This window comes from Variovorax sp. 679, from assembly GCF_003952185.1.
Lineage (GTDB): Bacteria > Pseudomonadota > Gammaproteobacteria > Burkholderiales > Burkholderiaceae_C > Variovorax.
The window spans coordinates 108,725-165,900 of record NZ_RXFS01000014.1 but is presented as its reverse complement, the minus strand read 5'-3'; the positions used below and the strand labels follow the sequence as shown (position 1 = coordinate 165,900).

Annotated in this window: 48 protein-coding genes (2 of these 48 running past the window's edge); 20 read left to right on the top strand and 28 right to left on the bottom strand. The window is 68.8% G+C overall.

Annotated elements, in window-relative coordinates; genetic code table 11:
• Nucleotides 1-362 carry the 5' end (the start) of a TraB/GumN family protein gene (locus EJO71_RS29935; protein WP_240651554.1) on the bottom strand. It extends 829 nt beyond the left edge of the window, so 362 of the gene's 1,191 nt are visible here — the first part of the coding sequence; it begins with the start codon at nt 360-362; the stop codon falls past the left edge of the window.
• Nucleotides 363-498: 136 nt separating this feature from the next.
• On the opposite strand from EJO71_RS29935, the gene EJO71_RS29930 reads away from it, so the two are divergent.
• Nucleotides 499-912, top strand: coding sequence for a VOC family protein (locus EJO71_RS29930; RefSeq protein WP_125952148.1), 414 nt, complete (start codon nt 499-501; stop codon nt 910-912).
• A gap of 1 nt (nt 913) precedes the next feature.
• Nucleotides 914-2,098 carry a hypothetical protein gene (locus EJO71_RS29925; RefSeq protein ID WP_125952149.1) on the top strand — a complete coding sequence of 395 codons (1,185 nt, stop codon included), beginning with the start codon at nt 914-916 and terminating at the stop codon, nt 2,096-2,098.
• A gap of 119 nt (nt 2,099-2,217) precedes the next feature.
• Here EJO71_RS29925 and EJO71_RS29920 read toward each other — a convergent pair whose 3' ends face one another.
• Genes EJO71_RS29920 through EJO71_RS29910 form a run of 3 tightly spaced genes read right to left on the bottom strand, consistent with a single transcriptional unit; the run spans nt 2,218 to nt 5,188 of the window.
• Nucleotides 2,218-3,192, bottom strand: coding sequence for a tripartite tricarboxylate transporter substrate binding protein (locus tag EJO71_RS29920; protein WP_125952150.1), 975 nt, complete (start codon nt 3,190-3,192; stop codon nt 2,218-2,220).
• 32 nt (nt 3,193-3,224) lie between these two features.
• Complete coding sequence (locus EJO71_RS29915) at nt 3,225-3,443, bottom strand: hypothetical protein (protein ID WP_125952151.1); 219 nt, start codon at nt 3,441-3,443, stop codon at nt 3,225-3,227.
• The gene (locus tag EJO71_RS29910) at nt 3,440-5,188 is read right to left on the bottom strand and encodes an FAD-dependent monooxygenase (RefSeq protein ID WP_125952152.1); all 1,749 of its coding nucleotides are present in this window, start codon (nt 5,186-5,188) and stop codon (nt 3,440-3,442) included. The genes EJO71_RS29915 and EJO71_RS29910 overlap by 4 nt, the downstream gene beginning before the upstream one ends.
• 107 nt (nt 5,189-5,295) lie before the next feature.
• Between EJO71_RS29910 and EJO71_RS35000 the strand changes: the two genes are divergently transcribed.
• A complete protein-coding gene (locus EJO71_RS35000) occupies nt 5,296-6,078 on the top strand; it encodes a LuxR C-terminal-related transcriptional regulator (protein WP_125952153.1) in 783 nt (260 codons plus the stop codon).
• Between the two features lie 6 nt (nt 6,079-6,084).
• Here the strand turns inward: EJO71_RS35000 and EJO71_RS29900 are convergent, their stop codons facing one another.
• Entirely contained in the window at nt 6,085-7,179 is a 1,095-nt protein-coding gene (locus EJO71_RS29900; RefSeq protein ID WP_125952154.1) for a fumarylacetoacetate hydrolase family protein, read from the bottom strand.
• Nucleotides 7,180-7,318: 139 nt separating this feature from the next.
• Between EJO71_RS29900 and EJO71_RS29895 the strand changes: the two genes are divergently transcribed.
• Entirely contained in the window at nt 7,319-8,494 is a 1,176-nt protein-coding gene (locus EJO71_RS29895; protein ID WP_125952155.1) for a DUF3108 domain-containing protein, read from the top strand.
• Nucleotides 8,495-8,609: 115 nt separating this feature from the next.
• Nucleotides 8,610-8,921 (top strand): DUF3567 domain-containing protein, encoded by a 312-nt coding sequence (locus EJO71_RS29890; RefSeq protein ID WP_125952156.1) that lies wholly within the window; start codon nt 8,610-8,612, stop codon nt 8,919-8,921.
• A 57-nt stretch (nt 8,922-8,978) separates the two neighbouring features.
• Here EJO71_RS29890 and EJO71_RS29885 read toward each other — a convergent pair whose 3' ends face one another.
• Nucleotides 8,979-10,040 carry an AbrB family transcriptional regulator gene (locus tag EJO71_RS29885; RefSeq protein ID WP_125952157.1) on the bottom strand — a complete coding sequence of 354 codons (1,062 nt, stop codon included), beginning with the start codon at nt 10,038-10,040 and terminating at the stop codon, nt 8,979-8,981.
• Nucleotides 10,041-10,117: 77 nt separating this feature from the next.
• Here EJO71_RS29885 and EJO71_RS29880 point away from each other — a divergent pair, with 77 nt between their 5' ends.
• Nucleotides 10,118-10,999: a ChaN family lipoprotein gene (locus EJO71_RS29880; protein ID WP_125952158.1), complete on the top strand. Its 882-nt coding sequence runs from the start codon at nt 10,118-10,120 to the stop codon at nt 10,997-10,999.
• 70 nt (nt 11,000-11,069) lie between these two features.
• Here the strand turns inward: EJO71_RS29880 and EJO71_RS29875 are convergent, their stop codons facing one another.
• The 5 genes from EJO71_RS29875 to EJO71_RS29855 form a co-directional block, all read right to left on the bottom strand.
• On the bottom strand, nt 11,070-16,400 hold the full coding sequence (locus EJO71_RS29875; RefSeq protein ID WP_125952159.1) for an S-layer family protein: 5,331 nt from the start codon (nt 16,398-16,400) through the stop codon (nt 11,070-11,072).
• A 72-nt stretch (nt 16,401-16,472) separates the two neighbouring features.
• The gene (locus EJO71_RS29870) at nt 16,473-17,873 is read right to left on the bottom strand and encodes a CsgG/HfaB family protein (protein WP_125952160.1); all 1,401 of its coding nucleotides are present in this window, start codon (nt 17,871-17,873) and stop codon (nt 16,473-16,475) included.
• A 13-nt stretch (nt 17,874-17,886) separates the two neighbouring features.
• Nucleotides 17,887-18,399 carry a hypothetical protein gene (locus EJO71_RS29865; protein ID WP_125952161.1) on the bottom strand — a complete coding sequence of 171 codons (513 nt, stop codon included), beginning with the start codon at nt 18,397-18,399 and terminating at the stop codon, nt 17,887-17,889.
• A 437-nt stretch (nt 18,400-18,836) separates the two neighbouring features.
• Nucleotides 18,837-19,409, bottom strand: a complete 573-nt coding sequence (locus EJO71_RS29860; RefSeq protein WP_125952162.1) for a methylated-DNA--[protein]-cysteine S-methyltransferase — start codon at nt 19,407-19,409, stop codon at nt 18,837-18,839.
• Nucleotides 19,410-19,535: 126 nt separating this feature from the next.
• Nucleotides 19,536-20,870 carry an aminotransferase class III-fold pyridoxal phosphate-dependent enzyme gene (locus EJO71_RS29855; protein ID WP_125952163.1) on the bottom strand — a complete coding sequence of 445 codons (1,335 nt, stop codon included), beginning with the start codon at nt 20,868-20,870 and terminating at the stop codon, nt 19,536-19,538.
• 72 nt (nt 20,871-20,942) lie between these two features.
• On the opposite strand from EJO71_RS29855, the gene purU reads away from it, so the two are divergent.
• Nucleotides 20,943-21,809, top strand: coding sequence for a formyltetrahydrofolate deformylase (gene purU / locus EJO71_RS29850; protein ID WP_125952164.1), 867 nt, complete (start codon nt 20,943-20,945; stop codon nt 21,807-21,809).
• A gap of 42 nt (nt 21,810-21,851) precedes the next feature.
• Here the strand turns inward: purU and EJO71_RS29845 are convergent, their stop codons facing one another.
• The 4 genes from EJO71_RS29845 to EJO71_RS29830 all read right to left on the bottom strand — a co-directional run bounded on the left by EJO71_RS29845 (nt 21,852) and on the right by EJO71_RS29830 (nt 28,667).
• Complete coding sequence (locus EJO71_RS29845) at nt 21,852-22,226, bottom strand: YXWGXW repeat-containing protein (protein ID WP_125952165.1); 375 nt, start codon at nt 22,224-22,226, stop codon at nt 21,852-21,854.
• A gap of 135 nt (nt 22,227-22,361) precedes the next feature.
• Nucleotides 22,362-23,681 (bottom strand): GDSL-type esterase/lipase family protein, encoded by a 1,320-nt coding sequence (locus tag EJO71_RS29840; RefSeq protein WP_125952166.1) that lies wholly within the window; start codon nt 23,679-23,681, stop codon nt 22,362-22,364.
• 65 nt (nt 23,682-23,746) lie between these two features.
• Nucleotides 23,747-27,040 carry a carboxyl transferase domain-containing protein gene (locus EJO71_RS29835; RefSeq protein WP_125952292.1) on the bottom strand — a complete coding sequence of 1,098 codons (3,294 nt, stop codon included), beginning with the start codon at nt 27,038-27,040 and terminating at the stop codon, nt 23,747-23,749.
• A 13-nt stretch (nt 27,041-27,053) separates the two neighbouring features.
• A complete protein-coding gene (locus EJO71_RS29830) occupies nt 27,054-28,667 on the bottom strand; it encodes an AMP-binding protein (RefSeq protein ID WP_125952167.1) in 1,614 nt (537 codons plus the stop codon).
• 85 nt (nt 28,668-28,752) lie between these two features.
• Here EJO71_RS29830 and EJO71_RS29825 point away from each other — a divergent pair, with 85 nt between their 5' ends.
• From EJO71_RS29825 to EJO71_RS29815, 3 genes are all read left to right on the top strand, one after another.
• Nucleotides 28,753-29,445: a TetR/AcrR family transcriptional regulator gene (locus EJO71_RS29825; RefSeq protein ID WP_125952168.1), complete on the top strand. Its 693-nt coding sequence runs from the start codon at nt 28,753-28,755 to the stop codon at nt 29,443-29,445.
• Between the two features lie 28 nt (nt 29,446-29,473).
• Entirely contained in the window at nt 29,474-30,730 is a 1,257-nt protein-coding gene (locus EJO71_RS29820; RefSeq protein ID WP_125952169.1) for a branched-chain amino acid ABC transporter substrate-binding protein, read from the top strand.
• A gap of 140 nt (nt 30,731-30,870) precedes the next feature.
• Nucleotides 30,871-34,089, top strand: a complete 3,219-nt coding sequence (locus EJO71_RS29815; protein WP_125952170.1) for a cytochrome P450 — start codon at nt 30,871-30,873, stop codon at nt 34,087-34,089.
• Between the two features lie 28 nt (nt 34,090-34,117).
• On the opposite strand, the gene EJO71_RS29810 is transcribed toward EJO71_RS29815, so the two are convergent.
• A complete protein-coding gene (locus tag EJO71_RS29810) occupies nt 34,118-34,762 on the bottom strand; it encodes a hypothetical protein (protein WP_125952171.1) in 645 nt (214 codons plus the stop codon).
• A gap of 192 nt (nt 34,763-34,954) precedes the next feature.
• Between EJO71_RS29810 and tssI the strand changes: the two genes are divergently transcribed.
• The 5 genes from tssI to EJO71_RS29785 are packed head-to-tail and all read left to right on the top strand — an operon-like array spanning nt 34,955 to nt 40,322.
• Entirely contained in the window at nt 34,955-37,243 is a 2,289-nt protein-coding gene (tssI, locus tag EJO71_RS29805) for a type VI secretion system tip protein TssI/VgrG (protein ID WP_125952172.1), read from the top strand.
• On the top strand, nt 37,236-38,402 hold the full coding sequence (locus EJO71_RS29800; protein ID WP_164546926.1) for a DUF2169 domain-containing protein: 1,167 nt from the start codon (nt 37,236-37,238) through the stop codon (nt 38,400-38,402). Before tssI ends, EJO71_RS29800 begins: the two co-directional genes overlap by 8 nt.
• On the top strand, nt 38,399-38,746 hold the full coding sequence (locus EJO71_RS29795) for a PAAR-like domain-containing protein (protein WP_125952174.1): 348 nt from the start codon (nt 38,399-38,401) through the stop codon (nt 38,744-38,746). Before EJO71_RS29800 ends, EJO71_RS29795 begins: the two co-directional genes overlap by 4 nt.
• Nucleotides 38,746-39,900 carry a hypothetical protein gene (locus tag EJO71_RS29790; RefSeq protein ID WP_125952175.1) on the top strand — a complete coding sequence of 385 codons (1,155 nt, stop codon included), beginning with the start codon at nt 38,746-38,748 and terminating at the stop codon, nt 39,898-39,900. The genes EJO71_RS29795 and EJO71_RS29790 overlap by 1 nt, the downstream gene beginning before the upstream one ends.
• Nucleotides 39,897-40,322 carry a hypothetical protein gene (locus EJO71_RS29785; protein WP_125952176.1) on the top strand — a complete coding sequence of 142 codons (426 nt, stop codon included), beginning with the start codon at nt 39,897-39,899 and terminating at the stop codon, nt 40,320-40,322. Before EJO71_RS29790 ends, EJO71_RS29785 begins: the two co-directional genes overlap by 4 nt.
• Nucleotides 40,323-40,379: 57 nt before the next feature.
• Here the strand turns inward: EJO71_RS29785 and EJO71_RS29780 are convergent, their stop codons facing one another.
• From EJO71_RS29780 to EJO71_RS29760, 5 genes are all read right to left on the bottom strand, one after another.
• Nucleotides 40,380-41,159 (bottom strand): alpha/beta fold hydrolase, encoded by a 780-nt coding sequence (locus EJO71_RS29780; protein ID WP_125952177.1) that lies wholly within the window; start codon nt 41,157-41,159, stop codon nt 40,380-40,382.
• Between the two features lie 86 nt (nt 41,160-41,245).
• Nucleotides 41,246-41,881, bottom strand: coding sequence for a TetR/AcrR family transcriptional regulator (locus EJO71_RS29775; RefSeq protein WP_093206448.1), 636 nt, complete (start codon nt 41,879-41,881; stop codon nt 41,246-41,248).
• Nucleotides 41,882-41,919: 38 nt separating this feature from the next.
• Nucleotides 41,920-42,360, bottom strand: a complete 441-nt coding sequence (locus EJO71_RS29770) for a phasin family protein (protein ID WP_125952178.1) — start codon at nt 42,358-42,360, stop codon at nt 41,920-41,922.
• A 55-nt stretch (nt 42,361-42,415) separates the two neighbouring features.
• On the bottom strand, nt 42,416-42,973 hold the full coding sequence (locus EJO71_RS29765; protein ID WP_125952179.1) for a hypothetical protein: 558 nt from the start codon (nt 42,971-42,973) through the stop codon (nt 42,416-42,418).
• A 149-nt stretch (nt 42,974-43,122) separates the two neighbouring features.
• Nucleotides 43,123-44,826: a wax ester/triacylglycerol synthase family O-acyltransferase gene (locus tag EJO71_RS29760; RefSeq protein ID WP_125952180.1), complete on the bottom strand. Its 1,704-nt coding sequence runs from the start codon at nt 44,824-44,826 to the stop codon at nt 43,123-43,125.
• A gap of 209 nt (nt 44,827-45,035) precedes the next feature.
• Here EJO71_RS29760 and EJO71_RS29755 point away from each other — a divergent pair, with 209 nt between their 5' ends.
• Nucleotides 45,036-47,093, top strand: a complete 2,058-nt coding sequence (locus tag EJO71_RS29755) for a prolyl oligopeptidase family serine peptidase (RefSeq protein WP_125952181.1) — start codon at nt 45,036-45,038, stop codon at nt 47,091-47,093.
• A gap of 3 nt (nt 47,094-47,096) precedes the next feature.
• On the opposite strand, the gene EJO71_RS29750 is transcribed toward EJO71_RS29755, so the two are convergent.
• A complete protein-coding gene (locus EJO71_RS29750) occupies nt 47,097-47,498 on the bottom strand; it encodes a hypothetical protein (RefSeq protein ID WP_125952182.1) in 402 nt (133 codons plus the stop codon).
• Between the two features lie 168 nt (nt 47,499-47,666).
• Between EJO71_RS29750 and EJO71_RS29745 the strand changes: the two genes are divergently transcribed.
• Genes EJO71_RS29745 through rocF form a run of 4 tightly spaced genes read left to right on the top strand, consistent with a single transcriptional unit; the run spans nt 47,667 to nt 51,640 of the window.
• On the top strand, nt 47,667-48,341 hold the full coding sequence (locus EJO71_RS29745) for a response regulator transcription factor (RefSeq protein WP_125952183.1): 675 nt from the start codon (nt 47,667-47,669) through the stop codon (nt 48,339-48,341).
• Nucleotides 48,338-49,726 (top strand): HAMP domain-containing sensor histidine kinase, encoded by a 1,389-nt coding sequence (locus tag EJO71_RS29740; RefSeq protein ID WP_125952184.1) that lies wholly within the window; start codon nt 48,338-48,340, stop codon nt 49,724-49,726. Before EJO71_RS29745 ends, EJO71_RS29740 begins: the two co-directional genes overlap by 4 nt.
• Before the next feature lie 38 nt (nt 49,727-49,764).
• Nucleotides 49,765-50,703 carry a sterol desaturase family protein gene (locus EJO71_RS29735; protein ID WP_125952185.1) on the top strand — a complete coding sequence of 313 codons (939 nt, stop codon included), beginning with the start codon at nt 49,765-49,767 and terminating at the stop codon, nt 50,701-50,703.
• A 10-nt stretch (nt 50,704-50,713) separates the two neighbouring features.
• On the top strand, nt 50,714-51,640 hold the full coding sequence (gene rocF / locus EJO71_RS29730) for an arginase (RefSeq protein ID WP_125952186.1): 927 nt from the start codon (nt 50,714-50,716) through the stop codon (nt 51,638-51,640).
• Here rocF and EJO71_RS29725 read toward each other — a convergent pair.
• The 6 genes from EJO71_RS29725 to EJO71_RS29700 all read right to left on the bottom strand — a co-directional run.
• Nucleotides 51,637-52,200: a DUF805 domain-containing protein gene (locus EJO71_RS29725; protein WP_125952187.1), complete on the bottom strand. Its 564-nt coding sequence runs from the start codon at nt 52,198-52,200 to the stop codon at nt 51,637-51,639. The genes rocF and EJO71_RS29725 overlap by 4 nt on opposite strands.
• A gap of 44 nt (nt 52,201-52,244) precedes the next feature.
• Nucleotides 52,245-53,609, bottom strand: a complete 1,365-nt coding sequence (locus EJO71_RS29720; protein ID WP_125952188.1) for a DUF58 domain-containing protein — start codon at nt 53,607-53,609, stop codon at nt 52,245-52,247.
• Between the two features lie 8 nt (nt 53,610-53,617).
• On the bottom strand, nt 53,618-54,613 hold the full coding sequence (locus EJO71_RS29715) for a MoxR family ATPase (protein ID WP_125952189.1): 996 nt from the start codon (nt 54,611-54,613) through the stop codon (nt 53,618-53,620).
• 14 nt (nt 54,614-54,627) lie between these two features.
• A complete protein-coding gene (locus EJO71_RS29710) occupies nt 54,628-55,893 on the bottom strand; it encodes a DUF4350 domain-containing protein (RefSeq protein WP_125952190.1) in 1,266 nt (421 codons plus the stop codon).
• Nucleotides 55,890-56,522, bottom strand: coding sequence for a DUF4129 domain-containing protein (locus EJO71_RS29705; protein ID WP_240651555.1), 633 nt, complete (start codon nt 56,520-56,522; stop codon nt 55,890-55,892). Before EJO71_RS29705 ends, EJO71_RS29710 begins: the two co-directional genes overlap by 4 nt.
• Before the next feature lie 235 nt (nt 56,523-56,757).
• Nucleotides 56,758-57,176: the 3' portion of a hypothetical protein gene (locus tag EJO71_RS29700; RefSeq protein WP_125952192.1), read on the bottom strand. It continues 313 nt past the right edge of the window; 419 of the gene's 732 nt are visible here — the last part of the coding sequence; its start codon lies off the right edge, out of view; the stop codon is at nt 56,758-56,760.

Genomic DNA, 57,176 nt, shown 5'->3' with positions numbered 1-57,176 from the left:
CGGGCGCGCTCGCCGCTGAGCACGCGCGCCAGCAGTTCCGGATCGGCCGGGCGGGCCATGGCGCGGGCGGTGGCTTCGTCGCGCATGTCGAGTTCGAGCGCGACCGTGTCGCTCTGCGTCAGCGCCTTCTGGATGGTCGGGCCGGGCCGCACCCAGTCGCCCCGGCCGATGTGGATGGTGCCGTAGAGCCACGAGGTCCGGCCGTCGCGCTCGATGCGCCAGAGCACCCCGCGGTCGATGCCGTTGCGCAGGCCGACACCGGGCTTCTCGAGGCTGGCGATGGCCGAAGGCGGGCAGGTAGCCGCGTGCGCCGCGGCGAAGGTGAACATGCAGCACGCGCCGGCCAGGAGCCGCAGCGGCACGCGCCGGAGTTCCGGCGCGGAAGGGAAAAGGGCGTCGCGCACACGCGCGACCAGGGTCCGGAGTATCCGCAAGGCTTGCTCCACGATGAAAGAAAGTCCGGCATTCTCACAGCACCGCTGCCCATAATCCGAAACCATGCAGAGCATCTTCCACCTTGCCTTCAACGTCCGCGACCTCGACGGCGCCCGCCGCTTCTACGGCGGCGTGCTCGGTTGCGCCGAAGGCCGCAGCACCGACACCTGGGTCGATTTCGATTTCTTCGGCCACCAGATTTCCCTTCACTTGGGCGAGCCCTTCGCCACCGCCCGCACCGGCCGAGTCGGCGACGTGATGGTGCCGATGCCGCACTTCGGCCTCGCGCTCGCCCTGCCCGACTGGCAGGCCATGGCGAAGCGGCTCGAGGCCGCCGGCACCGAGTTCGTGCTGAAGCCGCAGGTACGCTTCGAGGGCCAGCCGGGCGAGCAATGGACGATGTTCTTCTTCGACCCGTTCGGCAACCCGATCGAGGTCAAGGGCTTCCGTTCCCTGGACACGCTATACGACAAGTGACATGACCCCGCGCCGCATCGTCCCTCGCGGCGCCGCCGCCGCACTCTTCGCGCTGCTGTGCGCCACGCAGGCGCACGCGCAGCTCGACTGCGAGCTCAACGGCCGCAGCGTGAACCCGGACAACGGCAGCAGCACCGCCGGCAAGACCGGCCTGCTGCGCTGCAAGGACCGCACGACCGGCGAGCTGCAGCGCGAGGAGCAGATACAGAACGGCGTGTCGATGGGCATGGTGCGCATCTACGAGAAGGGCAAGCTCGCCAAGGAGCAGAGCGTCAACGCCAAGGGCAACCTGCAGGGCCGCGCGCGCGAGTTCTCGCCCACCGGCCGCGTGCTGCGGGACGCCACCTACGACGACGGCCAGGAGCGCGGCCTGGTGCGCAGCTTCTACCCCGATGGCAAGCTGCGCCGCGCGATCTTCTATCCCAACTCCGACACCGGCGGCGGCAGCGAGCGCGCATCGGTCGAGTTCACAGAGCACGGCCAACTCTCCGCCCTGCGCTGCGCCGACGCACCCACGCTGGCGCCGGTGGTGGACGATGCCAAGCTCTGCGGCTTCTCGGGCACCGGCCCCTCGCAGGTCGAGCTGTTCGACGCGCGCGGCAACCTGCGCTCGCGGCTTTCCTACGTGTCGGGCAAGCGGGTGCGCTCGCAGAGCTTCTACGACAACGGCAAGACCTCGGCGCTCGACGAAATCGTGGGCAACCAGCGCACCGAGCAGAGCTACTCGTCGGAAGGCGTCAAGCGCCGCGAGACGGCGTTCCTGCTGGTGGAGCGCGCCAGCATCCGCGTGCGCGAGCAGGCCTTCTCCGAAAAGGGCACGCTGGTACGCGACCAGCGCTGGAACAGCGCGGGCGAGCCGATCGTCGACGACAGCTACTACCTCAACGGCCAGCCGCGCAGCAAGTCGGCCTACAGCGGCAGCGGCGACGCGCGCACGGTGGAGATCACCGAGTTCTACGACAGCGGCCAGCGCGCCGCGCTGGGCCGCTACGAGATCCAGGGCCGCAACCGGCAGATCCCCGTGGGCACCCACCAGCGCTTCAGCGAGAAGGGCACGCTGCTGGCCGAATCGAGCTTCGACGCCAAGGGCCGCGTGACCCGCGAGCGCGCCTGGGACGAGAACGGCGAGCTGCAGCGCGACGACGAAGTCTTCGAGGACGGCTCGCGCAAGGCGTACACAAGATAACGCCCCCAGGCTCCGCGCACTTCGTGTCGCTGCGCCACCCCCCTACCCGGGGGGCGACACCTGCGGCCCGGCGAAGCCGGTTCCGCGGTGTCCCGCGAAAAGAGCTGCTCCTGGCGAGCTCAGTCCAGCTTGATACCAGCCTGCTTGATGATCGGGCCCCAGCGCTTCGATTCGGCGCGCGACAGCGCCGCGAACTGCGCCGGCGAGCCCGGCATCGCTTCCATGCCGAAGTCCTCGAAGCGCTTCTGCACCGCCGGCGTGCCGAAGGCCTTGTTCAGGTCGCCGTTGAGCTTGTTCACCACAGCCGCCGGCAGGCCGGCCGGGCCGAGGATGCCCTGGAACGCGAACACCTCCGTGTTGGGCACGCCCACCTCGGCCAGCGTCGGCACGTTGGGCAGCAGCTTGCTGCGCGCGCCCGAGCCGATGGCCAGCACCCGCACCTTGTTGCTCTGCATGATCGACAGGCCCGAGGCGAGGTCGAGGAACATGCAGGGCACCTGCCCGCCCATCACGTCGGCCATGGCAGGCGCCGCGCCGCGATACGGGATGTGGGTGATGAAGGTGCCGGTACGCACCTTGAACATCTCCATCGCCAGATGGTGCGGCGAACCGTTGCCGGGCGAGGCGTAGTTGACCTTGCCGGGGTTGGCCTTCACATACGCCAGGAAGTCCTTGAAGTTCTTGGCCGGGAAGTCGGGGTGCACGACGAGTGCGAGCGGGAACTTGCCGATGGCGCCGATGTAGGTGAAGTCCTTCTCGGGGTTGAAGGGCAGCTTGCTGAACAGGTACTCGTTGAAGGCCAGCACCGCGTTGTCGGCCGACAGGATCGTGTAGCCGTCGGGCTTGCTCTTGGCGACGATGTCGGCGCCGATGTTGGTCGATGCGCCGGGGCGGTTGTCGACCACGATCTGCTGGCCCAGCGTCTGGCGCATCGATTCGGCCAGCACGCGCGCGATCACGTCGGTGCCGCCGCCCGCCGGGTAGGGCACGACCCATTTGACGAGCTGGGCGGGGTACTCCTGCGCGCGGGCGAAGGGCGATGCGGCCACGGCGGCGCCGGAAGCGAGCGTGGCGAGAAGGGTGCGGCGATCCATGGATCAGTCTCCAGTCGGTTGTATTTCAGAAATCAGGATGCGGACAGCGATGGTACGGGCAGCGCGTGCAGGGCGTCGGCCAGCGCGGCGCGGCAGCGCGCCTCGTCGCCGACCTGCTCGAACAGCAGCAGCGCGAGCCGCGCGAGGAACAGCGATTCGCGCTCGGCGCCCGCCTCGCTGATGGCGCGCGCGCACTCGGCATAGAGGCGGTCGCGGGCGTCGGGTTGGAGCGGTGTCGTCGTGGTCGTCATGCGGAAATCTCCCGGGCCGCGCGGGCCAATGCGGGTTGCAGGGCGCCGGGCGGCAGGCGATGCCAGCGCGCGGCCACGTGGCCGTCGGGGCGCAGCAGGTAGACCGCGCCGTCCCGCGCACCGAGCGCCTCGAAGACTTCGGGCGAGGCGTGCGCATCGGCGCCGTCTGTGCCAGGGCTCGCGATGCTGCGCACGACGAAGGGCAGCACGCCCTTTCGCGCCCGCTCGATGTCCGCCGCCGGCAGCGCGACGAGGTCGGGCCGCAGCACCAGCAGCGTGAAGGTGGGCGCGATCCAGTCGGTGAGATGCCCGCGTTCGAGCTGCTGCTCCGGCATCGCCTCGCCCGGCGACGGGCCGGCGGGCAGCGCGTCGCCCTTGCTCGACAGCGGCGAGGCGGCATAGCGCACCGCCTGCGTCTGGCGCGGATTGATGAGCTGCGCGATGCCGCGATGCGCTTCCGACAGCGACAGCGCCGCCTCGCGCAGCAGGTCGAAGCCGCGCGAGGGCGGCGACATGAATTCGGTGCTGCGCATCGCGTTCTCGGCGTTCACGTGGAAGGCCTCGATGCGCTCCTGCGAGTACGAGTCGAGCAGCGCGGCGTCCGACAGGCCCCTGGCCACGAAGGCCAGCTTCCACGCGAGGTTGTCCGCGTCGTCGAAGCCCGAATTGAGCCCGCGCACGCCGAAGATCGGCATCGCATGCGCCGCGTTGCCCGCGAACACGACGCGGCCGTGGCGGTAGCTTTCGAGCGTCATCGCACCGGCGCGGTAGACCGAAGTCCACACCGTCTTCCACGGCAGGTGGCCCTCGCCGATGGCGTCGAGGTGGCGCTGCACGAACTCGGCCACCGCCGCCGGCTGCAGCGCCTCCTCGGTGCTCTGGCCGGGGCGCAGCTGGTAGTCGATGCGCCAGATGTCGTCGGGCTGGCGGTGCATCAGCACGGTCGAGCCGGGGTTCCACGGCGGATCGAACCATGCGCGGCGCTCGGTCGGATGGCCGCTCCTGAGTTCGATGTCGATGATCACGTAGCGGCCCTCGTAGCCCGTGCCCTCGAGCGCGAGCCCCATCGCCTTGCGAACGAAGCTCTGGCCGCCGTCGCAGGCCGCGAGCCACTGGCCGCGCAGCCGGTAGGCGCCTTCGGTATTGCGCACGTCGAGCGTCACGCCTTCTTCGTCCTGCGCGATGCCGGTGAGCTCGGTGCCCCAGCGGATGTCGACGAGCCCCGGCGTGCGCTCATTGCGGCGCAGGATCTCCTCGAGCAGGTAGTGCTCGGCGTAGTACTGCTCGAGGTTGATCATCGGCGGCAGCTTCTGCCGCTCGTCGTTCGGCATCTCGAAGTGGAACACCTCGGCCGTCTTGTAGAAGCTGCGGCCGCCGGTCCAGGGCAGGCCCTTGTCCATGAAGGCGCGCAGCACGCCGAGCCGTTCCATGATTTCGAGGCTGCGCCGCGAGATGCAGGCCGCGCGGCTGCCCACGCACACCGTGTCGTCGGCTTCGAGGATCACGCTGCGCACGCCGTGGTTCGCGAGCCCCAGCGCGAGCGCCATGCCGACCGGCCCGCCGCCCGCGATCACCACCGGATGGCTGCCGGCTTCGATGCCGCCGGGTTCGAGCTTCGGTGTCCGGGACTGGTAGCGCGTGTAGTGGAAGGCGCCCACCGACGGCGGCAGTTCGGTGGCGCTTGCCGGTGGAGGCACGGGGCCGCTGGCGGCATTGCCGAGAGCGGCAGCGGGGGAGTTCGTCATCCGACGGGATTGTCCCGATGCGCAAGAGGCGGCAATGTCATAACTTCGTACGAGGTACTTACCCGAATCCCTCCCTCTTATTCCCCCTACTCCCCCACCCCCCACGCATGAGACGCTGGCGCATCCACCCTGCCGAAGACACGGCGCTGGCCGCGGCCGTGGTCGGCGACGTGCTCTCCGGCGTGGGTACGCCGCACCTGGCCAGCAGCTATCTCGGGGCCATGCAGCGCGTGATGCCGGTGACCTTCTGCACCGTGTTCGTGGTGGACGCGGCGGGGCGCATCGAGGCGGTGTCGGCCGCGAGCAGCTACGGCAGCACGGCCGAGCGCACGACCGAGCGCTACGTGGCGCAGCGCTTCGACCTGCTCGACCCGAACATGGCCTGGCTCGCGGCGCGCAAGCTGCCGAAGCGCGCCCAGCTGTGGCTGGGCCACCAGCGCGCCGACGAAGTGGCCGACCCGGAATACCGCGCCGCCTGCTACGGCGACGTGGGCATCCGCGAGCGCGCCTCGGTGCTGTTGCTGCAGCCCACCGGGCAGCGCGTGGCGGTGAGCTTCTATCGCAGCCTCGCGCAGCCGGAGTTCGATGCGGCGGACTTCGCGCGCATCGAGGCGCACGCCACGCTGCTGGCCGACGCCACCGCCGCGCACGGTCGTAGCGCCGTGGCCGTGCGAGAGGCGGTGGAGCCGGCCCTCGCCTCGCGGCTGCTGAGATTGAGCCTGCGCGAGCGCGAGGTCATCGGCCACCTGATGGCGGGCAAGACCGCCAAGGAAGCCGCGCGCGAGATCGGCGTGGAGCTGACGACGGTGCGCACCCACCAGTACCGCGCGTTCCGCCGACTGGGAATACGGTCGCAGAAAGAGCTGCTGCGCGGCGCCGGGCCGCACTGAGCGGCTTCAGTCTTCCGAGGCGCTTTCTTCCTGCGGTGCCTCGTCGGCCGCCTGCTGCGGCTTCACCAGCGACACCGGCGCCTCCTTCGGCCGGCCGGCCGTCGACACGATTTCCTGGTCGATCGCGCCGAACAGCGAGCGCCCGTCCAACCCCTTCATCTCGATGCGGATGGTGTCGCCGAACTTCATGAAGTCGGTGTAGGGCTGGCCGGTCTGGATGGTCTCGATGCAGCGCTTCTCGGCGATGCACGAGTAGCCCTTGGGCCAGTCCATGTGGCCGTTCTTCTCTACGCCCTTGTTGCTCACGGTGCCGCTGCCCACGATGCTGCCAGCGCGCACGTTGCGCGTCTTGGCGACGTGGGCGATGAGCTGGCCGAAGTGGAAGGTCATTTCCGGGCCGGCATCGCACATGCCGACCTTGCGGCCGTTCCAGCTGCTTTGCAGCGCGAGGTGCACCCGGCCGTCCTGCCAGGCTTCGCCGAGCTCGTCGAGCGTCACGGCCACGGGGCTGAAGGCGGTGGCGGGCTTGCTCTGGAAGAAGCCGAAGCCCTTGGCCAGCTCGGCCGGGATCAGGTTGCGCAGGCTCACGTCGTTGGCCAGCATCACGAGGCGGATGCCGTCGAGCGCCTGGTCGGGCGTGGCGCCCATGCGCACGTCACCGGTGATGACCGCGATCTCGGCCTCGAAGTCGATGCCCATGGCCTCGCTGGGCACCACCACGTCGTCGGTCGGGCCGATGAAGTCGTCGCTGCCGCCCTGGTACATCAGCGGGTCGGTGTAGAAGCTCTCGGGCACCTCGGCGTTGCGCGCCTTGCGCACCAGCTCGACATGGTTCAGGTAGGCCGAGCCGTCGGCCCACTGGTAGGCGCGCGGCAGCGGGGCCATGCACATCGACGGGTCGAAGGGAAAGGAGTGGCGCGCACGGCCGGCGTTGAGGTTGGCGTACAGGTCCTGCAGCTGCGGGCTCATGAAGCCCCAGTCGTCCAGCGCCTGCTGCAGCCGGTTCGCGATGCCGGTGGCGTAGTGGGCGAGCGTGAGGTCGCGCGAGACGACGACGAGCTGGCCGTCGCGCGAGCCGTCTTTCAGGGTGGCGAGTTTCATGATGCGGTGCGTGCGTGAGAGCAGGGATGCGGCACCGGCGCGGGGCCGGGAGCCGCTCCCACTTAAACTGGTTGGACGGGCGGCAGTGTACCGAGGTGGTCTTCGTGAACCTCCGTGCCGGCGCCCACTCCACACAACGATGCCGACGCTCGTCGCCCCCTCTTCCTCGCTGCCTGCAGGCCTGCCCGGGCGCCCTTCGTGGCGCGCGCTGATCGGGCTGACGTTGCTCGTGGCGCTGGTCCACGTGGTGCTGCTCGGGGTGGCGCCGATGGCCATCGGGCCGGAGCCTTCGCCGCTGGCGAACAAGTTCAGCACCCGGACGATCGTGATCGCGCCGCCGGCCTCGGAAGCCCCCGCTCCCGCAGCCGCGCCGGCCGAGACCAAGCCCGCGCCGCCACCCAAGCCGCGACGTCCGCGCGAGCCCACGGCGCCCCGGCCGAAGCCGGCACCGGCAGCCGTTGCGCCGGAACCCGACACACCCGCCATTCCCGCCCCGGAAACGCCCGACCTGACGACTCAAGCCGCTACCGATTCAGGAGCAACGCCGCCGGAAGCGCCGGCCAGCGCCCCGGCGGGTGCGACATCTCCCGCCGGCGGCACCGGAACCGGCACCGCGGCGGCGGGCGGCGAGGGCTCGGGCACCATCGCGGGCACCCAGGCGATGAAGATCCCGGGCTCGGTCACGCTCGATTTCGAGGCCACCGGCCAGTCCGGGGCTTCTCCGCAGCGCGGCGTGTTCGGCGAGCTGGTCTGGCTGCAGGACGGCAGCCGCTACGACGGCCGGCTGACGCTCAAGGCGGTGTTCTTCACCCTGCTGAACTGGCACAGCACCGGTCGCATCGGCCCTTCCGGCCTCGAGCCGGAGCGGTACTCGGAAAGCCGCAAGTCCGAGGTGGCCTCGCATTTCGCGCGCGACCGGGGAGAGGTCGTGTTCAGCAGCAACGTGCCTCCGGTGCCCCTGCTGCCCGGCGCACAGGATCGCATGAGCGTGATGATGCAGCTCGGCGGCCTGCTGGCTGCCAGCCCCGGGCGCTATCCGGCCGGCACCCGGATCTCGGTCCAGACGGTAGGGCCGCGCGACGCCGAGGTCTGGGTCTTCGTGGTCGGCGACGAGGAGAAACTGAGCCTTCCGGCCGGCGAATACGTCGCCCGAAAGCTCACCCGCGACCCGCGCAAGCAGTTCGACAGGAAGCTGGAACTCTGGCTCGCGCCGGCCTACGGCTACCTGCCCGTGCGGATCAAGCAGACGGAGGCGAACGGGGACTTCGCTGACGCCCAATTGCGCAAACCCCTTCCTGCGGACCCGGCAAATTGAGGAGAAAGTCACACCATCGAAGCAAAAGGGCCCGGAGATATGCCGATTAGCCAGTTGGTTTTACAAATAGACAACCTATCTTGAAACTGGCGCGTTGATTGCTATCTAACCCTTCATGAACGCCATCGACATCTTCACAGGGCCCGCCATGAACATGCTTTATGACTCGGAGTCTTTCGTCGTCGTGCACGTGCAGCCCAACGAGGGCGACACGCCCGAGCAGCCGAACATGCCGGTTCTGGAACGCCACGGCTTCGAGATCGTGGACAAACGCTCGGGCAAGGAGGTCTACCTCGACGGTTCCTGGGCCGAACTGTTCCAGCAGCAGATCGCGGCGTGGCAGCTCAACACCCCCACCCAGGAAGAAGTGGAAGACACGCTCGAGGGCTACGCCGAACTGGCGCACACCCCGGTTCTGGTGCATTAAGCCCGATCCGGCCGGCTTCCCGAGAAACAGCAAAAAGCGCCCCGAGGGGCGCTTTTTTCATGCCCGACGGTAGATCCACCGGAACATCGGCCCCACGAGCACCAGCACCGCCACCAGCCGGCAGACCTGGAAGGCGGTGACCACCGGCACGCCCAGCTGAAGCACCTTGGCCGTGATCGACATCTCGGCGATGCCGCCCGGCGAGGTGCCCAGGATCATCGTGGCCGGATGCAGCCCGGTGGCCCAGGCCAGCAGCCAGGCCACCGCGCCGCACAGCAGCAGCATGCCGAAGGTGCCCAGCACCACCGAGCCCAGCCAGCGTGGCGCCGTGTGCAGGAACTCGCGGCTGAAGCGCACACCCAGGCTCACCGCGATGACGAGCTGCGCCGTGTTCGACATCCATCCGGGCACGGCCGACAGCGACTGGCCCGCCACGGTGAAGCCCATCGCCACCAGCAGCGGCCCCATGAACCACGGGTTGGTGCGCTTCAGCGCGCGCATCGCGAGGCCGCCGATGCCGGTCGCCACCGCGAGCAGCGCCAGCCCGCCCAGGTTCACCTCGCGCACGCCTGGCGGATTGATCTCCAGCCCGTGCAACCCGCTCCACTGCATCGCGAAAGGGATCGTCACCGTCACCACCACGAGCCGCAGGCTGTGCGCCGCTGCCACGAGGTCGGTGCGCGCGCCGGCCGACTCGGCCATCAGCGTCATCTCCGAGGCGCCGCCGATGGCGCCCGAAAAGTAAGTCGTGGCTCTCATCGAATTCGCCGGCACTTGGGGCATGCGCGCCGCGTGCATCGCGTGCAGCCAGCGGCCGAAGCCCACGCCCAGCAGCAGCGCCCAGGCGATGGCCAGCACGATCGCCCACCACACACTGGCCACCAGCGCCACCACGTGCGGCGTGAAGTACAGCCCGAGCGCGGTGCCGATGGTCCATTGCCCCGCGTTGCGCAGCGGCGTGTAGCTCGCGGTGGGCGCACCGGCGATGGAGGCCACCGACACCGCGAGCAGCGGTCCGATCATCCAGGGCAGGGGCGTTCGGAGCGCGAGGCAGACGCCCGCTGCGGCAAGCGCCAGCAGCAGCGTGGCCAGCACGCGGACGAAGAAGCGGGAGGACACAGGGAGCGAAGGGGATGACAGGGAAAAGCGGAAACGGACGGCACCGCGTGCGCACGCCGAGGGCATAGTATGGCGCGATGCCTTCTCCACACTGGCCCGTTCGGGCTTCCCGGCTCCTGCTGCTTCCCCTGCTCGCCGCCACCGCATTCACGGGCTGCTCGGCGCTTTCCCAGTCCTCCTCTTCTTCCGGCCCCGACGCGCCCGATGCCCCTGTCGCGCGCCGCATCGCGGCACTCCAGCCGGTGGACGCCCTGCTGCTCGGCGAGCAGCACGACGCGCCCGAGCATCACGTCATCGAGCGCGAGGCCGTCGAGGCGCTGGCCGCGCGCGGCCATCTCGCCGCGCTGGCGCTCGAGATGGCCGAGGAAGGCCGCAACACCGCGCAGCTCGCGCCCGCCGCCACCGAGGCGCAGGTGCAGGCGGCCCTCGACTGGAGCGACAAGGCCTGGCCCTGGGCCAGCTACGGCCCCGCAGTGATGGCCGCCGTGCGCGCCGGGGTGCCAGTGGTCGGCGCCAACCTGCCGCGCGCCCGCATGAAGGACGCCATGGCCGACGTCTCGCTCGACGTGCAGCTCAACGGCGAGGCCTATGCCGCGCAGCAGGATGCCGTGCGCGAGGGCCACTGCAGGATGCTCCCCGAGTCGCAGATCGTGCCGATGACGCGCATCCAGGTCGGCCGCGACCGCGCGATGGCGCAGGCCATCGTCAAGGCGAGGAAGCCGGGCCAGACGGTGCTGCTGATCGCCGGAGCGGGCCACGTCGTGCGCACGCTCGGCGTTCCGCAGCACCTGCCCGACGACGTGAAGGTCGCCACCGTGCGGCTGATGGCGGCGCCTGCCTCCGCGGCCGGCCCGGAGCCCGGCGACTACGACCGCACATGGCGCACGCCGCCCCTGCCCGAGAAGGACTACTGCGCCGAATTCAAGCGGCAGCAGACGAGGCCGCAGCCGAAGACCTGAACGGAACGCGATCCACGAGAAAAAAGCCGCCGGCCCGAAGGCCCGCGGCTTTTTTTCAAGGCGATGCAGTTCAGCGCGAGGTGATCGTCGACACCACCGAGTTGCCCGTCGCCGAAGCCGTGATCTGGTTGCCCGTGGTGCGCAGCGTGCTGTTGCCCACCGCGCCCGAGACACCGCCCCCGAAATTCACGCTCGTCACCATGGCCGTCACCGCGCCGGTGTTGACTTGGTAGTTGGCGATGGCTGCGCTCGGTGCGCCAGTGTTCAGCGCCGTCTGCGTCACGCGGTTGGTCGCGCTGTTGCCGAAGGCCTGCGCCGCCAGCGCATTGCCGGTGACGCCGACCGTGCCATTCGACACGCCCGCGCCGGTGCCGTTGAGCGCCACCTGGTAGCTCGTGCCCGTGCTGGTGGCCGTCACCGCGCCCGCGTTGCTCTGGCTGTTCAGGATCGCCGCGCTGGCGCCGACGTTGAGCGCCAGCGGCGCCGCGACCAGGCTCGACGAGCCCGCGGTGGCCGCGCCGCCGTAGCCGCTGCCGGCCGTCGACTCGATCACGTTGGTCGCCGCATTGCCGCGCGCCAGGGCGGCGGTGGTGTTGCCGTCGAGCGAGATGCTGCTGCCGTTGAGCGGCACCGCACCCGCCAGCGTGACGTTCGCCACCGTTCCGGCCGTGGCCGTCACGCCGGCCGTGCTGCCCTGCACGTTCGCGATGCCGGTGCTGGCCCCCTGCGTCGCGCTGCCCGCCACCGTGAAGGTGTTGGTCGCGCGGTTGGCCGAAGCCTCGGCGAAGGTGCTGTTGCCCGAGATCGTGAGCGCGCCGTTGATCAGCCCCGGTGTGGGCGCGGCGTTGTCGTCGTTGTGGATCGAGGTGCTGGCCGTGCCGGCGACCGTCGAGGAAGCCGTCTGCCGGTTCGACAGCACGTGGTCGCCGGTGGCGATCACGTTGTCGGCGCTGCCCGTCTCGCTCAGCGTGGCAGAACCCGTCGCGCCCGGCGGCAGAGCGTTGACCGCGCTCACGCTCAGCGAGTTGGTCGCGTCGTTCATCACGCCCAGTGCCGTGTTGCTGTTGCCCGAGATGCGGATCGTGGAGCCGGAAGACGCCACCGGTGCGAACAGCTCCAGCGTGGACGACGCCGCCACCGGCGCGGTGCTCGACTGCGTCGACTGCAGCGCCGAGCGCGCACCCACGTTCGAGCCCGCGAGCGCCACGCTGTTGAGCGCCGTGTTCGACACGGCCTTCGCGCTCTGGCTGTTGTTCGTCACGCCCAGCGTCGAGGTGCCGACGGCGGACAGCGGCGCGGTGTCGATGCCGATGACGCCCGTGGCGGTGGCCGACACGGCGCCGGCGCCCAGCTGCACGTTGGCCAGCGCATGGTCGGCCGACACGGCCACCGACGACGCGGGGCCGGTCGTCGTCGCGGGCAGCAGCGCGACACCGCCGGCGATGGCGCCGCTCTTCACGTCGATGCTGTTGGTCGCGGCGCTGCCGGTTGCGGCAGCGGCGGTGCTGTTGCCGTCCAGCGTGGCGCTGCTGCCCGAGAGGGCGCTGACGCCGGTCAGCGTGAGCTTCGTCGCGTTGTTGGCATTGGCGGTCACGGCCGCGCTGCTGTCCTGCGCATTCAGCACCGCGGTCTTGGCCGACTGCGATGCGCCGCCCGCCAGCGAGGCCACGTTGGTCGCTCGGTTGGCCGAGGCTTCCGAGTACGTCGTGTTGCCCGAGGCCGTGAAGCTGCTGTTGAGCAGGCCGGCGTTGGGGACCACGAGGCGGTCTTCGTTGTAGATCGCGGTGTCGGCGGTGCTGGTGACGGAAGCTCCGGCCGACTGGCGGTTCACCAGCACCTGGTCGCCCAGCGCGATGCTGTTGCCTGGCAGCACCCCCTGGGTGATGACCGCGGAAACGGCAAGCCCGCCCGAGGTACCGCCCGCGACGGAAACCTTGTTGCTCACGTCGTTGATCACGCCCAGCGCGGTGTTGCTGTTGTTCGAGAGCTTCACCGAAGAGCCCGACACCGAGGCCGGCGCGAACGCCTGCATGAACGAGCGCGATTCCACCGCCGCCGTGCTGCCCTGCGCCGACAGCAGCGCCGAGCGGGCCGACACATCGGTGGCCGCGAGCGCGATGGCGTTGCTGCCCGTGTTGGCCACGGCCTTCGCGCTCTGCGTGTTGCCCGATGCGCTCAGCGTGGAGCCGCTGATCGCCGCGCCCGGTGCCGTGTCCACGCCGAAGGCGGCCGCCACCTTGGAAGAGATCGTCGGGCTCGTCACCAGCTGGATGTTCGAGATGGCATGGTCGCCGACCGCGCCCGCCAGGCCCGCGACGCTGGTCGCGCCGGCAAGCGGCAGCCCGTTGCCCACGGCGATGGTGTTGCCCTTCACGCCGATGCTGTTGGCCGCCGCGTTGCCGGTGGCCGAGCCGCCGGCGGTATTGCCGTCGACCGTGACCTGCGAACCCTGGATGCTCGCGCCGCCCAGCACCACCTGCACGCCGTCCTTGTTGGTGAGCAGCGCGCCCTCCTGCCCGGTCAGCGAGCTCACGGCCGCGCTGGTGAGCTGCAGGTTCTGCACCGCGGTGGTGGTCGAGACGCCGACCGCATCCACGCTCACGCCGTTGGCGGCGCTGTTGCTGGTCGCGCCGGCCAGCGTGGTGTTGCCGCTGGCGTCCACTTTCGAGTTGCTGATGGCACCGGTCACGGTGGCCTGCACTTCGGGTCCGCCGCTGCGCTGCGCCGACACCGTACCCTGGCCCGACTGCGCGTTCTGCACGCTGAAGGCGGCGGTGGTGGCGAGCACGTTGCCCGTCAGCGTCGCACCGCCCAGCGAGAAGCCTGCCGTGTCGATGTTGTTGCCCGTCACCTTCACCGTGTTGCCGGTGGCGCGGCTGCCGTAGGCCAGCGCCTCGGCGGTATTGCCCGAACTGGACACCGAGCCGTTGGTCAGCGTGCCGTTGACAGTGGTTCGCGCCACGATGCCGCCTGCGGCGGTGGCGTCGATGACCGTGCCCGCGCCCGCCACCGCCTGTGTGTTGGTGACGTTGGCGATCGAGGCGTTCGAGCCGCTCACGTTGTTGAGGCCCAGCGTCACGCCGCTGGCCGCGTCGTTGCCGTAGGTGGCGGCGACGAAGGCATTGCCGCCGTTCGAGACGCCGGCGGCCGAGACATTGCCGTTGACGGTTGCCGCGAAGGTGTTGGGCCCGGTGGCCGAGCTGTTGACGTTCGCCTGCACCGACTGGTCATTCAGCACGCCGTAGGCCGCGCGCACCGTCGGCAGCGCTCCGGCGGCGTTGCTGAACGGCAGCCCGCCGAGCGCGTCGACCGTGACGTTCGAGGCCGGCGCACCCAGGAACGGGCCCGCCGCCGCGGCCAGGTTGCCCGCGCTCACGCCCAGCGTGTTCGTGGCCGAGTTGCCGTAGGCGATGGCACGCTGCAGGTTGCCGGTGAGCGAGGCCGAGCCGCCCGTGAGATTGCCGTTCACCACCATGCGTGCCTCGGGGGTCGACAGCCCCGCGCCGACGGCGGAGGTCGCGTCGTTCATCTGCACGCTCGCGATGCCGGCGCCGGTACCCACCGAGTTGCCCGTGAGCGTGAGCGTGTTGGTGGCCCCGCTGCCGAGCGCCACGGCCTCCTGCCGGTTGTCGGTCAGCGCCAGCGTGTTGTTCGCGACCGCCGCGCCGCCGCCGTTGGCGGTCAACAGGATCTGCGAGCCGAAGTTCAGCGCCGCGACGCCGCCGTTGTTGTAGTTGCCTTGCAGGTTGGTGAGCGTGGCCGCGCCGCCGGCGGACACGCGCCCGTCGGAGGCCGTGCCGCCTGTGAGCACGGCGTTGCCGTTGCCCAGCGCCACGGTGCTTGCCTGGATCGCCAGGCTCTGCGTGATCTGGTTGCCCTGTGCCGTGGCGGCCGAGGTGTTGTCCGAAACGGTGACCGTGCTGCCGGTAGTCTGGCCCGTGCCGGGCGACTCGCCCGTCTGCGCCGAGATGACCGACGGGAACAGGAACGCCGTGACCGGCGCCGTCGTGTTGGCCTGCTGGTTCGACACCGCGGCGGTGCCGGTGAAAGAGGCCGCGTTCTTGCCGCTGGCAATGGCGCTCGATGCCGTGTTGCCCGTGGCGGCCGCGGTGATGCTGTTGTCGGCCAGCGTGACCTGGCTGTTCTTGCTCGACTGCACGCCGGCCAGGACCTGCGCCCCCGAGGTCTGGGCAAAGGTGGTCACGCCGATGTTGCCCTGGCTGTTGACGATGGCCAGGTCGCTGTTGACGTTGCTGGTCACGCCCACGCCGTTGTGCGTGCTGTTGTTGGCCGCGGTGGCGGCCGTGCCTGTGCCCGCGACGCTCACGTCGTCGATCAGGATGCGGTTGCCCGCCACGCCTGCCGTGGCGCCCAGCGCCTCGTTGCCAGTGGCCGCGCTGGAGATGGCATTGCCCTGCACCGACAGCGAACCCTGCAGCACGTTGGTGCCGCCCGCGGGTGCCCCGCTGATGAGGCCCGTGATCACCGAGCCCGAGTTGGTCGCGCTGTGCACGACGGCCGCGAGGATGCCGTTGCCGTTCGCCTGCAGGTTCGCGACCACCGCCGAGCCAGCGAAGGCCGGCGCGCCGCCCGACTGGATTTCGGCCGTGCTGTTCGCGCTGTTGGCCTTGAGCACCGCGGAGATCGAATTGCGTTCCAGCGCCGCAGCCGTCGTGATGGTGTTGCCCGCGTTCGCCGTCAGCATCAGGTCGACCATGTTGTTCTGCACCAGCGCACCGGAGTTCGCGCCCGTGGCCGACTGCAGCGAGGTCACGACGATGTTGCCCTTGGCGTCGAACAACGGCGCGCCCGCCGGATAGGTCAGCACCGAGGTGCCGGCCTGCGGCGCCGCGCCCACCGCCGCGGCTCCCGACACCACCGAGCTGCCGTTGTTGAGCGTGGTGGTGGCCGAGATGGTGTTGTCGGCGTTGACCACGCTGCCGGTCTGCAGCGTGCTCGACTCCTGCGCCAGCTTGCTGCTGGTCACGCTGCTGTTGATCACGCCGCTGTTGGTCGCCACGCCCAGCGTCGCCGCGTTGTTCACCGGCGATCCGGGCGCAGGCTGGATGCCGTTGGCGAAGCTGTTGCCGGTGGCGGTCGCGCCGATCAGGTTGCCGGTGGTGCTCATCGCCACCGGGTTGGGGTTCGACGGCGTGCCGGTGGAGGTAGTGCCCACGGTCGCGCCGGTGATGGTGGCATTGACCGGGGCGGTGTTGTTGCTGCCCGAGTTCACCGAGGGCGTGCCGGTGGCGGTGCCGTTGTAGGCGGCGTCGACCGAAGTCTCGGCCGCCTGCGCGCCGGAGGCAGCGGCGATCAGCGCCATCGCGACTGCCGTGCCGATGCTGCTGCGGCTGAACATGGGCGCGCGTGCGGCCCGGCTCTGGATCTTGCGTGCTTTCATGTCGTGACTCCTCGGATGTTGGAAGCGGTCTGGGTCGGAAATCGGATGGATGCGCGGAACGCGCGAGGCCGGTCAGTCGCCCTTGACGGCGCCGTCGGCAGAAGACGAAGGCGCCGCGCCGCCGACCACCGGGCTGCCGATGCGCAGCTTGGCGATCTCCTGCAGGCCCGGGCCGTCGCGGTGGATCGACGTGTCGGCCGCGTCGGGCCGCCACGTGACGCTGATGGCGCCCGGCGCCACGCCGCGATTGGCCAGCGCCGAGGTGACGGCGGCGATGCGCTGCTCGATGAGCTCGTCGCGCTTGCGGGCGTCCCAGTTCTCGGTGTCGCGCGCCACCAGCACGATGTCGGTCGTGCCCTTCCTGGCCGCGCCCGCGATCTGGTCGATCAGCGCGAGAGAGCTGCCGCCCAGCGTGGTCGCGCCGAAGTCGAAGGCCACCTGCGTCGCGGTGCCCGTGAGGCGCGCGCCGCCTGGGCCACCCGCGTTGACGGCCACGCCGCCCTGCGCCACCGGCGAGGTGACGGCCGCCGCGCCCGCCGCCGCATCGGCACCGGGGTTGTCGACCTTGCGCAGCTCGGCCGCGGGCGTGAGAGGAATGGCCTCGCCGCCACCCGGGCGCATCGTCATGCAGGGCCGGTGGTCGACCTGCGTGACGGCGGCCATGAGCCGCACCACGCCTTCCTCGAGCGCGGCGCGCACGCCCATCTGCACCGGCTCCTGGCCCTTGGCGCCGATGTCCACGTCGTACAGCTTGCTGCCGAAGAAGCGGAACACGTTCAGGCCCACTTCGTAGCCGTTGAACTGCTTGGTGAGGCTCACGGTGCGCACCACCATCAGCGATTTGGTGTCGACGATGCGCAGGTCCACGCTCACCGACTGGCTGAAGGTTCGCGCCTTCACGCCCACCTGGTTCACCGCGAACTCCGCGCCGCCCGAGTTGATGTTGTAGTTGAGCTCGGTGATGCCGCCGACGATGAAGTAGTCGGACTTGTTGATGGTGCCGCCGAAGTACGGCAGCCACGGCACGTTCTGCCCGCCGTTGGGTCCGCCGAGCTGGTGCGTGCGACCGTCGCCGAGCTGGCGGCGGTCCGCGTAGCCGAGCTCGCGCTCGGCGATCACCGGGTCGAAGCGCTCGGCGATGCTCACCGCGCCGCCGAGCTTGCCGAGTGCCGAATACACCATCAGCGCGCCGCCCTGCGTGATGGCATTGCCTTCGTTGATGCTGTACTTGCCGGTGTAGTCCTTCACGTCGCCCACGCCGACGATGATGGGCGGGCGCCGCGTGGCCGCGATGTGGTCGGCGTAGCAGGCGAGCACGGCCTCCATCGGCGTGACGTTGTCGCGCACCGAGGGGCCGAGCACCACGGGTGCCTCGTTCGGCGCAAAGCGCTGCTGCGGCGCCGAGACGCAACCGGCAAGCGCCAGCGTGGCGACGGCTGCAAGAACGGATGCGCGGGTGATGCGACGTTGCATGTCTCGCTCCCGCTCAGTTGAGTACGCCGAACGCGCACGCCGAGCTGCCGCCCACGCTCGCGGTCTGCGCGCCGGCGTTGCCCTGCGTCGAGTTCAGCGCCTGGTTGGCCGCGCCCTGCACCTGCGAGCTGGTGCCGCCGACGATGCCCGATGCCACCGCGCCCGAGTTGGCCTGCGAGGTGCCCACCGTCGCGCCACCGAGCGTGCCCACTGCCGTGCGGCTGTCGTTGCCCGAAGCGTTCGAGGTGGAACCGGCCGTGCTCGGTGAATTCGCGACCGTGCTGTTGTTGCCGTCGTTGCCCGTCGATGTGGCGGAGACGTTGCAGTTGTATTGGCGGCCGATGGTGGTGTTGTAGACAGGCGCCGCGTAGTAGCCGCTCTTCTGCTTGCGGATCATGTCCTGGATCGCGGCCTGGTTGACCTTGTCGGTGCTGGTCTGGAACTGCCATGCGGCGTTCTCGCCGACGTTGTTGGCAAACGCGACCAGCGGCGCGCACACCACGGCCAAGAGAAATACGCGTTGCATGACGGCCCCTCTTCGCAAGACGCACCCGAAGGATTCACGAGTGCTACGTTTCGCGAAGGGATGCTAGGGACCGGATGGGGTGGCCGGTATCCCGGGAACCGGTAGTAGGTATCCCGTGAACCGGTAGAAATGAAAGGGGCCTGCCCACGGCCTCACGAGGGCCGCAGGGGCGGTGCGGCGCTTGCGGCCGCGCTTCGGAAGTTCAGTTCAGGCTAGTCGCCGAACCAGAACAACAGCCAGGCGCTGACCGAACCTAGCGTCACCATCACAAGAACGAACTGGAAGCCGGCGGGAAGCGGCTTGCTCATCCAACGCTCGATGTGTTCTTCCATCTCCGTCTCCTCGTTCTGGAATGAGGAGACGGAGCGTGAAGCGTTTGCCGCCTTCTGTCAAAGCAGAAGAAATACCTCGTCGATTTTTTCGACGGCCTTTTTCATTCAGAACGGAAGCAACATCGTTGCTGACTTCTCGACGCGGCCAGCGGGCTTCGCATCGACTGCCGGCAGCGCGCCCTCGTGCTGCAGCAGTCGCTGCTTGCGAAAGACGCCGCCGGCATAACCCTTGAGGTCGCCGTTCTTGCCGATCACGCGATGGCATGGCACGACGATGCTGATCGGGTTCGATCCGTTGGCTGCGCCCACATCGACGGCCGCGCGCGGATCGTCGAGGCCCAGTTGCTTTGCGAGCTCGCCGTAGCTGGTGGTGCGGCCCGCCGGAATACGGCGAAGCGCGGCCCACACCTTCTGCTGCAGCGCATCGCCCAGCGTGGCGACGGGCAGTGCCTCGATGGCGGCGAGGTCGCCATCGAAGTAGCGGCCGATGGCATCGGCCAACGCCTGCGGCGCTGCGCCTTCGCTGAGCTCCACCTCGTCGTCGTGCAGTTGCCGCAGGAGGCGATGCAGGCGGGCGCGGTGGTCCGCGAAGTCGAGCGCATGAAGCGCGCCGGCGGTGTCGGTGACAAGGAGCAGTTCGCCCAGCGGCGAATCGAGACGGCTCAGTTGAAGCTTCATGATCGTGTCCTCCAATGAAAGAAGGCGGCGGGGCCGCGAACATCTGCATGTTGCGCGTTCCCCGCCGCCTTCACTGGCCGTATCCGGACATCGATCTCCGGCCGACCGCCGGCACCGTTCTCCCGCTCAGGCGTGCGCCTTGATCGAATCCGCCAGCGTGTTCACCAGCGTGTCGATGTGCGACTTCTCGACGATGTACGGTGGCGCGATCACCAGCACGTCGCCAGCGGGCCGCACCAGCGCGCCCTTGTGGAAGCAGTCGAGGAAGATCTCGTAGGCGCGCTTGCCCGGCGTGCCCGCGATGGGCGCGAGCTCCACCGCCGCGGCGAGGCCGAGGCTGCGGATGCTGATGACGTTGGGCAGGCCCTTGAGCGTGCTGTGGAATGCATCGCCCAGCACCTTGCCCATTTCGCCTGCGCGCGCGAACAGGTTCTCCTGCTTGAACAGGTCGAGCGTGGCGATGGCCGCGGCGCAGGCCACCGGGTGGCCCGAGTAGGTGTAGCCGTGGAAGAACTCGACCACGTGCTCGGGCGCGTCGGTCTTCATCATCGCGTCGTAGAGCTTGTCGCGGCAGATCACGCCGCCCAGCGGAATGACGCCGTTGGTCACGCACTTGGCGAAGTTCAGCATGTCGGGCACCACGCCGAAGTAGTCGGACGCGAAGTTGGTGCCCATGCGGCCGAAGCCGGTGATGACCTCGTCGAAGATCAGCAGGATGCCGTGCTTGTCGCAGATCTCGCGCAGGCGCTTCAGGTAGCCCTTGGGCGGCAGGTACCAGCCGGCCGAACCGGCCACCGGCTCGACGATGATCGCTGCCACGTTGCTCGGGTCGTGCAGCGGCAGGATGCGCGTCTCGAGCTCGACCAGCGGGTCTTCGGCCCACACCGGCTCCTCGTTGTGGATGTAGGCGTGGTTCACCGGGTCGTGGATGAAGCGCATGTGGTCCACGCGCGGCAGGAAGGCCGAGCCGAACACCTTGCGGTTGCCCGGAATGCCGCCCACCGACATGCCGCCGAAGCCCACGCCGTGGTAGCCCTTCTCGCGGCCGATGAACACGTTGCGGTGGCCCTCGCCGCGCGCACGGTGATAGGCCAGCGCCACCTTCATGGAGGTGTCGGCGGCTTCCGAGCCCGAGTTGCAGAAGAGCACCTTGTTGAGGTCGCCGGGAGCGAGCGAGGCGATCATCTCCGCCGCCTTGAAGGCCTTGTCGTTGCTGACCTGGAAGGCGGTGGCATAGTCGAGCGTGTCGAGCTGCGTCTTGATCGCTTCGTTGATCGGCTTGCGGTTGTGGCCCGCGCCCACGCACCACAGCGAGGAGATGCCGTCGATCACCTTGCGGCCGTCGTGGGTGGTGAACTCCATGCCGTCGGCCGCGACGAACACGCGCGGATCCTTGCGGAAATGACGGTTGGGGGTGAAGGGCAACCACTGGTTGTCCATGTTGAAGTCCTGGTAGGCCATGTCTCGCTCCTGCGGTTGGTTATCTGGGGAGGAAAATCGCGATTCTGGCACCCCTGCGACAATCCCACCCCGATGACGACCTCTACGCCTACTTCGCCCGCCTACATCCTGAACCTCTCCTGCCCCGACCGGACGGGCATCGTGCATGCCGTCTCGGGCTTCCTGCTCGAGCGCGGCGCCAACATCGAGGAGGCGGCCCAGTACAACGACCACGACACGGGCCTGTTCTTCATGCGCGTGCGCTTCGCCTGCGGCGACCACAGCGAGGCCTCGCTGCGCGAGGGGCTGAAGACCTTCGCCGCCGGCTTCGGCATGACGCTGCAGCTGCATGCCGCGGCCGAGCCGATGAAGACGGTGATCCTGGTCAGCAAGGAAGGCCACTGCCTCAACGACCTGCTGTTCCGCTGGAAGAGCGGCCTGCTCGCCATCGACGTGCGCGCAATCATCTCGAACCACCGCGACTTCTACCAGCTGGCGGCCAGCTACAACGTGCCCTTCCACCACATCCCGGTGACGTCCGCGACCAAGGCACAGGCCGAGGCGAAGCAGCTGGAGATCATCGAGGCCGAGGGCGCCGAGCTCGTGGTGCTCGCGCGCTACATGCAGATCCTGAGCGACAACCTGTGCCGCAGCCTATCGGGCCGCGCGATCAACATCCACCACTCGTTCCTGCCCAGCTTCAAGGGCGCCAAGCCCTACTACCAGGCGCACGACCGCGGCGTGAAGCTGATCGGCGCCACCGCCCACTACGTGACGGCCGACCTCGACGAGGGCCCGATCATCGAGCAGGACGTGGCTCGCGCCGACCACACCGACACGGTGGAAGACCTCACGGCCCGCGGCCGCGACACCGAGAGCCAGGTGCTGGCACGCGCGGTGAAGTGGCACAGCGAGCACCGGGTGCTCCTGAACGGGCACCGCACCGTCGTCTTCCGCTGAAGTACTCCGCCGGCCACGACGACCGGCGGCTCCTGAAATCCATCAGTTGCGATACGGGTTGTTCGGACGACGGTCGTAGCGATCCGGCACGCCGTCGCCGTCACGGTCCCAGCGACCGCCGCTGTACACCCAGCGTCCGCCGTCCTGGCGCCACTCCGGCGGACGGTAGGCATAGCCGGGCCGTGCGCGCACCCAGCCGCCGCCGATCCACACGTGGCGGCCGCCACGCCACTCGTAATGCCCCGGCGCCCACACGTAGCCGCGGCGCGGCGGCGGAACGCGCTCGTAGCGCGGCGGAGGCGGCGGCACCTGGATGGTGACCACGGGCTGCGCCTGCGCGGCAGTGGGAACGGTCAACGCACCCACCGACAGAAGCGATGCGGCGCCGACGGAAAGAGCCAATGCGAGTTTTTTCATGAAGAGCTCCTCATGAGCTGTTGGAGGAGCCTTCATGCTGCCCAGCCCGTGTGAACCTCCTGTAAGCGATGCGCGAAGTCTTGTGTAAAGCTGTGACGCGCTTTTGGGCCTCTTGCGAGCGCTCACTAGCGGCGCTCACTCCTGCAATTCGCGCAAATCGATGGCCGCGGCCATCGCCGCATGACCGGCCTTGTTGGGATGCAGGTGATCGCCCGAATCGAAGAGCGGGTTCAGCGCCTGCGGGTCTGCCGGGTCGCGCAGGGCGGCATCGAAGTCGACTACGCCGTCGACGTCCTGCCGGCCGCGGATCCAGCGGTTCACGCCCTCGCGCATGGCCTCGCTCGCCTCGCTCCAGTAGGGCGTATTCCTGAATGGCGGCACCGTGCCCAGCAGCACCTTCAAGCCCTTGGCGCGTGCCTGCTTCACGAGCTGCTCCAGCCCTTCGCCGATGCGCGCGGCCGTCGCCACGTCGTGCTGCTTCATCTCGGCGCCGGGCACGTTGGCAAAAACAGCGCGGCCGATGTCGTTGGTGCCCAGCAGGATGATCGCGTGCGTCGCGCTGCTCTGCCGCAGGGCATCGCGTTCGAAACGCGAAAGGCCGCTGGGCCCGATGCCGTCGGCCAGCAGGCGGTTGCCGCCGATGCCCATGTTGAGCACCGCGACGTCCTGCCCTGCCGGCTGCGTATCGCGCAGGCGCGTGGCCAGCATGTCGGGATAGGACCCGAGCGTGGCTTCCGCGCCGCCCGCGGTGATCGAATCGCCGAATGCCACGATGGTGCGAATGGACTTGGTGGTGAGCACGTCGAGCCCTGTCACGATCTGGTTGAGCGGCAGCGGCGTCGGGTTCTTCAGCATCGGCGTCCTCACGGCGTTGCCGGGTGTCATCCAGGTCGTGCCCGGCTCCTGCAGGGCGACCGTCGCAAACGGCGTGGTGCGATCGAAGAAGGCGCTCACGACCACGGTCTGCCCCGCCTCCACCGGCAGGTCGATGCCGTCGCTCCAGGCATCGGCGCCCGGGGCGATGGTGAGGCTGGTACGGCCACCGAAACGCAGCACGCGCAGCGTGGCCGGCGAGAAGGCATCGGCGCCGGTGCCGCGCGCCGCACTCGCCGCGGCAATGCGCAGCGGCGTCTTGCCGAAGCGGTTCGAGAAGCGGATGCGGATGCGCTCGCCATCCAGCGACAGTTCGACCTTCTGGCGCAGCGTCTGCCCGCGCAGGTCATTGCCGGCGGGCAACGAACGGCCGGTGTTCGCGGGGGTCGCGGCGACCTCGCGGAAATCGAGCGGCGCCACCGCCCAGCTCGCGACCCAATGCGCCTCGGCGGGCTGCCGCGGACGCCCGTCGGGCGTGACGGCATGCACGCCAAGGGCAATCAACGCGAGGAAGAAGGCAGCCACCCAGTGCGCGACGGCCACGTCGCGAAGGCAGGCTGCCCAACGGGAAACCAGGTTCATGCACGCAAAGCGAACCAGTGTACGGAGCCACTGTTTCCCCGCGCGTGACGAGGTCTAAAGACCCGTTACCAGGTGTCTACATACGCGACGGCCGCGCCTTGTGCCTTTGTGGCCGAAGAGAGGCCGCGCACCAGCCAGGTGCGCGTTTCCGCCGGGTCGATCACCGCGTCGATCTCCAGCGTCTGCGCCATGTGGATCGCCTCGCCGTTCTCGTACTGCTGCGCCACCAGCTTCCTGAACAGCGCGTCGCGCTCGGCCCCCTCGGGCGCGGCGGCCAGCTCCTTGCGGAAACCCAGCCGCACGGCGCCTTCCAGCCCCATTGCGCCGAATTCGCCGGTGGGCCAGGCCACGGTGAAGACCGGTGCATCGAAGCCGCCTGCCGTCATCGCCTGCGCGCCCAGGCCGTAGCCCTTGCGAAGCACCACGGCGAAGAACGGCACGCGCAGGTGCGAGGCCACCATGAACATGCGGCACACGTGGCGCACCTGCGCCTGCGCCTCGATGTCGGGCCCCACCATGAAGCCGGGCGTGTCGCACAACGAAACAATTGGCAGGCCGTGTGCATTGCACAGCTGCATGAATCGCGCGGACTTGTCGGCCGCCTCCACGTCGATCGCGCCGCCAAGGTGATGCGGGTTGTTGGCCATCAGGCCCACCGGCCGGCCCTCGATGCGCGCGAGCGCGGTGACGATGCCCGCGCCGAAGCCCGCGCGCAGCTCGAGCAGCGAGCCGGTGTCGGCCACGCCGCGCATCGCGGCGCGCACGTCGTACACGCGAAGACGGTTCTCGGGCACCACGTGGCGCAGCGTGCGCGGGTCGGCGCATTGCCAGTCGGTGGTCGCGCCCTGGAAGTACGAGAGGTACTGCTTCGCCGCGGCGACGGCGGCAGCTTCGTCCTCCACGAGGATGTCGATCACGCCGTTGCGCGACTGCACGCTGCTCGGCCCGATCTGCTCGGGCGCGAAGGTACCGAGCCCGCCGCCCTCGATCATCGCGGGGCCGCTCATGCCGATGTTGCTGCCTTTGGTGGCGATGATCACGTCGGCGCAGCCCAGCAGCGCCGCGTTGCCCGCGAAGCAGCGGCCGTGCACGATGCCCACCACCGGCACCTTGCCCGAGAGCGCCGCGAACTGGCTGAAGGTGTGGTTGTTCAGGCCGGCCACGATGGGCATGTCGGTATCGCCCGGTCGCCCGCCTCCGCCTTCCGCGAACAGCACCACCGGCAGCTTGAGCTGATGCGCCACCGCCAGCAGCCGGTCGGTCTTGTGGTGGTTGCGCATGCCCTGCGTGCCGGCCAGCACGGTGTAGTCGTAGGCCAGCACCGCGCAGCGCGATGCCTCGGCGCCGAACTGCTTTGCGTTAATGCTGCCCAAGCCCGTGACCATGCCGTCGGCCGGCGTGTTGACGATCAGGTCTTCCAGCGAGCGGCGGCGCGTCTGCGCGGCGATGGCGAGCGCGCCGTACTCGATGAAGTTGCCGGGGTCGGACGCGGTGTCGCAGAGGTCGGCGATGTTCTCGCGCGCCGTGCGCCCGCCCTGCGCATGGCGCTTGTCGACCGCGGCCTTGCGGTTCTCATCGAGCGTGTACGCGTGCCGATCGATCACCTTCCGCAGGTCGGGCCGGATCGCATCCAGGTCGTGCTCGGCACGGGCCTCGGCCTGCACGGCCTGCGCATCGACCGCCTCCAGCTGCACCAGCGACTGCCCCTCGACGAGGTAGTCGCCGGGCGCGGCCAGCAGCGCAACGACGCGGCCGGCCACGGGCGCGTGCAGCAGGTGTTCCATCTTCATGGCCTCGAGCACGCCGAGCTGCGCACCGACCGGCAGCACGTCGCCCACCTCGACCTCGAACTGCACGAGGCGCGCGGGCATCGGGGCCTTGACGGTCAGCTCGTCCGAATCGTCATCGGCAACGGGCAATGGTTCCGCGGGCGCAGCCACCGTCTTTCTCGCCTGCTTCTCGAAGGCCGCTGCGGCAGCGAGCAGATCGCCCAGGTGCGCCTCCACGAAGCGCGTGTGCACTGCCTGCGTCGCGAACTCCGGCCGTGCCGCGATGGCACGCAGCAGCGGCAGGTTGGTGGCGATGCCGTCGATGTGGCATTCGTCCAGTGCGCGTAGCGAGCGGCGCAGCGCGTCCTCGAAGCGTGGCGACGGCGAATGCACGATGAGCTTGGCGAGCAGCGTGTCGTAGTGCGGCGAGGGCGCGAGGCCCGCGTAGCCGTGCGTGTCCACGCGCACGCCGGGGCCCGAGGGCAGCTCGAAGCGCGCGAGCGTGCCGCCCGAGGGACGGGCATTGCCCTGCGCGTCGAGCGTCTCCGCATTGATGCGCCACTGCACCGCGAAGCCGCGCTGCGGCACGGTCCGGTCGACTTCCACGCCGAGCGCTTCCAGCGACTGTCCGGCGGCCACGGCGACCTGCAGCTGCACGAGGTCCAGCCCCGTCACTGCTTCCGTCACGGTGTGCTCGACCTGCAGGCGCGGATTCGCCTCGATGAAGACGAAGGGCAGCGTCGCCGATGCGGCATCGACAAGAAACTCGAAGGTGCCGAGCCCGCGATAGCCCACCGCCTTCGCCATGCGCAACGCAGCCTGCGTGACCTGCGCACGCAAGGCCTCGGGCAGCGAGGGGCTGGGCGCGATCTCCACCAGCTTCTGGAAGCGCCGCTGCAGCGTGCATTCGCGCTCGCCGAGGCTGGCCACGGCCTTGCCGTCGCCCAGCACCTGCACTTCGATGTGGCGCGCATTGCGCATCAGCCGCTCGACGTACACGCCGTCGATACCGAAGGCCGCCTTGGCCTCGGACATGCAACGAGCATGCGCCTCGGGCAGGTCTTCTGCGTTCAGCACCGCGCGCATGCCGCGCCCGCCTCCACCGCCGATGGCCTTGACCATCACGCCCGCGCCCTGCGCATGCTGCTCGGCGAAGAAGGCCTGCGCCTGAGCGAGCGTCACCGCGCCGGTGCTGCCGGGCATCACCGGCACGTCGCACTCGGTGGCCAGTGCACGCGCCCGCGCCTTGTCGCCGAACAGGCCGAGCTGCTCAGGGGTCGGGCCGATGAAGACGAGGCCCGCGTCCGCACATGCCTGCGCGAAATCGGCTCGCTCGCTGAGAAAGCCGTAGCCGGGATGTACCGCATCGCAGCCCCGGGCCTTCGCCACGGCGATCAGCGCCGCGACATCGAGGTACGCCGAAGGCCCGGTCGCATCGAGCGCCACGGCCGTATCGGCCAGCTGCGCATGCAGCGCCGCAGCCTCGTCGCGCGCATGCACCGCCACGCTGGCAATGCCCAGGTCGCGCAGTGCGCGCACCAGCCGCACGGCGATCTCGCCGCGGTTGGCAATCAGAACTTTGGAGAACAGCAAACGGAACCTCTCAGCTTTTGTCTTTGAGCAGACGGCGCAGCACCTTGCCCGCGCCGGTGGTGGGCAACGCGTCGATGAAGCTCACCGCGCGCGGCGCCTTGTAGCTCGCCATGTTGTCGCGCGACCATGCGATGAGCGCGTCGGCCTCGAGCGCGGCGCCTTGCTTGCGCACGATGAAGGCCTTCACGACCTCGCCCTTCTCCGCATCGGGCTGCGCAATGACCGCCGCCTGCGCCACCGCCGGGTGCTTGATGAGGATGGTTTCGACCTCCTCGGGGAACACGCTGTAGCCCGAGACCTTGATCATTTCCTTGAAGCGGCCGATGAAGGTGAGGTAGCCGTCGGCGTCGATCTTGCCCATGTCGCCCGTGTGCACCCAGCCGTTGCGCAGCGTGGCGGCCGTGGCCTCGGGCTTGTTCCAGTAGCCCTTGAACGAGCCGGGGCTGGTGAGCACGATCTCGCCGACCTCGCCCGCAGGCATGTCGGCTTGTGTATCGGTGTCGATGATGCGGATCGTCACGCCCGGCACCGCAATGCCCTGCGTGCCCCAGCGCGGCGCGTGATGCGGCGTGTAGGTGTCGCATGTGTGGGTTTCGCTCAGGCCGTAGGCGGCCTCGAACGAGGTGCAGTTCGGCGCATGCGAGCGCCACTGCTGCGCCAGCGGCTCGGTGAAGGTGATGCCGAAGCTGGTCACCGGGTTCATCTTCAGGCTCGACAGGTCGAAGCTCGCGATGTCCGGCACCTGCATGCATGCCACGTTCATCGGCGCGATGCTGTACCACCAGCTCACCTTGTAGCTGGCGACGGCCTGCAGCACGGCGCGAGGGTCGAAGCGGTGCATCAGCACCGAGGTTGCGCCGCTGAGCACCGGCACGTTGACGCCCATCAGCATGCCGGCGATGTGATACAGCGGCGCGATGGACAGCAGCACGTCATCGGGCCCCACGCCGTTGCAGTCGGCGGCCGCACGCGTCTTGAAGAGCGCGTTGCCGTAGCTCAGCATCGCGCCCTTGGGCAAGCCCGTGGTGCCCGAGGTGTAGGTCATGAGCGCCACATCGTCCATGTCGATGGCCACGGGCTGTGGCTTCGCATCGCTGCGCATCACGGCCAGGAAGTCTTCGCAGCCTTCGGGCACGCTGCGCTCGATGTTGCGCTCCGCGGCCAGTTCGGCCGGCAGGTCGAGCGAGGACGGGTCGGGCAGCAGGTCGGCGTAGTGCACCACGAACACATGCTCGAGCGCGCTCTCCGGCTGCACCTTGCGCACCACCGGCAGCAGCGGCGCGGCCGCGACGATCACGCGGGCCTTCAGGTCGTTGACCTGGTAGGCCAGCTCGTGCTCCTTGTTGAGCGGCCCGCTCGGGCACACGATGGCGCCGATCTTCTGGATGCCGAAGTGCGCCACCAGGTACTGCGGGCAGTTGTTGAGAAAGAGCACCACCGGCTCGCCCTTCTTCACGCCCAGTGCCTGCAGGCGCGCAGCGAAGGCATCGCTCGCGCGGTCGAGTTCGGCCCAGCTCATCGCATGGCCGTACCAGAGGCAGGCGGTGCTGCCGCCACGCTCGCGTGCGTGGGTGCGCAGGTACTCGTGCAGCGGCTGCTGCGGGCGGTCGGGCAATGTCTCCATGGCGTCACTTTCTCAGGGTTATCGATAGCCGCCTGCACCGGGCAGGCGCTTGCCAATGGTGCATGGTGCACGAACAATCCTACCCATGGGTATAACTTCCGCGACACGGCACAAACCCTCTGGAGACCACCAGAGCGACACGACGGCGCAGCCGCACCTTCCCCAGGGCACCGGCCGCCAGCGCGCGGCCACGCAGGGCACCGACCTTCAGCGCGAGCGCATCCTGCAGGCGGCCGCGCAGCTCTTCGCGGCGCAGGGCTACGCCAACACCACCATGGCGCAGATCGTGCGCGACCTGGGCGTGACCAAGCCCTTCGTGTACTACTACTTCCGAGACAAGCAGGAGATCTTCGAGACGCTGTCGTGGCGCCCGGCGGTCGACTGCTTCACCGCGCTCGACTTCGCCGCCACCGATCCGCGCCGCGCAAGCGAGAAGGTGCTCGAAGGCATCGAGCGGCTGATCCGCGCGACCGTCTCGCACCACCCGGTGGCCTTCTTCCCCTACCGCGAGCCGCAGGTGTACCGCCCCGAGTACATCGCCGCGCAGAAGAAGCTGGCGCATCACTTCTACGACCTGCTGTGCCCGCTGCTCGAGGAGGCACGGCGCGACGGCGACCTCGACTTCGACGAGACCAAGATCACCGCGCTCGCGGCCTGCAGCCTGCCGGGCTTCCTCTACAGCTGGTACCGCCCGGGCGGGCGCCTCTCGCCCGACGAAGTCGTGGCCGAGCTCACGAAGCTGGCAAGCCGCGTGATCGGGCTGCGAACGAAGAACTGAAGACAACAACCTCCGGAGACAAACCATCATGAAGTTCAGCAAAGCGCCATTGGCGCGGATCGCCCTTGCCTGCCTGCTGGCCACCGCCGGCGCCGCGCACGCCCAGCAGCAGGCCTACAAGATCGCCTACATCGACCCGCTCTCGGGCCCCTTCGCCAACGTCGGCGAGCTGATGCTGATGCACACCCAGTACGCCATCGAGGACATCAATGCGAAGGGCGGCGTGCTCGGCGGCACGAAGCTGCAGCTGCTGCAGTTCGACAGCAAGCTCTCGGCGCAGGAAAGCCAGAGCGCGCTGCAGGCGGCCATCGACCAGGGCGCGAAGGCCATCGTCACCGGCGGCTCGGGCTCCTCGGTGGTCACGGCGCTGGTGCAGTCGGTGGCGCGCTGGAACCAGCGCAACCCGGGCAAGGAGCTGATCGTGCTGAACCACTCCTCCATCGACCCGGAGATGACGGGCAAGGGCTGCAGCTTCTGGCACTTCCAGACCGAGGCCAACACCGCGATGAAGATGAAGGCACTGGCCAACTACATCAAGAAGACGCCCGACGTGAAGAAGGTCTACCTGCTGAACCAGGACTATGCGCACGGCAAGCAGTGGGCCAGCTACGGCCGCCAGCTGGTGGGCCTGGCGCGGCCCGACATCCAGTTCGTCGGCGAGACGCTGCATCCCATCGGGCGCGTGAAAGACTTCGCGCCCTACATCGCCAATGTGAAGCAGAGCGGCGCCGACTCGGTCATCACCGGCAACTGGGGCCAGGACATGACGCTGCTGCTGAAGGCCGCGGGCGACGCGGGCTACAACCTGCGCTACTTCAACCACAGCGCAGGCTCGGTGCCGGGCACGGTCACGGCGGTTTCGCAGGCGAAGCTGGGCCAGCTGACCTGGGTGGCCGAGTGGCATCCGGGCGAGGCCGACACGCCGAAGGTCGATGCGCTGGCCAAGGCCTACAAGGCGAAGACCGGCAAGGACTTCCTCGCGCCGCGCATCGACATGACGCCGCGCCTGCTGGCCGCCGCCATCAACAAGGCCGGCTCCACCGACACCGTGAAGGTCGCGCACGCACTCGAAGACCTGAGCTTCGACTCCGTCGTGGGCCCGGTGCGCATGCGTGCCGAAGACCACCAGCTGCTGCTGCCGCAGGTGGTCAACACCATCGTGCCGGTGGACGGCAAGACGGTGAAGACCGGCTGGGAGGGTACGAACTACGGCTTCCGCACCGATGCGGTCTATACCGGGAACGAACTGGCGCAGGGCACGGAATGCAGGATGGCTCGGCCCTGAACACTTCCTTCGCAACTGCTGAAGAGGACGGGGCCTTGTAAGGGAAACCCCGTCCTGCCTGCCGCCTGTGCCGTCGGGATACTCCGGAAGTCAAACCCCGGATATCAGAGGCGGGTCCATTCCAAAGGCACAACAAGACCATGGCAGGCAAAAACTCGCTCTACCCGATCCCGCATCCGGCGAAGAAGCCCTTCGTCGGGAACCTGCTGTCGATCGGGTCCGACTCTCCCGTGCTCGACATGTGGAAGATCGCGCAGGATCTCGGCGGCATCTACTGGCTCGACATGCCGGGCATGCCGGTGATCGTGGTGTCGTCGCCCGCGCTGGTCGACGAGCTCTGCGAGGAGCCGCGCTTCGACAAGAGCACGCGCGGCGCACTGCGCCGGCTGCGGGCAGCTTCGCACGGACTGTTCACTTCGGACACGCACGAGGAGACCTGGTCGAAGCCGCACAACATCCTGCTGGCCAACTTCAGCCAGCGCGCGATGCAGGCCTACCACCCGATGATGCTGGACATCGCGGGGCAGCTGGTCACCAAGTGGGAGCGCCTGAACTTCGACGAAGAAGTGGACGTGGTGCGCGACATGACTGCGCTCACGCTCGACACCATCGGCCTGTGCGGTTTCGGCTACCGCTTCAACTCGTTCTACCGCGAGGGCTTTCACCCTTTCGTCGATGCGATGGTGCGCACGCTGGAGACGGTGCAGAACCGCCGCGGCCTGCCGCTCGAAGAGCTGATGCTGAAGAAGGAGCTCGCGCAGCAGCGCAAGGACATCCGCTACATGCACAAGATGGTGGAAGACATCATCGAGGAGCGGCGTGCGAGCGGGGCCGACATCGCCACCAAGCCCGACCTGCTGAGCTACATGATCGCGGGCGTGGACAAGAAGAGCGGCGAGCAGCTCACCGACAAGATGATCCGCGACGAGTGCATCGAATTCCTCATCGCGGGGCATGAAACCACCAGCGGCCTGCTGTCCTTCGCCATCTACTTCCTGCTGAACAACCCCGAGGCCATGGCCAAGGCGCAGGCCGAGGTCGACAACGTGTTCGGGCCCGACACCACGCAGAAGCCCACCTACGCGCAGGTCAACCGCCTTCAGTACGTGATGCAGGTGCTGAAGGAATCGCTGCGCCTGTACCCGACCGCGCCCGCGATCTCGATGCGCGCCAAGGAAGACACGAAGATCGGCGGCCAGTACACGATCAAGAAGAACAACATGGTCATCATGCATGCGCTGGCGCTGCATCGTGACAAGGGCATCTGGGGCGAGGACGCCGACCGGTTCAACCCCGACAACTTCAGCCGCGAGGCCGAGCGTGAGCGGCCGGTGAATGCCTTCAAGCCCTTCGGCAACGGGCAGCGCGCCTGCATCGGGCGGCAGTTCGCCCTGCAGGAGGCGGTGCTCACGCTGGGCATGATCCTGCAGCGCTTCAACCTCGTGGACCACACGGGCTACAAGCTGAAGATCAAGGAAGCGCTGACGATCAAGCCCGAGAACTTCAGGATCAAGGCGCTGCTGCGCGACCCGGCCACGCGCCCGCGCGGCAACATGACCGACGCGGCCGCCGCCCCGGTGCAGCCCGTGCAGGCTGCCGCGCGCAAGCCGCAGGCTGCGCGCCATGGCACCTCGCTGCTGGTGCTGCAGGGCTCCAACCTCGGCACGGCCGAAGACCTCGCGCGCCAGCTGGCCGAGGCCGGCGAGATGCGCGGCTTCTCCACGCAGCTGGCCTCGCTCGACGACTATGCCGAGCGGCTGCCGGCCAACGGCGCGGTCGCCATCGTCTGCGCCTCCTACAACGGCGTGGCGCCCGACAACGCAGCCGAGTTCCACCGCTGGCTCGACAAGGCCGACGATTCGCTCAATGGCGTTCGCTTCAGCGTGTTCGGCTGCGGCAACACCGACTGGGCCGCCACCTACCAGGCCGTGCCGCGCCGCATCGACGAGCGGCTCGAGGCGCTTGGCGCCACGCGCGTGCACCCGCGCGGCGAAGGCGATGCGCGCGAGGACATGGACGGCGCCTTCCAGGACTGGAGCGACGCGCTCTGGCCCGAGCTGGTGAAAGCCTTCGACATCAAGACCGGCGCCGACACGCCCGTGCAGAGCGAGCCGCTCTACACGCTGGAAGAGCTTCCGCCGCCGCAGAAGAACGCGATCGTCGATGCGCTGGGCGCGGTGGCGCTGCGGGTGATCGAGAACCGCGAGCTGCAGAGCGGCGGCAACGGTGAAGCCGGCCGCTCCACGCGCCACGTCGAGCTGATGCTGCCCGAGGGCCTGGTCTACCGCGCCGGCGATCACCTGAGCGTGGTGCCGCGCAACAGCCCCGCGCAGGTCGAGCGCGCGATGGCGCGCTTCGGTTTCGACCGCACGGCCCACGTACGGCTGCACGCGGCCGCGGGTCGCAAGGCGGCGCTGCCGGTGGAACAGGTGGTCGCGGTCGACCGCCTGCTGGGCGACTACGTCGAGCTGCAGGACGTGGCCACGCGCAAGCAGATCGCCACGCTCGCCGCCTACACCGAGTGCCCGTTCACCAAGCCCAAGCTGGTGGCCCTGTCAGGCAGCGACGAGGCCTCGCAGGCTGCGTACAAGGCCGACGTGCTGCACAAGCGCAAGTCGCTGCTCGACCTGCTGGAAGAACACCGCGCCTGCCAGGTGCCGTTCGCCGTATTCCTGGAGATGCTGTCGCCGCTTTCGCCGCGCTACTACTCGATCTCGTCGTCGCCGACGATGACGCCGGGCAGGTGCAGCGTGACGGTGGGCGTGGTGAGCGGCCCGGCCAAGTCGGGCATCGGCACCTTCGAAGGCGTGTGCTCCAACTTCCTGGCGCGCGCGGAAGCCGGCGACACGGTTCACGGCGTGGTGCGCGAGACCACTGCCGAGGGCTTCAGGCTGCCGGAGGACGCGGGCAGGCCGCTCATCATGGTCGGCCCCGGCACCGGGCTCGCGCCGTTCCGCGGCTTCCTGCAGGAGCGCGCTGCGCAGGCCGAGGCAGGCCATGCGCTCGGCGAGGCGCTGCTCTTCTTCGGCTGCCGCCATCCCGAGCAGGACTTCATCTACGCCGACGAGCTCCAGGGCTGGGCGCATCGCGGCCTGATGAAGCTGCACACCGCGTTCTCTCGTGCAGGCGAACGCAAGGTCTATGTACAGGACCTGATCCGCGAGCAGGCCGCCCACGTATGGAAACTGCTGGAGGCCGGCGCGGTGGTCTACGTGTGCGGCGACGGCTCGCGCATGGAGCCCGACGTGCGCCGCACGCTGAGCGACCTCGCGCGCGAGCACGGACACGACAGCGCCGCGTGGATGGACAAGATGATTGCCGACCAGCGCTATGTGCTGGACGTGTGGGCGGGCAGCTGAAGGCGCAGTCCCGAGGGTCTGGCGGCGCTCAGGCTTCGAGCGCCGGTTCGCAATAGTCCTTCAGGGTGCCGCGCACGCACCAGCCGTCGGGCGTCAGCGCCATCACCTTGTCGGAGAGGCCGTGCGGCCCGGCCTCGGCCCTGACACCCATGGCGGCTCGGCACATGCGGCCCAGCGCCTCGGTGGCCGAGACGATCTCGCCGCGCTTCTCGAAGCTCGCCCCGCTGTCCATGAAATAGACCGCGTCGCGGCTCGGCACCACCGCGATCAGCTCGCCCTCGAACTCCTGCGCAAGCTGCTCCCAGAGGTCCGGCAGCAGCAGCATGCAGGCCTCGAAGCCGTCGCCCGCGACGAGCGCCTTGTAGAGGCCGAAGTCCCGCGTGCCGACATTGGGCGCCACGAGCAGCAGCATGTTGTCGATGGCCAGCTCGTACATCGACTGCGGGTCGAGCCCTGTCTCCACCATGCCTTCTCCGGTCAGCGTGACGAACTGCGCGGGCGTATCGACCGCGAAGGTCACCAGCAGGTCAGAGCCGTCGGCCAAGGGATAGGCCACGGGCGCATGCGCCTCGCGGTCGCCGCCGCGCGCCTCGACCTGCTCCAGCATCGGGCGCATCGACTCCAGGAAGCCGACATGCTTGATGCGGGGGTAGACAGGCGGCAGGCTGTGCATGGTGCCGCTATTGTTTTGGGCGGGCCGGAGATGCCGCAAGTGACGGAAGTCATGGGTGGCGGGCTTCTCCTGCGAAACACTTCACGGAGCCACGGAAATACTCGATCTGCAGCAATCTATCGTCTTACTGGTGTTTCATACTCGAATTGCTACGATTTGCTTCGTCAGCCAAGAACATCAGGGAGAGATTTCATGCCTGTCGGCGCAGCGCAGCTTGCGCGTGTCCTTACCGCCTCCTCGTCCGCCATGCCCACGCTCGGCAACGCGCCGGCGCTGGAGCCCATCGCCATCGCGGGCGACGAAGGTCTGAGCAGCCTGTTTCGCTACACGCTGACGCTGGCCACGCCCGAGCAGCAGGGCTACAACGAACGCCAGGCGGCCAATGTCGCCGTCAAGCAGCTGGTCGGCGAAATGATGTCCGCGCACATCGTGCTCGACGGGCGACCGGGCTCGGGTCCGCAGCAACGCCACATCTCGGGCCTGGTCACACGCGTGCGCTTCCTGCGCCTTGAGAACCGCCGCGCGCTCTACGAGGCGGTGATCGAGCCATGGCTCACGCTCGCAACGCGCACGAGCGACTACCGCATCTTCCAGAACCAGAACGTGCTGGACATCGTCAAGGCCGTGCTCGGCAAGTACAGCCTGCCGTTCGAGATCCGGACCACCCACGGCTATCCGCCGCGCGAATTCCAGGTGCAGTACGGCGAGAGCGACTACGACTTCGTCGCGCGGCTGCTGCACGAATGGGGCCTGTACTACTGCTTCGAGCACGAAGAGAACAGCCACAAACTGGTCATCGTGGACGAGATGGCCTCGCACCAGCCCTTCGCCCACGAGGGCTACCAGACCATCCCTTTCCATCCGGCGGACGCAACCGTGCGCGAGGAGCGCTGCGATCGCTTCAATGCCTGCGAGGAACTGCAAAGCGGCCGCTGGGTGACGGACGACTTCGACTTCAAGCGCCCCAGGGCCGAACTGCAGCAGATCAGCACGATGCCCCGCAAGACCGCGCAGAACAGCTGGGAGCGCTACGGCTGGCCGGGCGATTACGTCGTCGAGTCCGAAGGCGAACAGCTGGTGCGCACGCGCATGGAGGAAGCCGGCAGCCTGGGCGAACTCGCCACCGGCTCGGGCAACCTGCGCGCGGTGGTGCCGGGATGCCTGGTGACCCTGGAGCGCCATCCGCAGAACGAATCGAACCGGCAGTACCTCGTCACGCATGCGCATCTGCTGCTCCAGGACGTGGGCGATGCGAGTTCGCAGCAGGAGTTCGAGTGCCGCGTCGACTTCGACGTGATTCCGGCGAGCAAGGTCTTTCGCGCACCGGCGCCGCCCGTGCCGAGGCCACGCACCACGGGTCCGCAGACAGCCATCGTCACGGGCCCGGCCGGCCGTGAGATCTGGACCGACGAATACGGCCGCGTGAAGCTGAGCTTTCACTGGAACCGCTATTGCACGAAGGACGAGAACAGCTCGTGCTGGGTGCGCGTTTCCTCGCCCTGGGCCGGCGCCAACTTCGGTGGCATCCAGATCCCGCGCATCGGGCAGGAGGTGATCGTGGACTTCGAGAACGGCGACCCGGACCGCCCCATCGTGACGGGCCGCGTCTACAACGCCGACAACATGCCACCCTGGACGCTTCCCGACAACGCCACGCAGAGCGGCCTGCTCACGCGCAGTTCCGAAGGCGGCAGCGGCGCCAACGCCAATGCCCTGCGCTTCGAGGACAAGAAGGGCGCCGAGCAGGTCTGGCTGCACGCCGAGCGCAACCAGGACATCGAGGTCGAGCATGACGAGACCCACTTGGTGGGGCGCGACCGAAGCAAGAAGGTGGGCCGCAACCAGATGGCCACGATCGGCATGGCCTACATGCACAACGTGGGCCTCGCCAAGATGGTGAACATCGGGCTGGCCTACTCCTTCAACGTCGGCATGCTGCGCAACACCGTCGTGGGCATGATGGACAACACCATGGTCGGCAAGACGAAGACCACCAAGGTCGGAGAGAAGTACCTGCTGTCCGTGGGCGGCGACAAGGGCAGCCACATCGAGATGGACGGCAAGACCATCTCGCTGCGTGTGGGCGCATCGGTGGTGCAGCTCAAGGCCGACGGCTCCATCGCGGTCACGGGCAAGAAGATCAACATCACGGCGCAGGGCGACGACGTGACCGTCAACGGCGAGCACATCTGGCTCAACCCCATGGGCGGCGGCGCCGCACTGCAGCCCGAGGCGGTGCCGACCGCGCCGCCGGCCGAGCCTCCGGGCAGCCCGCTCGCGAGCCTTGGTGCGCTGATGGGCGGCAACCCCGCCGACCTGCTTGGCAAGGCGGGGCAACTTGCATCGATCGCCCAGCAGGTGGCCGGAGGCGGCGGTGGCGAGGCGGCGGGTCATGCGACGCAAGTTCTCGGTACGGTCACGGCGGCAGCCTCCGCCGGTGTCGGAAAGCTGGTGGCGGACAAGGACGGCACCCGTGGCTGAGCCCGCACCGCCGATCCCCGTGCCGCGCCTGAAGCAACTGCGCAACGGCACCTCCTTTCCGCACTTCCAGTTCGACAAGATGGGCAAGGGCCGACGCTTTCACGACGTGGTGGTGGTGTGCGCGAGCTTCGTGCTCGCCCCCGGCCGGCTCGAGCCGGCGGCCTCGCACCATGGCCCGGTGTTCGCCGACGAGCCCTGGGATGTTGCACACCCGACGCTGTCCAGCCTGCGCGAAGCGACCGACGTTCTGCTGCGGAAGCCGGGCGCCGACGTTTACGTGACGGGTGCCGCGCGCGCCCTCGACTGGACGCCGCGAAGCGAATGGCACGCGGAGCTGCTGGTGCACAGGCAGTGTGAACCGCTGCTGAAAAAGACACTGCGCCTGACCGGTCCGCGTCAGTGGAACTGGCATGAGGACGCCGCGCAGCGCAGACTTTCCGATCCGCAGCCCACGCTCGCGGTGCCGCTGCGCTACGAACTCGCCTACGGCGGGTGGGGCTTCGACAAGGGCGATGACGAATCGGCCCCGCCCCGCACCCACGCGGCCAACCCCTGCGGCAGCGGATGGTTCGGCAGTGCGGCCCGCGAAGAGCATCCCGGCGGGCGCCACGGCACCGGCCAGCCGTTCTACGGGCCACAGCTCGAGCACGCTGCGACGGCGCTGCAACATGCCAACCAGGAGGATGCACGGCCTGCCGGCTTCGGCCCCGTCGCGCGCTTCTGGCAACCGCGCGTAGCGCTGGCCGGCACCTACGACGACGCCTGGCGCGAGCGCAATGCCGGACAGCCCTACATGGACTATGCCGACGATTTCGACGAACGCTTCTTCCAGTACGCCCCGGCCGACCAGGTCGTGGCCGGCGGCCTGCGGGGCGACGAATCCTTGCTCATGAGCGGTTTCTTCGCCTCGACGCCCCGCATCGAGGCCGAACTCCCACGCCTGTGGATCGAGGCGCTGTGCAGGAACGGGGCCGGCGCCGAGCGCAGCGAAGCCATGAAGCTCGACACCGTGCACGTCGACCTCGACGAGATGCTCGTGCACCTGACCTGGCGGCTCACGCTCGACCAGGCGCTCGACACGGTGGCGGTCGACCTCTTCGACCGCCCGGTCGCCGAGGCAGCCGCGGGCAACGGTACGCCCCAGGGAGTGCCCGCATGAGCGCCGAAAAGCACATCGCGGATGCGGAGTCGCAGTTCATGGTGGTCAACGTGGCGCCGGACTTCTGCATCGTCGGCACCCAGGTCGTGCCCTTCGACATCGTGTCGATCCTTCCGCCGGAGAAAGCGGCCTACTCGCGCACCGTGTTCGCACGCGGCGAGAAGGTGCTGATGGTCGACAGCATCGTCAAGGGCGTGGCGGGCAACGCGGGCAGCGGCGTGCGCTCGGGTGTCTCGCTCGGCGCGGGCAACGTGAAGATCATCTCGGGCTCGCAGACAGTCTTCGTCGAGAGCCGACCCGTGGCCCGCCACGGCGATCTCTGCGAGATGAACGGAGCGGCCTGATGGGTTCGATGCCCGACGACAAGAAGACGCTGGGGCAGGTGCTGCCCACGTCTTCTTCGTCATCGTCGCCCTTCAACAGCAACGGCACGCTCGGCAGGGTGCTGACCTTCGAGGTGCCCAAGGGGCCGATGCTGCGGCGCAAGCCCGGTATCTGCAGCGAGCGGTACGAACGGGAAAAGGCGGAGTTCGAAAAGATTCCGTGGTACGAGCGGATGTGGAGCGGCACCGGCCGCGACGCGCGCCTGGAGCCGACCGACGCACTGCAGTCGGCCAAGACGTTCCAGCGGGCATGCGAACAGATGCCCGACGAGATCCCGAAGTCGGCGCTGGACGACAAGCTCCAGCAGCTGAACGACCACTACAGCGGCAAGAATCCCCTGCAGCCCGAACAGTCTCTGGAGCTGAAAAGAAGGACATCCTTCCTGCAGGACGTCTACACGCCGGGGCCGCGCTGGGAGAACAGCATTTCCGGCGCCGAGAGCGCCTGGTTGAGCGAGCAAAACCTGCGCTTCGGCAACTCGCTGGGCATCGCCTTGCTGGGACCGATCTTCGGTGCTCCTGGAGCGGCCACGCGTGTGCTCGGAGGGTCGGAACAGCAGGTTGCAGCGGCCAATCAAGTCGGTGCCGCCGCATTCGACATGGCTGCTGCGCATGTGGGTCTTGGTGGGAAAAGGCCTGCTCCCGAGCCTTTGCCGAAACCGGGGGTCGAAGTGGTGCGTGGAGCACCTCTCGAGCCGGGCATCAGACCATCGCCGGGAGTCGTCGTGAAACGACCGGCGAGCAACTTCGGGGCGCCGCTTTCCTCAAGGCACAGCATCCGTAGCGTGCGGCAAGGGGGCCTCAAGAAAGGCCAGAACACGGTCGCCGAACCCGGCATCGACATGAAGAGAGACGTCGATGCCATCAACGCCGGTCAGGGAACCAGGGACGGCAACTTCTATACAGTCAACGGTCGAACATACGAATTGATCCGAGGCGACCACCTGGTTCCTTCCAGCGGCCCGGGCTTTCATTCGCTCAATCGAGGGGAATTCGATGCACTGGGAATCTTCAACAAGTTCGGAGACACCCCTCAGGCCTTCGGTTACGCGACGAATGCCGCTGGCGAAGCCGGGGCAAACAGGGCCTTGAGTATCTGGAGACTTGGACAATGATCTGGTTTGACGCTGCGCTGGAACAGGATGTTGGCGCTGAACCCCTGCGCCGCGGCCTATCGACCGTCCTTGAGGTCGATCACGACTCCGTGAAGGTGGTGCACGACATCACCGAGATGAGAAGTGACGATCCTGCTACGTGCCTGGTCGATTCGCGATCAGGAGAAGCGTTCTCCCAGATCATTTCTATCTATCTGACGATCCCCATCCCCGAGGGCGGCATTCTGGATGGTGCCAGTCGCCTGGCGAAACTGCTTCAGGTCCGACTGCTGCTGGCGGATGACGAAAGCCAGGATCCGTACGCGTTCGTCCTCGTGTCAACGGCAGGATCGATGACCAAGGTTGAAGTGGATGCAGAGGAACTGGATTTGAACGACCGCTACGTGATCTTTGAGCCCAATGGCAATTCAGCCAGCACGTGACAGCGCAGTCATTGGCCGCACGTCCCGGACCTGACAAGAACCACCAGCCAGGTCTTGTCAGGCGTCCCGATCCGGATCCGGATACACCAGCGGCCCCAGCACCCCGCGGTTGAACGGCTTCCACTCCCCTTCAGGCTGCGCCAGCCGGTCCGCCAACGCATAGAGCACCGCCGGGTGCGCCCCCAGCCCCAGGTGGCTGGCGATGACTTCGATGTTCTCCGACTGCGGGCCCGTCTTCTCGATGCTGCAGCGCCATGCGACGACGCCGTCGGTGCGGCTGAAGATCGATGTGGTCGGCACGGGCGGCGTGGGCTGCACGAACTTCATGCGGCGCGGGTCGTGCGAGCTCTGGCCGCTCACGCCCTCGTACACGCGCCATGCGTTGGTGGCGCGCGGGCTGCCCGAGAAGGGGCTGCCCAGCGTGATGACGTTGCGGATCATGTGCGAGTAGGAAGACGCCAGCATCCGCGCATACACACCGCCCAGGCTCCAGCCGATGACGCTGACCTTCTGGCCGCTGCTGTCGTGCAGGCTCTTCAGCAGCTCGACCATGCCGTCTTCCACGCCTTCGCGCGGGCCGAAGTTGCGGCCCTGGCCCCAGCCGTGGGCGTCGTAGCCGCGGCTGCAGAGGTAGCGGCGCAGCAGCAGCGTGGAGCCGTCGCCCGCCACGAGGCCCGGCAGCACCAACACCGGATGCCCGTCGCCGCGCGGCGTGAGCTGCAGCAGCGGCCACATGGCGAGGCCGGCACCGGTCTCCCATAGCGCACGGGCTTCGGCCAGCAGCAGCAGGCGCGAGGGCGGCGTGATGTGTTCCTTGGCGTAGGTGGCGGTGGTCATTCTGGATGGCTCCTTTGTGGTTTTTATCTGCTTCGGTACGAACATGAGGCCGGCAGAGTCAATGCCCCGTCGGACGACAGCGACATTTATCCGAGGTATTTGGCCCTCAGGTAATCAAGATAAGCCCTCGATTCGCCGGAAACATACGGGGAAACCAGCGTGAGTGTGTAGAAAGCCGCGAGACCGGGGTCGGCCTGCGCCAGCGCGTCGCGCCCCGGCACCAGCCGCTCGAACGAGAGCCAGCAGGTGGTGGTGAAGACCATCTGCAGCGCCAGGATGCGGGCCTGCTCGGCGCTGGTCTCGATCACACCCGAGGCCACCAGCCCTTCGCACAGCGTCTGTGCGGCCAGCAGGTTCTGCGCGGTCAGGGCCTGCGCGCGCTGGCCCAGCGAGGGGTATTCGCTGGCCAGGAAGGCCATGTCGCGATAGATGAAGCGGTATTCGTCGATGGCCTCGAAGCGCAGGTGCAGCGCGAGCCAGAGGTCGTCGATGGCCGCGATGGATGCCGACGAGCCGTTCAGGGCCTCCAGCCGCTGCTCGAAGCGCCGGAACAGCCATTCGACGATGAGCTGCTTGGCCTTGAAGTGGTAGTGCAGGTTGCCGGGGCTGATGCCCAGTTCGGCTGCGATCTTGTGGGTCGACACGGCCGCGAGGCCTTGCGCGTTGAACAGCGCGAGGCTGGCCTGCAGGATGCGGTCGCGCGTGGTGTTGGAGCTGGCCACAACCGGGTTGCCGCTGCTGCGCTGTTGCCTGTTGTCGCTCAGCGTTTGACGCCACGGCCACGGGGAGTGGCGGTGCCGGTGGAGCCTTCGAGTTGCGCCACGCGTTCGCGCAGCTGCGCGACCTCGTCGCGCAGGGCCTGCACTTCGTCGGCGCCGGGGATGCCCAGGCGCTGCAGCGCGGTGGCGACACGCTGGTCGAACACGTCCTCGAACTTGCGGATGCCGAAGCTGTCGAGGCCGAGGCTGGGAACCTTGCCGTGCCCGATGCCGAGCAGGCCTTCGATCACGTTGGCCTGGCGCTTGGCGACGTCGTTGCGCACGTTGTCGAGCGCCTTCAGGCCGGCGCGCAGCAGGACCTCGGCCTTGCCGGGCTCCGCGGGCTTCTTTGCCGCCGCGGGCGCCTTCCTGGCAGCCGGCTTCTTCTTCGCAGGCGCCGCCCTCTTCTTCAACTTTGCAGTTTCGTCAGGACGGGTCGCCATGCAGTGCTCCAGATACCGGAAAAAGAAAAAAGGGCGCCAGAAGGCGCCCCGGGGGTCAGGCCGCCTTGCGGGCGGCAGCGCGGCGAACCGGCTTCTTCGCGGCGGCGGCCTTGGCCTTCACCGTGCGAACCGGCTTGGCGGCTTCTTCGGCGCCGCTCACGCGGGCTTCGATCTGCTTCGTGCCGGCGACGATGCGGTCGGCGATCTGCACCGAGACGGTGGCCAGCGGCTGGTTCAGCGCGCCGATGGCGTTGATCACCGAGGTGGCGACCGGCGATTCGACGCGGGCCACGCGGCCGGCAACGGCTTCGATGCCGCTGGTGGTGCCTGCGGCGACGCGGTCCATCACGGACACGATGCGGCCGGTGTCGATATCCACGCGGTTGGCCAGGAAGCCGTTGATCTTCTCCTGCGCGCCGATCAGGTTGGCCTTGACCTGCTCGCTCACCAGCGGGATCTGGCGGCTGCCGAGGAAGTCGCTGTAGCGCGAAGCGGCGCCGCCCAGCAGGCGGTGCACGCCGGCGCGGTAGGCACCGACCAGGGTCTTGCCCGCGTCGTTGTACTGGCCGACGACGTGAACGGCTGCGGAAGCGATGGAGGTTTGCGTGGACATGGTGTGGTTTCCTTGAAGTTGATGGGCTCGCGAAGGGAACAAACAGGGTGTGTCTCTCGCGATGGGCCTATCTTCTTCCGCAGGGCCTAGGCCGGGAAAACTAGAACGGTCGGAAAACTAGTCCAACTGCCCCAATTTTCTTCCGCCGATCATGCCGCAGCGGCCCTTGGACCGCCCGGACGCTTGGCCGGGGCTGCCTTGCGGGCCGGCGGCTTGGGCGCGGCTTTCCTGGCGGCCGTCTTGAGGGGTGCCTTCGCCGCCGCCGTCTTGGCTGCGGCCTTGGCGGGTGCCTTCCTGGCCACCACCTTGACCGGGGCCTTCTTGCGCGCGGCGGGCTTCTTCTTCGCGGCGGCAACGGGTTCGGGTGCTGCCTCGTCCGATTGCTCCACGATCGTCTTGGCCGGCACCGGCGCCGGTGCCGCGCCGGCTGCCGCCGGGTGCTTCTGCGTCAGCTCCATCAGCAGCTTGTGCTCGGCCAGCAGGTAGTCGCCGATCTCTGTGATGTCGGGCACGGCGCGGCGGCAGGCGATCAGGCCGTAGTCCATGCGGCCGTTGTAGCTCTGCACCGTCACGTTGAGCGCCGTGCCGTGGCTGGCGATCGACACCGGGTAGTAGCAGGTGACCAGCGCGCCCGCGAAGTACATCGGGAAGGGTGCGCCCGCCACGTTGGAAATTGCCACGTTGGCCGCCGGCGGCAGCAGGTTGACGATGCCCGAGCGCCCCACCATCGACGCGATGCCCGACACCAGCCAGGGCGCGGCGAAGGTCGGGAAGTCGTCGAGGATCACGGCCTTGAAGCGGTTCATGGTCGACTTCGATGAGGTCGACGAGGCGTTGATCGCCTTCAGCCGCTGCACCGGGTCGGTGATGTCCGTAGCCAGGCTCACCAGGATCATGCTGGCCTGGTTGTTGGCCGTCTGGTCGCCCGCCTCGCGCAGGCTCACCGGCACGCCGGCCACCAGCGGCTTGGCCGGGAGCTCGTTGTTGTCGGCCAGGTAATGGCGCAGCGCGCCGGACACGGTGGCCATGACCACGTCATTGAGCGACACGCCGAAGTGCTTGGCGATGTACTTGGTCTCGGCCAGCGAGATGGTGCGGCCCGCGAAGGTGCGCTGGTTGGTGATCGACACGTTGAGCGAGGTGCGCGGCGCGAAGAGGTTGAACTTCTTCGGCGCGGCGGCAGTGTCCTTCTCGGCCGCCTTCTCGTCGGGCTTGGCGAGGCCGCCGATGGCGCGCGCGATGGCCGGCGCCATCTTGAAGAGCTTCACGTACTGCTGCGCGGTGTTGCGCAGCGCCGCGGTCGCAAGCTCGGCCATGCCCAGCTGGTAGCCGTTGCCGCGCGGGCGGCTGCGCGGCGGCTTCACCACGCGGCCGGTGGCCTCGAGGTCGAAGATGGCCTTGCCCACTTCCACGCCCGCCTGCCCGTCGATGCCCGCGTGGTGCACCTTGGTGTAGAGCGCCACCTGCCCGCTCTTGAGGCCGTCGATGATGTAGAACTCCCACATCGGGCGGCTGCGGTCGATCAGCGACGAATGCAGCCGTGCCACGTACTGTTGCAACTGCCGGTTGGTTCCGGGCTTGGGCAGCGAGATGTGGCGCACGTGGTAGTCGAGGTCGATGTCGTCGTCCTCGACCCACACCGGATTGGTCATGTCGAAGGGCATCAGCGCGAGCTTGCGCGTGAACACGTCGGCCAGGTGGATGCGGCTGGCCATGAAGCTCTTGGCATCTTCGTAGAAGTCGCCCTTGTAGCCCTTGGGAAGGTCGAGCACGTTCAGCGAGCCCACGTGCATGGGCATTTCCGGCGTTTCCAGGTGCAGGAAGGTGGCATCAAGACCGCTCAGGTGTTTCATGTGTTGTCTCTCCTTGGTGGGGCATGCGCCGTTCGGCAGGATACCGTGCACGCCGCGTTCGTGGGCCTCTGGTTCTTCAGTGTTTCCACCGGGGGAAGGCACTCGCGCGACAGGGGTTTGCCCGGAGTAGCGAGAAAGTGCAAGGCGCCCGGCCGGGGCAACGACCGTGCCCCGCGCGGTCTTTCACGCGGGCTCCGTACACTGCGGCCATGACATCCAGCCTCCCCCCGCAGCAACCCCAGGACGACAACCTCTGGCTCGAGGACATCGACGGCGAACGGCAGCTCGACTGGGCGCGCGCGCAGAACGCGATCACGGTGCAGGCCTATGCGCAGTCGCCCGCGTTCGAGGCGCTCCAGCAGGGCATCCTCGAGGTGCTCGACTCCGACGAGCGCATCCCGATGGTCCGCAAGATCGGCCCGCGCTTCTTCTACAACTTCTGGCGCGACAAGGAGCATCCGAAGGGCCTGTGGCGCCGCACCACGCTCGACGAGTACCGCAAGCCCCGCCCCGCATGGGAGACCGTGCTCGACCTCGACGCGCTGGCGGCGGCCGACGGCGAGAACTGGGTCTGGCACGGCGCCGACTGCCTGGAGCCCGAGTACAGGCGCTGCCTGATCTCGCTGTCGCGCGGCGGCGCCGACGCAGACGTGGTGCGCGAGTTCGACCTCGAGACGAAGCAGTTCGTGCAAGGCGGCTTCTCGCTGCCCGAGGCCAAGAACCACGTGGGCTGGAAGGACATCGACCACCTCTACGTGGCCACCGACTTCGGCCCCGGCTCGATGACCAGCTCCAGCTACCCGCGCATCGTGAAGGAGTGGCGGCGCGGCACGCCGCTGGCCAGCGCGGCAACCGTGTACGAGGGCCTGCACGAGGACATGTCCGTCAGCGCCTACCGCGACAACACGCCCGGCTTCGAGCGCGACTTCGTCACGCGGCAGATCGACTTCTACGAGAGCGAGACCTGGCTGCGCGGCGCCGACGGGCGGCTGGTGAAGATCGACGTGCCCGACGACTCCAACACAGACATCACGCGCGAGTGGATGCTGATCGAGCCGCGCGAGGACTGGACGGTGGGCGGCCGCACCTACGCATCAGGCTCGCTGCTGGCCGCGAAGTTCGACGACTACATGGCCGGCAGGCGCGAGCTGACGGTGCTCTTCGAGCCCGACGAAACCACCGCGCTCGACGACCACTCCTGGACGCGCAACCACCTGATCCTCAATGTGATGCACGACGTGGTGAACCGCCTCGAGGTGCTCACGCCGCCCGCCGATGGCACGGGCCCGTGGAAGCGCGAGAGCCTGGGCGGAGCGCCCGCGCTGTCGACCATCGCGGCGGGCGGCATCGACGAGGACGAGAACGACGACTACTTCCTCACGGTGAGCGGCTTCCTGCAGCCGACCACGCTCTACATCGGCACCGTCGGGCAGGGCGAGCCCCAGGTGCTGAAGGACAGCCCCGCCTTCTTCGATGCCTCGCGCCATCGCGTGAGCCAGCATTTCGCCACCTCGAAGGACGGCACGCGCGTGCCCTACTTCGAGATCGCACCCAAGGACCTGAAGGCCGACGGCACGAACCCCACGCTCCAGTACGCCTACGGCGGCTTCGAGATCCCACTGCAGCCGAGCTACAGCGGCAGCATCGGTCGCGCCTGGCTGGACAAGGGCGGCGTGTACGTCGTCGCCAACATCCGCGGCGGTGGCGAATACGGCCCGCGCTGGCACCAGGCCGCGCTGCAGGAGAACCGGCTGCGCACCTGCGAGGATTTCGCGGCAGTGTCCGAAGACCTGATCGCGCGCAACATCACCTCGCCCGCGCACCTGGGCGCCATGGGCGGCAGCAACGGCGGACTGCTGATGGGCAACATGCTCACGCTCTACCCGCAGCTCTACGGCGCCATCGTGAGCGAGGTGGCGCTGCTCGACATGCGCCGCTACACGCAGCTGTCGGCCGGCGCCTCGTGGATAGCGGAGTACGGCGACCCGGAGCAGCCCGACGAGTGGGAATTCATCCGCGCCTTCTCGCCCTACGAGAACGCGAAGCCGGGCCTGGCCTATCCGCCCGCGCTCTTCACCACCTCCACGCGCGACGACCGCGTGGGCCCGGTGCATGCGCGCAAGATGCACGCGAAGATGAAGGCGCTGGGCCACGACAGCAGCTTCTACGAGAACATGGAGGGCGGCCACAGCGCGGCCACGGACAACAAGGAGTCCGCCTTCATGGACGCGCTGGGCTATGCGTACCTGTGGAAGCACATCGGCTAGCAATCACGTGAGGCCGCTCACCACTTCGACTTCGTCCAGGGCGCCGTAGGGGCGGTAGTAGGGACCGTAGTCGCGCCTGCGTTCCCGCCGCTCCAGCCGCTCGCGCAACTCGGCGCAGGTCATGGGGCGGCCGCTGCTGTAGCGCCCGTCCTTGCACGGGTCCGTGCCCCAGCGGTCGGGGTCGCCGAAGCGCAGGCGGCGTTCCCGTTCTTCCTCCTCGCGGTCGAGCTTGCGCAGCAGCTCGTCGCAACTCATGGCACGGCCGTAGCTGTAGCGGCCGTCGCGGCAGGGGTCGTACGGCTGCTCGAAGCCGGCCAGCACCTCCGCCGCAGCCGCGGACATGAGGAAGCACGACGCCGCCAGGACGATCATTTCGAGGACGAGGGTGGTCTGCAGGATGCGCATGTGTACTCCGGTGCACGGGCCCCGGGTGGGCCCGCGGCGCATCTTCCGGCGCCAGCATGGAGGGAACATTGCGTCCCTGCTTCATGCGCCCGGGCTGGCCGCAATACTCATGCAATGCACCCTGCCTAGAGTCCGGCTCCGCATTCACATGGACGAAGGAGCAAGACAGTGCGCATCCTGCTGGTGGAAGACGAACCCGAGATGGCGTCGGTGCTGCGCACCGCCCTGCACAAGCGCGGCATCCTGGTCGATCACGCGGCCACGGTGGCCGACGGCGGCCGCCACGTGCAGGCCACGCCCTACGACGCGCTGGTGCTCGACCGCCGGTTGCCCGACGGCGACGGCCTCTCGCTGGTGTCGGACCTGCGCGCCGTCGGCAACCAGGTGCCGGTGCTCATGCTCACGGCGCGCGACGCGCTGGACGACCGCGTGGCCGGCCTCGACGCCGGTGCCGACGACTACCTCGGCAAGCCTTTCGCGGTGGAAGAGCTGCTGGCCCGCATTCGCGCGCTGCTGCGCCGACCGGCGGCCGCGCAGCCCGACGTGCTGCAGATCGCGAAGCTGGCATTCGACTTCGCGCACTGCGAAGCCAGCGTGGATGCGCAACGCATGGAGCTGCCGCGCCGCGAGCTTCTTGCGCTCGAAGCCCTGATGCGGCGCGCCGGCCGCACGGTGCTGCGAGGCTCGCTGGAACGCGCGGTGTTCGGGCTGGACGCGGAGATCCAGTCGAACGCACTCGACACGCATGTCTCGCGCCTGCGCAAGAAGCTCGCCGACATGGGCGCGGGCGTCGAGATCTCCAGCATCCGAGGCGTCGGCTACCTGCTGAGGTCGCAGCCGTGAGCACGCCGCCCGCGCAGCCTTCGCTCAAGCGCCGGCTGATCCGGCAACTGGTGCTGCTGCAGGTGGCGATCCAGCTTGCGGTGATCGGCGTGCTGGCCGCGTCGGGGCAGCTGATCGACTTCAGCTCGCAGGAGAACACGATCGAGATCCTGCAGGAGGCGGTGGCGCGCGAGGCCGATGGCAGCCTCGTCATGCGGCCGACCGAGCGCCTGGTCACGCTGCGCCGGGCCGAGCCTCGGCTCTGGTTCTCGGTGCGCGACAGACGCGGCCGGCAGCTGGTGGAAGGCCGCATCCCGCCCGAGTTCGCCCGCATCGGCGACACCCTCGACCAGGTGCGGCAGGCCCGGCTGGGCTGGAACATCGGCGATGCGCCCAGGCAGGCCGCGCGCATGCGCTGGGTGGACTCGCCGGCCGGGGAGGTGCAGATCCTCGCCGGCGCCGACAGCCCCATCACCTGGCGCAACCTCGGCCTGTCGATGCTGCTGCTGTTGCTGAAGGTGGTGCTGCCGATCATGGCGATCACCATCGCCGCCACGCTGCTGGCCACGCACTTCGTGGTGCGCCGCACGCTCGCGGGCCTGGACGCCGCGGCGGCGCGCGCCGGGCAGATCGATGCGGAGCAGCGCGGTGTGCGCCTGCCGCTCTCGGATGTGCCGGGCGAGGTGGCGACGCTGGTGGCCGCATTCAACGACGCGCTGCAGCGGCTGGACGACGGCCACGCGCGCCACGAGCGCTTCCTGGCCGATGCCGCGCACGAGCTTCGCACGCCCCTCGCCATCCTGAACACCCGCCTGGAGAACCTGCCCGACGGTACGGAGAAGACGCGCCTGCTGGCCGACGCGGCACGCCTCTCGGTGCTGGCGGGGCAGCTGCTCGACCTGCAGCGCATGAAGGGCCGCGACGAGCGCCGGCAGCAGGTGGACCTGGTGGACATGGCACGCGAGGTGGTCGCCGAGATGGCACCGCTCGCGCTGGCCTCGGGCTACGACATTTCGTTCGAGCCGCAGGCCGGCCGCGTGGAGATCGACGGCGACCGCGACGCGCTGGCACGCGCCCTGACCAACCTGGTCCGCAACGCGATCGACCACGCGGGCGGGCGGGGCAGCGTGGTGGTGCGGGTGGATGCCACGGGCGACGTCGACGTGATCGACGACGGCCCCGGCATTCCGCCCGCCCAGCGCCTGCACATCTTCAAGCCCTTCTACCGCATGCATGCCAGCGGGCCGGGCGCCGGGCTGGGCCTGAGCCTGGTGCAGGAAATCGTGCGGCTGCATGGCGGCGAGGTGTCGGTGCACGACGGCCCCGGGGGCGGCGCGCTGTTCCGGATGCGCTTGCGGCCCGCGAGGGCCTTCGGCGTGGTGGCCGACGGCGAGGCGTCGCGATGAGGTCGCCGGTGCATGAAGCGCGCAGGTGGTTGCGCGGGATGCTGCCGTGGCTGATGTGGCCCATGCTCTATTGCGCGGGATTGCTCGGGGCGGGCGCGGCCTTTGCGAGCCACGCGCCGCTCCTGTGGTTCAACGCGATGTACCTGTCCCTGGCGCTCGTGATCGCCGCCTGCGAACGCTGGATGCCGCACGAGCCGCGCTGGCTCCGGGACGATGGCGAGACGCCGTGCAACCTCGCGCACACGCTGCTGACCAAGGGCTCTGCACAGGTCGCTGCCGCGCTGGTCGCCAGCGCACCCCTCGCCGCGGCGACGGCCGTTGCCGCGGTGCATGCCGCCTCCGGCCCATGGCCGGCGCACTGGCCGCTGCCGGCGCAGGCGGTGCTCGCGCTGCTGGTCGCCGAACTCGGCCTCTACATCGCGCACCGCTCGGCCCACCAGTGGCCGCTGCTGTGGCGCTTCCATGCGCTGCACCACAGCGTGCGCCGGCTCTGGGTGCTGAACACCGGGCGCTTCCACTTCGTCGACAGCGCGTTCAAGGCGCTGCTCGGCCAGCTGCCGCTGTACCTGCTCGGCGCGCCGCTGGCGGTGTTCATGTGGGTGGGCGCGGTGACGGCCGTGACCGGGCTGCTGACCCACTGCAACATCGAGATGCGCACCGGCTGGCTCGACCGCGTCTTCAGCACGCCCGCGCTGCACCGCTGGCATCACTCGAAGGTGCTGGCCGAGGGCAACCGCAACTACGGCGAGAACCTGGTGCTGTGGGACCGGCTCTTCGGCACCTGGTACAACCCGCCGCGCCGGCCGCCGGCGGACATCGGCATCGACGGCCGGGTGGCGTCGCGCTTTCTCGCGCAGCTGGTGCAGCCGTTCACCGCGTCGGGCGTGCGGCAGATCATGGGCATGCCGGCGGTTCGTCGGCACAATCGGCCATCCGGCGCCCCGGAAACGGGGGAGCCCCCTGTCCGCAAGACATGAGAGCCAAGGCATGAGCACCAGCAGCACAAGCACCACACTCGAACTGATCGGCGCGCCCACCGACATCGGCGCCAGCGTGCGCGGCGCCGGCATGGGGCCCGACGCGCTGCGCGTGGCAGGCCTGCCCGAGGCGCTCGCGCGACAGGGCTACATGGTCATCGATCGCGGCAACCTCGCCGGCCCGGCCACGCCCTGGGCGCCGCCGGCCAACGGGCTGCGGCATCTCGACGAGGTGATCGCCTGGAACCGCTCGGTGTACGCGGCCGTCGATTCCGCGCTGGGCGCCGGCCGCGTGCCGCTGATGATGGGCGGCGACCACTGCCTGGCGATCGGCTCGATCAGCGCGGTGGCATGGCATGCACGCAAGCGCGGCAAGAAGCTGCGCGTGCTGTGGCTCGATGCGCACTCCGACGTCAACACCGAGACCACGAGCCCCAGCGGCAACCTGCACGGCATGCCGGTGTCGTGCCTGCTGGGCCACGGGCCGGCGGTGCTCACGGGCTGGAGCGGCGAGCGCGCGGCGCTGCAGCACGACGCGATCCGCTTCATCGGCATCCGCAGCGTGGACGGCGACGAGAAGGAAGCCATCCGCACGCTGGGCCTGAACGTGTTCGACATGCGCCACATCGACGAGCACGGCATGCGCACGACCATGACCGAGGCGCTGCAGGACGTCGATGAAGACACGCACCTGCATGTGAGCTTCGACCTCGACTGCCTCGACCCGGCCGACGCGCCCGGCGTGGGCACCGGCGTGCGCGGCGGGCCGACCTACCGCGAAATGCAGCTGTGCATGGAAATGATCGCGGACACCGGGCGGCTCTGTTCGCTGGACGTGGTGGAGCTCAACCCGGCGCTCGACGTGCGCAACCAGACGGCCGAGGTGGCCGTCGAGCTCATCGAGAGCCTGTTCGGCAAGTCGACGCTGGTGCGCTAGGGCTTGACGGCCTGTGCCGCCTGCGCGGCCTTGGCCTTGACCGTGTACTGCTGATAGGCCGGAATCGCGATCGCAGCAAGAATGCCGATCGCTGCAATCACCGGGAACAGCAACGCGCCGATGACGACGCCCGCGTTATTGGGCGGTGGCGGCGCGCCGAAGCGATTGGCACCCTTTGTCCCGGGATTGAACACCCAGACCAGGCTCACCAGCGGAATGAGGCACAGCAGCACGGTCCAACCAGTCCATCCCATGTCGTGGCTGCGCTGGATCGAGAGCAGCGTGAAGAACACGAAATAGGGAATGACGACCAGCATCGGCAACAACGCCAACATGCCGCTCGAACGCATGGCGCTCGCAGAAATCGCAATGACCACGCCGATCACACCGACCACGATGCTGAGCAGCAGATAACCCACAAGGCTGTACGACAGGTAGCGAAGCCGCCCGATCCGCCCCTTGGACGAAAACAGCTTCACGGGCTGCTCGCCCGCCTCGTCGCCATACACATCGGACACCTCGGCTCTGGGCGCAGCATAAGGATTCATCATCTCTGCCATGCACTTCTCCTCTGTTGTGGAATGAACATTGTGGCCAGCAGTGCCTACAAAAGGCCAGCCCTTTTGACTGCGTGATAGCGATTCACCAACGCCACCGCGAGGTCGGCCGGCTCCACGTCGACCGAGAGCGGATCGTTGCCGACCACGCGCGCGAAGGCATCGCGGCGCGACTGCTCGAAGAGGTGCGCCGCCGCCACGTCGACCGCGTCGCGCGCATGCACCAGCGGCTGGCCGGCGATGCTGCCGAGCACGCGCTCGCGCAGGCTCGCGACCAGCACGAGGTGCTTGCGGCGCAGCAGCTTGATCGCGGGGCGCAGCTCGGCCGCGTCCTCGTCCCGGAAGTTGGTCAGCACGATGACCAGCGCGCGCCTTCTCTGCACGCGCAGCAGTTCCTGCGCGGCCAGCAGGTAGTCGGAATGGGTGGCGCCGGGCTGGATGTCGTGCAGCCGGTTCATCAGCGCGTTGAGCGTGGCGGTGCCCTTGCGCGGGGCGAAGTCGCGCCGCTCCTCGGGCGGGCAGCCGAAGGTCATCGCGCCGACTTCGTCGCCCTCTTTCAGCGCGACGTAGCTCAGCAGCATCAGCGCGTTGAGCGCCTCGTCGAAGTGGCTGTTGGCCTTCAGCGCCAGCGCGCCCTCGTCGGCGCGCATGCGGCGGCCGCAGTCGAGCAGGAACAGCACGCACTGGTCGCGGTCGTCCTGGAACTCGCGCACGATGGGCCGGCGCTGGCGCTGCGTGGCCTTCCAGTCGATGTGGCGCAGCGAGTCGCCGGTCTTGTAGTCGGCGAGCTGCCGGAAGTCGGTGCCGAGCCCGCGCTGCGCATAGGTCTTGATGCCGATCTGCGCCAGCCGCCGGTCGCCCGAGAGCCAGGCGTAGCGCGCCAGCGCGGCGAAGTTGGGGTACACGCGCAGCCGGCGCGGCTCGCCCAGTGTCTGGCGCAACTCGAAGCAGCCGAGACGGGTGCGCCAGCGCAGTTGCGTGGCGCCGAACTGTGCGACGCCGCGCTGCGTGGCGGTGGCGGTGTAGCGCAGCGCGACGCGCGAGAGTGCCGGCACGGCGTGCGCCTGCGGCAGCCCCTCGAAGGCGAAGTGCGCGTCGAGCTCGTCGAACACCGACACCTGCCAGGCCTGGGAGCCTTCATTGACCAGTGTGAGCGTGAGCACCGTGGGCACGCCGAGCGAGAACGCGCCGGGCAGGTTGCGCTCGATGCGCAGCGGCGCCGAGCGCCACGCGCGCAGGCTGCTCCACAGGTCGAAGCCGGCGAGCAGGACGCCCGCCGCGAGCAGCACGCCCGCCACGGCTGCGACGTACGCCAGCGGCACGCCCGCCAGTAGCGCGACGGACGCAGCCACGGCCAGGCCGGCCAGCGCCAGCACGGCCGCACGCGCGGGGATCGGGACAGCAGCGCGCATCCGCGGGCCTAGAGCCTTGGTGCCTCGACGCTGTCTCGGGCGGCGCGAAGCAGCGCATCGACGCTCAAGCCTTCGAGCTGCGCGTCAGGCGAAATCATCACGCGGTGCCGCAGTGCCGGCAGCGCCTGGCGCGCCACGTCGTCGGGCGTGATGAAGTCGCGTCCCGCCATCAGCGCGGCGGCGCGGGCGGCGCGCACCAGGGCCATGGTGCCGCGCGGCCCGGCGCCGGACGAGAGCCCCGGCCAGTCGCGCGTGGCGCGCGCGATGCGCACCGCGTAGTCGATCACGCGCTCGTCAGCCTGCACCAGGCAGGCCAGCCGCTGCAGCTCGAGCACCTGCGCCTCGTCCAGGCAGGGGCGCACGGCCTCGAGCGGAAACTGGTTGCCGGCGCGCTGCCGCGTGGTGAGCTGCACGATGGCGTTCTCTTCGGTGTGGCTCGGAAAGCCGATGTCGATCTTCAGCAGGAAGCGGTCGAGCTGCGCCTCCGGCAGCGGGTAGGTGCCCTCGGTGTCGATCGGGTTCTGCGTGGCCATCACCATGAAGGGGCGTGGCAGCGGCATGGCCGTGCCTTCGAGCGTGACCTGGTACTCCTGCATGACTTCGAGCAGCGCGCTCTGGGTCTTGGCCGGCGCGCGGTTGATTTCGTCGGCCAGCAGGAGATTGGTGAACACCGGCCCCTGGTGCACGCGCAGGGTGCCGAGGCTGCCGTCGCCGCGCGAGGCGATGTCGAGCACCGCGTGGCCGGTGATGTCGGAGGGCATCAGGTCGGGCGTGAACTGCACGCGGGCGTAGCGCAGCGTCATGGCCTGCGCCAGCGCGCGCGCGAGCAGGGTCTTGCCGAGCCCCGGCACGCCTTCGATCAGCACGTGGCCCGAGGCGACCAGCGCCACCAGCGTCTGGTCGACAGCCTCCAGCTGGCCGACCACGGCCTGGCCGACCTCGGCGCGCAGCGTCTGCAGCCACTGGGCCGCACGCGTCAGTTCTTCGGGTTGGATGGCTTGCATGTGAGTCTCTCGGTTCAGGATGTGGATTGAGCGGAAGAAGAAGATGAGGCGGAGGACCGGGGCATGAACGGCCCGTTGGCATCGAGCCGCCGGCGCGCGGTTTCGAGCACCTCCAGGTCGACCGCCATGGCACCGGCATGGCGGGGGCGCGCCCCGTCCATCGCCCGCACGAGCATGGCCGCTTCCAGCCCGGTGGCCTGCGCGATGGCGGCTGCGCGCGCCGCGGCATCGCGATGGGCGTAGCCACGCAGCTGGCGGCGGGCCGACTCGTTCAGCGCGCGCAGTTGCGCCGCGTGCAGCGCATCGGCGCCGTGCATGTGCAGGAAGCCGGCGGTGCCGCGCACCTGCTCGGCCATGGAGCGCCGGTGCGTGCCGGCCGAAGGCGCCAGCGGCCCGAAGCGCACGGCCGCGCGCCAGAGCGCGAAGGCCAGCGCCAGCATGCCGACGACCATCGCCACCCAGCCCCTTTGCCAGAGCCAGAGCATGAAGGGCTCGCGCGTCTCCTCGACGACGAACCAGACTTCGGCGCCGCTGCGCGCCTGCACGGCGGCGGCGGCGAACAGCGCGTTGTCGGCTCGCACCAGGTTCTCGTTGTGCCACAGGCCCCAGGGCATGACGGTGACGGTGCCGCGGCCGACACGCACGCGGATCGCCTCGGTGGTGCCGCGCGCGCCAACCGCGGTCCACAGCGGCGGAGGCTGCTTGTCGGCGGGCTTGTACCGCGACGACGACCACCAGGCGCAGACACGGAAGCTGCGGCCACCGGCGAAGCTCGCGGGCACGGTGTCGGGCTCGGTCACGGCGTGGCAATCCGCGTCCTTGGGGGGCGGGTCGAAGCGGCGCGAGGCGGGCGCTTTCTTCTTCGGCTCGGGAGGGGTTTTCTTCTTCTCGTCCGACGCGGGCTGCTTTTCGCGAACCAGCGGAAGCCAGTCTTCCAGTTGCTCGCCGCTGACGAGATAGGCCGGTATCACGAGATGACCGCCCTGCTCGACCCATTCGCGCAGGCGCTTTCCCCGCTCGGGGAACATGTCCCAGTAGCTGGAGGCCAGCACCAGCCGCGCCTGCGCGGGCGGCATGGTGTCGAGGCTCTCGCGCTTGACCACCTTCATGCCGAGCTCGCGCAGCATCGCCTGCGCGCCGTAGAACCGGTTCTTCTTCGCCTCGCCGCTCGCGGGCGTCGGCACCTCGGTGTCGGCCCATTCGGTGGCCGAGACCAGCCACAAGCCGACCAGCGCCACCACGAGCACCGAGACGATGCGAATCACCCACGTGTTGTTCATGCGGCCGCGCCCTTCAGGCTGCCGGCCGGCGCCGCATCGGCAGCCACACCTGGCAGGTACCGGTCGAATTCGCCGCAGAGCGCCAGCACCTGCGCCGTGGCGGGCAGCCGTCCGCCATACGCAGCCAGCTGCCAGGCCTCGACCAGCCGCACGAAGAAAGCCTGCGCTTCCGGCGCCAGCCGGGTCGCGGCGAGGGCCACGCACTCGCCCTCGGTACTCGCGGCGCGCACCGGCACTTCATGCGCGTGCACCAGGCGCGACAGCGCCCCGCGATACAGCAGCGACAGCGCCGGTCGCGGCTGCCCGCGCTGCCAGAGCCCGGCGGCGGCATTGCCGATGTCCTCGGGCAGGCTCTCTGGCCGGATGTCGAGGCTTCCGACATGGCTGGGCAGCGGCGCCTTGCCGGGCCGCGCGCCACCGGCACGCACCCGCATCCAGCGGTGCAGCCGGATCGCAAGCCACGCCAGTGCCAACGCGGCCAGCCCCCAGATCAGCCAGCGCGCGCCCTCGGCCACCGCCCTCACGAAGTCGCGCAGCCAGTCGAGGCTGTCGGTCTTCTTCTCGGGCTCCTCTGCCTCTTCGTCGCGGTCCTTGAAGCGCAGTTGCTTCTCGGTTTTGGTGCCGGGCATGTTCGGATCGGCCCGAACCTTGTCGATCGCGGCCTTCACCTGCTCCCGCGTCGATGCGGCCCCTTCCGCAGCCAGGGCCGCCGATGGCGCCATCCCTCCCAAGCACAAGAACACAAGCAGTGCGACCACCAGCCCCCTTCCAGGGATACCGTGGAACCGGCTTTGCCGGGCCACCGGTATCGCCCCCTGCAAGGGGGAAGGCGAAGCGACACGAAGTGCGCGAAGCCTGGGGGTGCTACCTGAACCCACGACGGAACTCCTGCTCGATGTCCCAGGCTTCGAGCTCGACCCGGCGGTTGAGGTACATCGCGAAGCCGGCCGCCACGTAGAACGGCTCCAGCACGCCGACGACAAGTGCGTATGCGCCGGCGGTCAGCAGGCTCTGCAGCAGTGCGTCCGACTGCGTGAGCCAGCCGAAAAGATCGCGGGTGCTGCCTTCGGGTGCGAACCAGAACAGCAACGACAACAGGCAGATATCGAGCGCCATCTCGACGTTCGCGAACACCAGCTGCATGCCCGTGGCCGCACCGCGACGTCCGCGCAACAGTTGCGTGCGCCGCTTGCGTCTTGCACTTCCGCGCTGGCCTTCGAGCTGGTCGATGGCCTGGGTGAACGAGCGCCAAGGCGAAAAGCGCCGCCACAGCAGCGTACGCA

Coding starts and splice junctions, on each gene's coding strand:
- EJO71_RS29810 (WP_125952171.1), bottom strand. CDS start 34,762: ATGCACAGCCTGCCGCCTGTCTACCCCCGCATCAAGCATGTCGGCTTC.
- rocF (WP_125952186.1), top strand. CDS start 50,714: ATGAGCACCAGCAGCACAAGCACCACACTCGAACTGATCGGCGCGCCC.
- EJO71_RS29820 (WP_125952169.1), top strand. CDS start 29,474: ATGAAGTTCAGCAAAGCGCCATTGGCGCGGATCGCCCTTGCCTGCCTG.
- EJO71_RS29855 (WP_125952163.1), bottom strand. CDS start 20,870: ATGGCCTACCAGGACTTCAACATGGACAACCAGTGGTTGCCCTTCACC.
- EJO71_RS29725 (WP_125952187.1), bottom strand. CDS start 52,200: ATGGCAGAGATGATGAATCCTTATGCTGCGCCCAGAGCCGAGGTGTCC.
- EJO71_RS29825 (WP_125952168.1), top strand. CDS start 28,753: ATGGGTATAACTTCCGCGACACGGCACAAACCCTCTGGAGACCACCAG.
- EJO71_RS29750 (WP_125952182.1), bottom strand. CDS start 47,498: ATGCGCATCCTGCAGACCACCCTCGTCCTCGAAATGATCGTCCTGGCG.
- EJO71_RS29875 (WP_125952159.1), bottom strand. CDS start 16,400: ATGAAAGCACGCAAGATCCAGAGCCGGGCCGCACGCGCGCCCATGTTC.
- EJO71_RS29720 (WP_125952188.1), bottom strand. CDS start 53,609: ATGCGCGCTGCTGTCCCGATCCCCGCGCGTGCGGCCGTGCTGGCGCTG.
- EJO71_RS29890 (WP_125952156.1), top strand. CDS start 8,610: ATGAACGCCATCGACATCTTCACAGGGCCCGCCATGAACATGCTTTAT.
- EJO71_RS29765 (WP_125952179.1), bottom strand. CDS start 42,973: ATGTCCACGCAAACCTCCATCGCTTCCGCAGCCGTTCACGTCGTCGGC.
- EJO71_RS29790 (WP_125952175.1), top strand. CDS start 38,746: ATGGGTTCGATGCCCGACGACAAGAAGACGCTGGGGCAGGTGCTGCCC.
- EJO71_RS29915 (WP_125952151.1), bottom strand. CDS start 3,443: ATGACGACCACGACGACACCGCTCCAACCCGACGCCCGCGACCGCCTC.
- EJO71_RS29760 (WP_125952180.1), bottom strand. CDS start 44,826: ATGAAACACCTGAGCGGTCTTGATGCCACCTTCCTGCACCTGGAAACG.
- EJO71_RS29865 (WP_125952161.1), bottom strand. CDS start 18,399: ATGCAACGCGTATTTCTCTTGGCCGTGGTGTGCGCGCCGCTGGTCGCG.
- tssI (WP_125952172.1), top strand. CDS start 34,955: ATGCCTGTCGGCGCAGCGCAGCTTGCGCGTGTCCTTACCGCCTCCTCG.
- EJO71_RS29785 (WP_125952176.1), top strand. CDS start 39,897: ATGATCTGGTTTGACGCTGCGCTGGAACAGGATGTTGGCGCTGAACCC.
- EJO71_RS29770 (WP_125952178.1), bottom strand. CDS start 42,360: ATGGCGACCCGTCCTGACGAAACTGCAAAGTTGAAGAAGAGGGCGGCG.
- EJO71_RS29930 (WP_125952148.1), top strand. CDS start 499: ATGCAGAGCATCTTCCACCTTGCCTTCAACGTCCGCGACCTCGACGGC.
- EJO71_RS29705 (WP_240651555.1), bottom strand. CDS start 56,522: ATGCCCGGCACCAAAACCGAGAAGCAACTGCGCTTCAAGGACCGCGAC.
- EJO71_RS29880 (WP_125952158.1), top strand. CDS start 10,118: ATGCCTTCTCCACACTGGCCCGTTCGGGCTTCCCGGCTCCTGCTGCTT.
- EJO71_RS29830 (WP_125952167.1), bottom strand. CDS start 28,667: ATGGAGACATTGCCCGACCGCCCGCAGCAGCCGCTGCACGAGTACCTG.
- EJO71_RS29710 (WP_125952190.1), bottom strand. CDS start 55,893: ATGAACAACACGTGGGTGATTCGCATCGTCTCGGTGCTCGTGGTGGCG.
- EJO71_RS29870 (WP_125952160.1), bottom strand. CDS start 17,873: ATGCAACGTCGCATCACCCGCGCATCCGTTCTTGCAGCCGTCGCCACG.
- EJO71_RS29900 (WP_125952154.1), bottom strand. CDS start 7,179: ATGAAACTCGCCACCCTGAAAGACGGCTCGCGCGACGGCCAGCTCGTC.
- EJO71_RS29845 (WP_125952165.1), bottom strand. CDS start 22,226: ATGAAAAAACTCGCATTGGCTCTTTCCGTCGGCGCCGCATCGCTTCTG.
- EJO71_RS29920 (WP_125952150.1), bottom strand. CDS start 3,192: ATGGATCGCCGCACCCTTCTCGCCACGCTCGCTTCCGGCGCCGCCGTG.
- EJO71_RS29795 (WP_125952174.1), top strand. CDS start 38,399: ATGAGCGCCGAAAAGCACATCGCGGATGCGGAGTCGCAGTTCATGGTG.
- EJO71_RS29910 (WP_125952152.1), bottom strand. CDS start 5,188: ATGACGAACTCCCCCGCTGCCGCTCTCGGCAATGCCGCCAGCGGCCCC.
- EJO71_RS29755 (WP_125952181.1), top strand. CDS start 45,036: ATGACATCCAGCCTCCCCCCGCAGCAACCCCAGGACGACAACCTCTGG.
- EJO71_RS29815 (WP_125952170.1), top strand. CDS start 30,871: ATGGCAGGCAAAAACTCGCTCTACCCGATCCCGCATCCGGCGAAGAAG.
- EJO71_RS35000 (WP_125952153.1), top strand. CDS start 5,296: ATGAGACGCTGGCGCATCCACCCTGCCGAAGACACGGCGCTGGCCGCG.
- EJO71_RS29715 (WP_125952189.1), bottom strand. CDS start 54,613: ATGCAAGCCATCCAACCCGAAGAACTGACGCGTGCGGCCCAGTGGCTG.
- EJO71_RS29895 (WP_125952155.1), top strand. CDS start 7,319: ATGCCGACGCTCGTCGCCCCCTCTTCCTCGCTGCCTGCAGGCCTGCCC.
- EJO71_RS29735 (WP_125952185.1), top strand. CDS start 49,765: ATGCTGCCGTGGCTGATGTGGCCCATGCTCTATTGCGCGGGATTGCTC.
- EJO71_RS29860 (WP_125952162.1), bottom strand. CDS start 19,409: ATGAAGCTTCAACTGAGCCGTCTCGATTCGCCGCTGGGCGAACTGCTC.
- EJO71_RS29840 (WP_125952166.1), bottom strand. CDS start 23,681: ATGAACCTGGTTTCCCGTTGGGCAGCCTGCCTTCGCGACGTGGCCGTC.
- purU (WP_125952164.1), top strand. CDS start 20,943: ATGACGACCTCTACGCCTACTTCGCCCGCCTACATCCTGAACCTCTCC.
- EJO71_RS29780 (WP_125952177.1), bottom strand. CDS start 41,159: ATGACCACCGCCACCTACGCCAAGGAACACATCACGCCGCCCTCGCGC.
- EJO71_RS29925 (WP_125952149.1), top strand. CDS start 914: ATGACCCCGCGCCGCATCGTCCCTCGCGGCGCCGCCGCCGCACTCTTC.